Annotated in this window: 55 protein-coding genes (2 of these 55 only partly in view); 32 read left to right on the top strand and 23 right to left on the bottom strand. The window is 58.7% G+C overall.

All coding sequences use genetic code 11. The features are described from left to right. Positions 1-33 carry the beginning of a hypothetical protein gene (locus tag J0G10_RS15475; protein ID WP_220556137.1) on the bottom strand. It extends 1,719 nt beyond the left edge of the window, so 33 of the gene's 1,752 nt are visible here — the first part of the coding sequence; its start codon is at positions 31-33; the stop codon falls past the left edge of the window. Between the two features lie 34 nt (positions 34-67). Further along, a complete protein-coding gene (locus tag J0G10_RS15470; protein ID WP_220556136.1) occupies positions 68-610 on the bottom strand; it encodes a hypothetical protein in 543 nt (180 codons plus the stop codon). Between the two features lie 222 nt (positions 611-832). On the opposite strand from J0G10_RS15470, the gene J0G10_RS15465 reads away from it, so the two are divergent. After that, positions 833-2,419 carry an ABC-F family ATPase gene (locus J0G10_RS15465; protein ID WP_095048873.1) on the top strand — a complete coding sequence of 529 codons (1,587 nt, stop codon included), beginning with the start codon at positions 833-835 and terminating at the stop codon, positions 2,417-2,419. A gap of 258 nt (positions 2,420-2,677) precedes the next feature. Beyond that, positions 2,678-3,865, top strand: a complete 1,188-nt coding sequence (locus J0G10_RS15460; protein WP_220556135.1) for an MFS transporter — start codon at positions 2,678-2,680, stop codon at positions 3,863-3,865. A gap of 123 nt (positions 3,866-3,988) precedes the next feature. Here the strand turns inward: J0G10_RS15460 and J0G10_RS15455 are convergent, their stop codons facing one another. Both J0G10_RS15455 and J0G10_RS15450 read right to left on the bottom strand, forming a co-directional pair. Continuing rightward, positions 3,989-5,026 (bottom strand): alpha/beta hydrolase family protein, encoded by a 1,038-nt coding sequence (locus J0G10_RS15455; RefSeq protein WP_095048871.1) that lies wholly within the window; start codon positions 5,024-5,026, stop codon positions 3,989-3,991. Positions 5,027-5,262: 236 nt separating this feature from the next. Then, positions 5,263-5,874: an FMN-dependent NADH-azoreductase gene (locus J0G10_RS15450; protein WP_095048870.1), complete on the bottom strand. Its 612-nt coding sequence runs from the start codon at positions 5,872-5,874 to the stop codon at positions 5,263-5,265. Between the two features lie 128 nt (positions 5,875-6,002). Between J0G10_RS15450 and J0G10_RS15445 the strand changes: the two genes are divergently transcribed. After that, positions 6,003-6,911 carry a LysR substrate-binding domain-containing protein gene (locus J0G10_RS15445; protein WP_095049088.1) on the top strand — a complete coding sequence of 303 codons (909 nt, stop codon included), beginning with the start codon at positions 6,003-6,005 and terminating at the stop codon, positions 6,909-6,911. Further along, positions 6,908-7,267, top strand: a complete 360-nt coding sequence (locus J0G10_RS15440) for an MmcQ/YjbR family DNA-binding protein (RefSeq protein WP_220556134.1) — start codon at positions 6,908-6,910, stop codon at positions 7,265-7,267. The genes J0G10_RS15445 and J0G10_RS15440 overlap by 4 nt, the downstream gene beginning before the upstream one ends. Before the next feature lie 118 nt (positions 7,268-7,385). Here J0G10_RS15440 and J0G10_RS15435 read toward each other — a convergent pair whose 3' ends face one another. Together J0G10_RS15435 and J0G10_RS15430 are read right to left on the bottom strand one after the other, a co-directional pair. Beyond that, the gene (locus tag J0G10_RS15435; RefSeq protein ID WP_095048868.1) at positions 7,386-7,817 is read right to left on the bottom strand and encodes a DUF1294 domain-containing protein; all 432 of its coding nucleotides are present in this window, start codon (positions 7,815-7,817) and stop codon (positions 7,386-7,388) included. Beyond that, complete coding sequence (locus tag J0G10_RS15430; RefSeq protein WP_220556133.1) at positions 7,814-8,644, bottom strand: undecaprenyl-diphosphate phosphatase; 831 nt, start codon at positions 8,642-8,644, stop codon at positions 7,814-7,816. The genes J0G10_RS15435 and J0G10_RS15430 overlap by 4 nt, the downstream gene beginning before the upstream one ends. A 305-nt stretch (positions 8,645-8,949) precedes the next feature. Between J0G10_RS15430 and J0G10_RS15425 the strand changes: the two genes are divergently transcribed. The 9 genes from J0G10_RS15425 to J0G10_RS15385 all read left to right on the top strand — a co-directional run bounded on the left by J0G10_RS15425 (position 8,950) and on the right by J0G10_RS15385 (position 17,318). Next, the gene (locus tag J0G10_RS15425; RefSeq protein WP_220556132.1) at positions 8,950-10,584 is read left to right on the top strand and encodes a methyl-accepting chemotaxis protein; all 1,635 of its coding nucleotides are present in this window, start codon (positions 8,950-8,952) and stop codon (positions 10,582-10,584) included. A gap of 295 nt (positions 10,585-10,879) precedes the next feature. Further along, complete coding sequence (gene pnuC / locus J0G10_RS15420; protein ID WP_095048865.1) at positions 10,880-11,443, top strand: nicotinamide riboside transporter PnuC; 564 nt, start codon at positions 10,880-10,882, stop codon at positions 11,441-11,443. After that, complete coding sequence (locus J0G10_RS15415; protein ID WP_095048864.1) at positions 11,440-11,964, top strand: AAA family ATPase; 525 nt, start codon at positions 11,440-11,442, stop codon at positions 11,962-11,964. Before pnuC ends, J0G10_RS15415 begins: the two co-directional genes overlap by 4 nt. A 357-nt stretch (positions 11,965-12,321) precedes the next feature. Further along, entirely contained in the window at positions 12,322-12,771 is a 450-nt protein-coding gene (locus tag J0G10_RS15410) for a hypothetical protein (RefSeq protein ID WP_220556131.1), read from the top strand. 1 nt (position 12,772) lies between these two features. Then, positions 12,773-13,348 carry an adhesin gene (locus J0G10_RS15405; RefSeq protein ID WP_220556130.1) on the top strand — a complete coding sequence of 192 codons (576 nt, stop codon included), beginning with the start codon at positions 12,773-12,775 and terminating at the stop codon, positions 13,346-13,348. Positions 13,349-13,422: 74 nt separating this feature from the next. Then, positions 13,423-14,430: a heme utilization protein gene (locus J0G10_RS15400; protein WP_150692593.1), complete on the top strand. Its 1,008-nt coding sequence runs from the start codon at positions 13,423-13,425 to the stop codon at positions 14,428-14,430. A 63-nt stretch (positions 14,431-14,493) separates the two neighbouring features. Then, positions 14,494-15,174, top strand: coding sequence for a C39 family peptidase (locus tag J0G10_RS15395; protein WP_150692594.1), 681 nt, complete (start codon positions 14,494-14,496; stop codon positions 15,172-15,174). Between the two features lie 44 nt (positions 15,175-15,218). Then, a complete protein-coding gene (locus tag J0G10_RS15390) occupies positions 15,219-15,965 on the top strand; it encodes a hypothetical protein (protein WP_150692595.1) in 747 nt (248 codons plus the stop codon). Between the two features lie 45 nt (positions 15,966-16,010). Then, a complete protein-coding gene (locus J0G10_RS15385) occupies positions 16,011-17,318 on the top strand; it encodes a transporter (RefSeq protein ID WP_150692596.1) in 1,308 nt (435 codons plus the stop codon). A 99-nt stretch (positions 17,319-17,417) separates the two neighbouring features. Here the strand turns inward: J0G10_RS15385 and J0G10_RS15380 are convergent, their stop codons facing one another. Continuing rightward, entirely contained in the window at positions 17,418-18,743 is a 1,326-nt protein-coding gene (locus J0G10_RS15380) for a sigma-54 dependent transcriptional regulator (RefSeq protein ID WP_016983762.1), read from the bottom strand. Positions 18,744-19,097: 354 nt separating this feature from the next. On the opposite strand from J0G10_RS15380, the gene J0G10_RS15375 reads away from it, so the two are divergent. From J0G10_RS15375 to nhaB, 3 genes are all read left to right on the top strand, one after another. After that, positions 19,098-19,364, top strand: a complete 267-nt coding sequence (locus tag J0G10_RS15375; RefSeq protein ID WP_220556129.1) for a hypothetical protein — start codon at positions 19,098-19,100, stop codon at positions 19,362-19,364. A 280-nt stretch (positions 19,365-19,644) separates the two neighbouring features. Next, positions 19,645-20,946, top strand: a complete 1,302-nt coding sequence (locus J0G10_RS15370) for an NHL repeat-containing protein (RefSeq protein ID WP_095126281.1) — start codon at positions 19,645-19,647, stop codon at positions 20,944-20,946. Between the two features lie 73 nt (positions 20,947-21,019). Then, complete coding sequence (gene nhaB, locus J0G10_RS15365) at positions 21,020-22,522, top strand: sodium/proton antiporter NhaB (protein WP_220556128.1); 1,503 nt, start codon at positions 21,020-21,022, stop codon at positions 22,520-22,522. Positions 22,523-22,646: 124 nt separating this feature from the next. Here nhaB and J0G10_RS15360 read toward each other — a convergent pair whose 3' ends face one another. Genes J0G10_RS15360 through gnd form a run of 3 tightly spaced genes read right to left on the bottom strand, consistent with a single transcriptional unit; the run spans position 22,647 to position 25,965 of the window. Further along, the gene (locus tag J0G10_RS15360) at positions 22,647-23,468 is read right to left on the bottom strand and encodes an HAD family hydrolase (RefSeq protein ID WP_095048854.1); all 822 of its coding nucleotides are present in this window, start codon (positions 23,466-23,468) and stop codon (positions 22,647-22,649) included. Continuing rightward, entirely contained in the window at positions 23,465-24,988 is a 1,524-nt protein-coding gene (gene zwf / locus J0G10_RS15355) for a glucose-6-phosphate dehydrogenase (protein WP_093432830.1), read from the bottom strand. Before zwf ends, J0G10_RS15360 begins: the two co-directional genes overlap by 4 nt. Then, positions 24,985-25,965 carry a phosphogluconate dehydrogenase (NAD(+)-dependent, decarboxylating) gene (gene gnd / locus J0G10_RS15350; protein ID WP_095048853.1) on the bottom strand — a complete coding sequence of 327 codons (981 nt, stop codon included), beginning with the start codon at positions 25,963-25,965 and terminating at the stop codon, positions 24,985-24,987. The genes zwf and gnd overlap by 4 nt, the downstream gene beginning before the upstream one ends. A gap of 273 nt (positions 25,966-26,238) precedes the next feature. Here gnd and J0G10_RS15345 point away from each other — a divergent pair, with 273 nt between their 5' ends. The 4 genes from J0G10_RS15345 to J0G10_RS15330 all read left to right on the top strand — a co-directional run bounded on the left by J0G10_RS15345 (position 26,239) and on the right by J0G10_RS15330 (position 30,501). Further along, a complete protein-coding gene (locus J0G10_RS15345; RefSeq protein WP_007914840.1) occupies positions 26,239-26,421 on the top strand; it encodes a DUF6026 family protein in 183 nt (60 codons plus the stop codon). A 209-nt stretch (positions 26,422-26,630) separates the two neighbouring features. Further along, positions 26,631-28,379: a phosphoethanolamine transferase CptA gene (locus J0G10_RS15340; protein ID WP_220556127.1), complete on the top strand. Its 1,749-nt coding sequence runs from the start codon at positions 26,631-26,633 to the stop codon at positions 28,377-28,379. A gap of 274 nt (positions 28,380-28,653) precedes the next feature. Beyond that, positions 28,654-28,863, top strand: coding sequence for a hypothetical protein (locus tag J0G10_RS15335; RefSeq protein WP_093432836.1), 210 nt, complete (start codon positions 28,654-28,656; stop codon positions 28,861-28,863). A gap of 495 nt (positions 28,864-29,358) precedes the next feature. Continuing rightward, positions 29,359-30,501 carry an IS481 family transposase gene (locus J0G10_RS15330; RefSeq protein WP_220556126.1) on the top strand — a complete coding sequence of 381 codons (1,143 nt, stop codon included), beginning with the start codon at positions 29,359-29,361 and terminating at the stop codon, positions 30,499-30,501. Between the two features lie 94 nt (positions 30,502-30,595). Here the strand turns inward: J0G10_RS15330 and J0G10_RS15325 are convergent, their stop codons facing one another. The 7 genes from J0G10_RS15325 to J0G10_RS15295 all read right to left on the bottom strand — a co-directional run bounded on the left by J0G10_RS15325 (position 30,596) and on the right by J0G10_RS15295 (position 36,384). Beyond that, positions 30,596-31,093 (bottom strand): GNAT family N-acetyltransferase, encoded by a 498-nt coding sequence (locus tag J0G10_RS15325; RefSeq protein WP_093432839.1) that lies wholly within the window; start codon positions 31,091-31,093, stop codon positions 30,596-30,598. A 124-nt stretch (positions 31,094-31,217) separates the two neighbouring features. Then, positions 31,218-31,799 (bottom strand): DinB family protein, encoded by a 582-nt coding sequence (locus J0G10_RS15320; RefSeq protein WP_220556125.1) that lies wholly within the window; start codon positions 31,797-31,799, stop codon positions 31,218-31,220. A gap of 18 nt (positions 31,800-31,817) precedes the next feature. Further along, positions 31,818-32,933 carry a cell division protein ZapE gene (gene zapE, locus J0G10_RS15315; RefSeq protein WP_095048850.1) on the bottom strand — a complete coding sequence of 372 codons (1,116 nt, stop codon included), beginning with the start codon at positions 32,931-32,933 and terminating at the stop codon, positions 31,818-31,820. 22 nt (positions 32,934-32,955) lie between these two features. After that, on the bottom strand, positions 32,956-33,297 hold the full coding sequence (locus J0G10_RS15310) for a nuclear transport factor 2 family protein (protein WP_095126279.1): 342 nt from the start codon (positions 33,295-33,297) through the stop codon (positions 32,956-32,958). Positions 33,298-33,349: 52 nt separating this feature from the next. Then, positions 33,350-34,066 carry a helix-turn-helix transcriptional regulator gene (locus J0G10_RS15305; protein WP_095048848.1) on the bottom strand — a complete coding sequence of 239 codons (717 nt, stop codon included), beginning with the start codon at positions 34,064-34,066 and terminating at the stop codon, positions 33,350-33,352. A gap of 250 nt (positions 34,067-34,316) precedes the next feature. Beyond that, positions 34,317-35,276: an agmatinase gene (gene speB / locus J0G10_RS15300; protein WP_095126277.1), complete on the bottom strand. Its 960-nt coding sequence runs from the start codon at positions 35,274-35,276 to the stop codon at positions 34,317-34,319. 16 nt (positions 35,277-35,292) lie between these two features. Further along, positions 35,293-36,384 carry a polyamine ABC transporter substrate-binding protein gene (locus tag J0G10_RS15295; protein ID WP_095050762.1) on the bottom strand — a complete coding sequence of 364 codons (1,092 nt, stop codon included), beginning with the start codon at positions 36,382-36,384 and terminating at the stop codon, positions 35,293-35,295. Between the two features lie 99 nt (positions 36,385-36,483). Here J0G10_RS15295 and J0G10_RS15290 point away from each other — a divergent pair, with 99 nt between their 5' ends. The 4 genes from J0G10_RS15290 (at position 36,484) to J0G10_RS15275 (ending at position 40,206) form a co-directional block, all read left to right on the top strand. Continuing rightward, positions 36,484-37,383, top strand: a complete 900-nt coding sequence (locus tag J0G10_RS15290; protein WP_116256224.1) for a LysR family transcriptional regulator — start codon at positions 36,484-36,486, stop codon at positions 37,381-37,383. Between the two features lie 216 nt (positions 37,384-37,599). Next, entirely contained in the window at positions 37,600-39,066 is a 1,467-nt protein-coding gene (locus tag J0G10_RS15285; RefSeq protein WP_034156004.1) for a nucleobase:cation symporter-2 family protein, read from the top strand. A 67-nt stretch (positions 39,067-39,133) separates the two neighbouring features. Continuing rightward, complete coding sequence (locus J0G10_RS15280) at positions 39,134-39,607, top strand: LEA/WHy family protein (RefSeq protein ID WP_093432857.1); 474 nt, start codon at positions 39,134-39,136, stop codon at positions 39,605-39,607. Positions 39,608-39,660: 53 nt separating this feature from the next. Beyond that, on the top strand, positions 39,661-40,206 hold the full coding sequence (locus J0G10_RS15275; protein WP_220556124.1) for a GNAT family N-acetyltransferase: 546 nt from the start codon (positions 39,661-39,663) through the stop codon (positions 40,204-40,206). A 135-nt stretch (positions 40,207-40,341) separates the two neighbouring features. Here J0G10_RS15275 and J0G10_RS15270 read toward each other — a convergent pair whose 3' ends face one another. Beyond that, positions 40,342-41,265, bottom strand: a complete 924-nt coding sequence (locus J0G10_RS15270; protein WP_095050752.1) for a carbon-nitrogen hydrolase family protein — start codon at positions 41,263-41,265, stop codon at positions 40,342-40,344. A gap of 84 nt (positions 41,266-41,349) precedes the next feature. Between J0G10_RS15270 and J0G10_RS15265 the strand changes: the two genes are divergently transcribed. Then, positions 41,350-42,258 (top strand): LysR family transcriptional regulator, encoded by a 909-nt coding sequence (locus J0G10_RS15265; RefSeq protein WP_095050751.1) that lies wholly within the window; start codon positions 41,350-41,352, stop codon positions 42,256-42,258. A gap of 4 nt (positions 42,259-42,262) precedes the next feature. On the opposite strand, the gene J0G10_RS15260 is transcribed toward J0G10_RS15265, so the two are convergent. After that, a complete protein-coding gene (locus J0G10_RS15260) occupies positions 42,263-42,517 on the bottom strand; it encodes a hypothetical protein (RefSeq protein WP_007917411.1) in 255 nt (84 codons plus the stop codon). 154 nt (positions 42,518-42,671) lie between these two features. Between J0G10_RS15260 and J0G10_RS15255 the strand changes: the two genes are divergently transcribed. Continuing rightward, positions 42,672-42,989, top strand: a complete 318-nt coding sequence (locus tag J0G10_RS15255; RefSeq protein WP_007917413.1) for a DUF883 family protein — start codon at positions 42,672-42,674, stop codon at positions 42,987-42,989. 198 nt (positions 42,990-43,187) lie between these two features. On the opposite strand, the gene J0G10_RS15250 is transcribed toward J0G10_RS15255, so the two are convergent. After that, positions 43,188-44,228 carry an Ldh family oxidoreductase gene (locus tag J0G10_RS15250; protein WP_095050750.1) on the bottom strand — a complete coding sequence of 347 codons (1,041 nt, stop codon included), beginning with the start codon at positions 44,226-44,228 and terminating at the stop codon, positions 43,188-43,190. 228 nt (positions 44,229-44,456) lie between these two features. Between J0G10_RS15250 and J0G10_RS15245 the strand changes: the two genes are divergently transcribed. Continuing rightward, positions 44,457-49,322 carry a dermonecrotic toxin domain-containing protein gene (locus tag J0G10_RS15245; protein WP_220556123.1) on the top strand — a complete coding sequence of 1,622 codons (4,866 nt, stop codon included), beginning with the start codon at positions 44,457-44,459 and terminating at the stop codon, positions 49,320-49,322. 74 nt (positions 49,323-49,396) lie between these two features. On the opposite strand, the gene J0G10_RS15240 is transcribed toward J0G10_RS15245, so the two are convergent. Beyond that, a complete protein-coding gene (locus J0G10_RS15240) occupies positions 49,397-49,666 on the bottom strand; it encodes a PepSY domain-containing protein (RefSeq protein ID WP_093432877.1) in 270 nt (89 codons plus the stop codon). 152 nt (positions 49,667-49,818) lie between these two features. Here J0G10_RS15240 and J0G10_RS15235 point away from each other — a divergent pair, with 152 nt between their 5' ends. Further along, a complete protein-coding gene (locus J0G10_RS15235; protein WP_220556122.1) occupies positions 49,819-50,820 on the top strand; it encodes a FecR family protein in 1,002 nt (333 codons plus the stop codon). Positions 50,821-50,876: 56 nt separating this feature from the next. Here the strand turns inward: J0G10_RS15235 and pvdQ are convergent, their stop codons facing one another. Continuing rightward, complete coding sequence (pvdQ, locus tag J0G10_RS15230; protein WP_220556121.1) at positions 50,877-53,222, bottom strand: bifunctional acylase PvdQ; 2,346 nt, start codon at positions 53,220-53,222, stop codon at positions 50,877-50,879. A 1,292-nt stretch (positions 53,223-54,514) separates the two neighbouring features. Between pvdQ and J0G10_RS15225 the strand changes: the two genes are divergently transcribed. Next, positions 54,515-54,892, top strand: coding sequence for a fe2+ zn2+ uptake regulation protein (locus J0G10_RS15225; RefSeq protein ID WP_095050747.1), 378 nt, complete (start codon positions 54,515-54,517; stop codon positions 54,890-54,892). A gap of 18 nt (positions 54,893-54,910) precedes the next feature. Here J0G10_RS15225 and J0G10_RS15220 read toward each other — a convergent pair whose 3' ends face one another. Next, positions 54,911-55,099 (bottom strand): hypothetical protein, encoded by a 189-nt coding sequence (locus J0G10_RS15220; RefSeq protein WP_038363103.1) that lies wholly within the window; start codon positions 55,097-55,099, stop codon positions 54,911-54,913. A 158-nt stretch (positions 55,100-55,257) separates the two neighbouring features. Between J0G10_RS15220 and J0G10_RS15215 the strand changes: the two genes are divergently transcribed. The 3 genes from J0G10_RS15215 to J0G10_RS15205 all read left to right on the top strand — a co-directional run. Beyond that, a complete protein-coding gene (locus tag J0G10_RS15215) occupies positions 55,258-55,398 on the top strand; it encodes a hypothetical protein (RefSeq protein WP_176471331.1) in 141 nt (46 codons plus the stop codon). Positions 55,399-55,672: 274 nt separating this feature from the next. Then, on the top strand, positions 55,673-56,920 hold the full coding sequence (locus J0G10_RS15210; protein ID WP_095050746.1) for an MdfA family multidrug efflux MFS transporter: 1,248 nt from the start codon (positions 55,673-55,675) through the stop codon (positions 56,918-56,920). An 11-nt stretch (positions 56,921-56,931) separates the two neighbouring features. After that, positions 56,932-57,216, top strand: partial view of a LuxE/PaaK family acyltransferase gene (locus J0G10_RS15205; protein WP_095050745.1) — the 5' portion only. It continues 846 nt past the right edge of the window; the window shows 285 of its 1,131 coding nt (coding positions 1-285); the start codon lies at positions 56,932-56,934; the stop codon falls past the right edge of the window.

Genomic DNA, 57,216 nt, shown 5'->3' with positions numbered 1-57,216 from the left:
GTCGGCGACACTCACACATTTTTTGCATTCCATCGCATTGCTGCTCCATAGACGCGAGTAACTATTTTTAACGAACCGACATCAGCGAGTTCAACAGGATCCCCATCCGTTGATGCGGCGGAATATTTACATCCATCAAAACCTGACTTATCGCTGACCGCTGCATGAATTCGCAGCCCATGCAAAGCGTTAGCTTTATGTAGGCCACGATGTCTCGCGATTCTTCCAGGCCATAGGATTGGGCCCTGTCTATATAGGTAATCAATCGCTGCCTGAATGCGTCGTCGCTGACCCCAGCGACCGCGTCCGGGTAAGCCGTTTTCATTTCAGGCAGAATTTTTTCGGCGAACTTAACCGTCGAATCAGTTTGAAATGCATGCAGCTGTTCATGCCGAATCATGAGCATCGGTTCAAGTCCAGATGGTCGGGGCGTTTTGAAGTCGCTGGCGAGCGAATGATTACTTTCATTACCGAAGCTCGCGCAAGTCATGGCACCGTGCCACAACCCCGTAAAAATAGCAGCACTTTCGCCCATAGCCAGAAGGCGACCACCGAAACCGGCGCTGCGTAGAAGCCCTGTTCGCGCTAGACGTTCGTTATCGCCCGTCATACAACTGCCGTCCTACTTATGCGACAATGCGCGCAATGTCCAAACACAGACCCCGTATTCGTCGTTCAGCAGCGTGGCCACACCGGTCAATGCTGCTGGCGACGTATGCGCGTTGACTTAACTCAAGCTCAGACTGGGTGGAGCTGGACAAGCTCCGGATTGGTATCGAAGCGGTATCAGACACACAAAACACCAGCTCTAACCCATTGATAGGTAAGGTAATTGATCTCCACAGCTAACATCACGATGCAGTTCGGCGCCAAGCCGCTCTTCGAAAACGTTTCGGTCAAATTCGGTGCTGGCAATCGCTACGGCCTGATCGGCGCCAACGGTTGCGGCAAGTCGACCTTCATGAAAATCCTCGGCGGCGACCTCGACCCGTCCGGCGGTCAGGTCATGCTCGAGCCGAACGTGCGTCTGGGTAAATTGCGCCAGGACCAGTTCGCCTACGAAGAATTCACCGTGATCGACACCGTGATCATGGGTCACGAAGAGCTGTGGAAGGTCAAGGCCGAGCGCGACCGCATCTACTCGCTGGCGGAAATGTCGGAAGAAGACGGCATGGCCGTGGCCGAGCTGGAAACCGAATTCGCCGAGATGGACGGCTACACCGCCGAATCCCGCGCTGGTGAACTGTTGCTGGGCCTGGGCATCGGCATCGAGCAGCACTTCGGCCCGATGAGCGAAGTCTCACCAGGCTGGAAACTGCGTGTATTGCTGGCGCAGGCGCTGTTCTCCGATCCGGAAGTGCTGTTGCTCGACGAACCGACCAACCACCTGGACATCAACACCATTCGCTGGCTGGAAAACGTGCTGACCCAGCGCAACAGCCTGATGATCATCATCTCTCACGACCGTCACTTCCTGAACAGCGTGTGCACGCACATGGCTGACCTGGATTACGGCGAGCTGCGTCTGTTCCCGGGCAACTACGACGAGTACATGACCGTGGCGACCCAGTCCCGCGAACAACTGCTGTCGGACAACGCCAAGAAGAAAGCGCAGATTTCCGAGTTGCAATCGTTCGTCAGCCGCTTCTCGGCCAACGCCTCGAAAGCCAAGCAGGCTACTTCCCGCGCCAAGGCGATCGACAAGATCCAGCTGGCCGAGGTCAAGCCTTCGAGCCGCGTGAGCCCGTTCATTCGCTTCGATCAGAACAAGAAGCTGCACCGCCAGGCGGTCATCGTCGAAAAAATGGCCAAAGGCTTCGACGGCAAACCACTGTTCAAAGACTTCAGCTTCCAGGTTGAAGCCGGCGAGCGCGTGGCGATCATCGGCCCGAACGGTATCGGCAAAACCACCCTGCTGCGCACTCTGGTCAACGAACTGACCCCGGACGCCGGCAGCATCAAGTGGACCGACGCGGCAGAACTGGGCTACTACGCTCAGGATCACGCGCACGATTTCGAAGACGACGTCACCCTGTTCGACTGGATGGGTCAGTGGACTCAGGGCGAGCAGATGATTCGCGGTACTTTGGGGCGCATGCTGTTCTCCAACGACGAAATCCTCAAGTCGGTCAAGGTCATCTCCGGTGGTGAGCAAGGTCGCATGCTGTTCGGCAAGCTGATCCTGCAAAAGCCGAACGTGCTGATCATGGACGAACCAACCAACCACTTGGACATGGAATCGATCGAGGCGCTGAACCTGGCGCTGGAAAACTACCCGGGCACGCTGATCTTCGTCAGCCACGACCGTGAGTTCGTATCGTCCCTGGCCACGCGCATCATCGAGCTGAGCCCGAATGGCGTGACCGACTTCAGCGGCACTTACGATGACTACCTGCGTAGTCAGGGTGTGGTGTTCTAAAAAGCAGCTGAAAACTGAAAAGCCCTGTCCATGTGACGGGGCTTTTTGCATTCAGCGCGCTGATCGTTCCCACACTCTGCGTGGGAATGCATCCCGTGACGCTCCGCGTCACACGAGCGGGACGCGGAGCGTCCGTGGCGGCGTTACCACGCAGAGCGTGGGAACGATCAATCTGGAAAGATAGTTAGCCTGCTTTCTTTTATCTCAAGCCCAAGCCATGATGCGAACTCTCCCACCGCCGCCCGCGAACGAGTCCTCATGTCTGCGCAGCAACTGCCACCGCAAAGCTCCATGGCGATCACCCTGCAGATCGTTTCCATCGTGTTCTACACCTTTATTGCGTTCCTCTGCATCGGCCTGCCGATCGCGGTGTTGCCGGGTTATGTGCATGAGCAACTGGGTTTCAGCGCGGTCATCGCCGGGCTGGTGATTGGCTCGCAATACCTGGCCACCCTGCTCAGCCGGCCAATGGCCGGGCGCATGTCGGACACGGTCGGCACGAAACGGGCGATCATTTATGGCTTGTGGGGAATTGTCCTCAGTGGCTTGCTGACGCTGCTCTCCACCCTGTTGCAGACTTGGCCGCTGACAAGCCTGATCATTCTGATCATCGGCCGCTTGCTGCTCGGCATCGCGCAGGGCTTGATCGGTGTCGGTACGATCAGTTGGTGCATGGGCCAGGTCGGCGTTGAACACACGGCAAAATCCATCGGCTGGAACGGCATTGCCTCCTATGGGGCGATTGCCATTGGTGCGCCCTTAGGCGTGGTGATGGTCGCTGATTACGGTTTCACCAGCCTCGGCATCGCGCTGGCCGTACTGGCGGCCGGTGCACTGCTGCTGATCCGCAACAAACCGTCGGTGCCGGTGATCCGTGGCGAACGCCTGCCGTTTTGGGCGGTGTTCGGGCGAATCGCCCCGTATGGCGCCAGTCTGACCCTGGCCTCGATCGGTTACGGCACCCTGACCACTTTCATCACGCTGTATTACCTCAACCGAGGCTGGACCGGTGCGGCGTACTGCCTGACGGTATTTGGCGTGTGCTTCATCCTGTCACGGCTGATGTTTATTTCAGCGATCAGTCGTTTCGGCGGTTTCAGCTCAGCCATTGCCTGCATGAGCATCGAAACCGTGGGGCTGGTGCTGTTGTGGGTGGCACCGTCCACCGCGTTTGCCCTGATCGGCGCAGGACTCGCGGGGTTTGGCCTGTCGCTGGTGTACCCGGCGCTGGGTGTCGAGGCGATCAAACAGGTGCCCAGCTCCAGTCGTGGTTCCGGGTTGGGGGCTTATGCAGTGTTCTTCGATCTGGCACTGGCGATTGCCGGGCCGTTGATGGGCGCGGTGGCTTTGAATCTGGGGTATTCGTGGATTTTCTTCAGTGCGGCGCTGTTCTCGGTGATCGGATTGGGGCTGACCCTACTGCTGCAGCGCCGGGCGATGTCCTGAAGTTCGCCGCGATCCCCTGTAGGTGTGAGCCTGCTCGCGATAGCGGTGTGTCAGTCACCTAATATGTTGAATGGTATGACGCTATCGCGAGCAGGCTCGCTCCCACAAGGGTTCTGCACCTGACTATTGATCCGCGGTCTGCATGCCGGCCCGGGTCGGTTTACCCAAGGTGTGCGAGAAGAATCGCCCGGCCTCCGAGATCAGGTTGCGATGGATATCTTCGCGATCCACACCATCAGCATCGGTGCACAGCGCCGGCATCGCGCGAATCTGCTCTTCGTTACACGGCGCCATAAATACGAAGTGCCCAGCCCCTGCGAGTAATTTGAAATCCGGTGCCGTCGGCAGTTTGCGCGCCAGCGCGGCCGCATTCTTGTCGAAGGCCACCAGTTTGTCACCATCACCGCTGTAGAGCAGCACCGGCACATGCACATCGGCCAGGGTGTGACGGCCAAACTTCAGGCTCAGCGGCGCCATCAGCAACAGCGCATGAACGCGCGGATCGGCCACCGGTTGCAGATCATCCCGATCAACGATCAACTCACCTTGCGTATTACAGGCATCACGATCGTCCGGGCGCTCTTGGCAATACCGACGCAGGCGATCGAGATCCGGTTGCGCCCCGGACAGGATCAACGCCGTCTCGCCGCCTGCGGAATAACCGATCACCCCGACTTGATCGGCGTTGACGTACGGCGCAAGCATGCGATCGCCCAAGGTCGCGGTGATGGCTTCGGAAATCTGGATCGGCCGCCCGTAGAGGTTGCTCAGGGTGCCGAGTCGGCTGTGGTCTTTGGAATTGTCGCCGGGATGAATCACCGCCACCACAACAAAGCCTTTGCGCGCCAGCGAGGTCGCCAGGTCGTGCAACGCCAGCGGCGTGCCGGTGTTGCCGTGGGACAGCATCAGCATCGGAAAGCGGCCGATGGCGACTTTGGTGTCTTCGCCGGCTTCGACCGAATAGCCCTCAAGCAGACTCAGGTGTTCACGATCGCTGGAGGGATAAAAGGCGATGGCGCGCATCGGTTGCAGGTCGAGCGGATCGAGGAAGGTCATCTCGTGATAACCGACGCTCCAGACCGGGTGTCGCCCAGGCGCGGCATGCACTGTGTTAAGGCTGCCGAGCAGGCAAATCAGTAACGTTGCACAAAGACGCATCATGGGATGCCCCACCCTGTTGTTACTCAATCGAAAGTTCCGTTGCGTTGCGGGCCTGAAACCCCGGGGATTCGGTGTTCCGGTACGACAATGCACTCAGACGCTGATTGTGTGACTGCATAACCCGGGCCAGATTATGTAACAGTCAGAAACAAAAAACTCCGTATTCGCCCCTTGCGGAACCAGAATACAGAGTTTTTTGGGTGTTACCTGAACATCAGCTGTTCTTTATGCAAGCCTTACGCGGCGGCGAACAGTTGCTCGCTGATCTTCGCTTGTGCAGCGGTCATGGCGTTGTTACGCACTTCGTCGCCATACGCCAGGCCTTCGGCGCGGACGATTTCGATGTCGGTGATGCCGAGGAAGCCCAGTACCAGCTTCAGATATTCTTCGTGAGCGATGCCGCTGGCCTGACCGGCATGAATGCCGCCGGAAGTCGATACGATCACCACTTTCTTGCCACCGCACAGACCTTCTGGGCCGGCTTCGGTGTAACGGAAGGTTTGACCGGCGACTGCAACGCGGTCGATCCACGCCTTGAGTTGGGTCGGTACGGTGAAGTTGTACATCGGAGCCGCGATCACAACCGCGTCGGCGGCGATGAACTCGGCCAGGGTCGAAGCACTCAGTTCGGCTTCGTGCTGTTGTGCGGCGTTACGCAGCTCAGCGGTGGTGCCAGCGGCGACCAGGGTGGTCGACGAGAAGTGGCTGATGGCGTCGGCGGCCAGGTCGCGGTAGGTCACCACGGCGCTTGGCTCGGCAACTTGCCAGGCTTTGACAACTTCGCTGCTCAACTGACGGGAAGCCGAGTTGTCGCCCAGAATGCTCGAATCGATATGCAGCAGTTTCATGTGGAATCTCCTGGAAGGAATCGCCGGTGGCGACGGAATGGAGACAATCCTACGCAAGAAACCAATGGATGATTAGCCGCCTGAAATGCGATAGTTTGTCCCACTGATAGAACAGTCGGATGTCCCTGATGCAAGACCTCAACGATCTCTACTATTTCGCCAAAGTCGTCGAGGCCGGCGGTTTTGCTGCGGCTGGGCGATTGCTCGGGATTCCCAAATCACGGTTATCGCGGCGCATTGCCGAACTGGAAGAACGCCTCGGCGCGCGCTTGCTGCAACGCACCACCCGACAACTCAATCTCACCGCGGTTGGCGAACGTTACTTGCGCCACTGTCAGGCGATGCTTCTCGAAGCAGAAATGGCCGATGAGGCGGTGGCGAGCATGTCCAGCGAGCCGCGCGGACGACTGCGCGTTTCCTGCCCTACAGGTCTGGCCCGGGAAATGTTGCCGTGGGTGATCAGCGATTTCCTCGGCAAATTCCCCCAGGTGCAACTGGAAGTCGTACTGCTCAATCGCCGGGTCGATCTGGTCGGTGAAGGCTTTGATGTCGCGTTGCGCGTGCGTGAGCATGGTGACGAGGATCCGCTGCTGGTGACCCGACGCCTGCGTCAGGCGCAGATGGTCGTGGTGGCCAGCCCGGCGTTTTTACAGGGCAAGACGATCAACCATCCGCAAGACTTGAAGCATCTGCCCGTACTGGGTGCGCTGGAGGCCGATCGCATGGTGCATGTGCGCCTGCTCGATCAACAGGGCCACAGTTTCGAACTGAACATGGAGGCTCGCCTGGGCATCGACGATTTCGGCGTGCGCAAGGCCTGCGTCCTTGCCGGTCAGGGTTTTACTCTGTTGCCGATGATGTATTGCGAAGCGGAGCTGGAAAACGGCACGCTGGTGCAGATGCTGCCAGAGTGGTCGCTGCCCGGCGGCTGGCTGCAAGCGGTGTATCCGCATCGGCGCGGGGTGATGCCGGCGGTGCGCGCGTGGATCGATCATCTGGTCGAGTCGTTCAATGCCTGTGGGGAGCGGTTGTTATGAGCAAGGGAAAGATGAGCGAAGCCGACGTGGCCGCGTTCTGCCTGGCATTGCCGGGCGCTCGGGAAGATTACAAATGGGGCGGCGTGCGAGTGTTTTCGATTGCCGGCAGCAAGATGTTTGCCTTGCAGGGGCTGCGTGGGGACTCGCTGGCGTTCAAGGTCGACAAGGATTTGTTTCTTGGCCATTGCGACCGCCCGGGCATTCACCCGGCGCCGTATCTGGCGCGGGCGCAGTGGATCATCATGCATCCGCCCTACCCGCTGGGTGCCGAGGAATTGTGCGGGTTGTTGCAGCGCTCGCATCAGTTGGTGGTGAGCAAGTTGCCGAAGAAAACCCAAATAGGTTTGTTGCTGTAAACCCGACCCCCTGTGTAGGAGCTGCCGAAGGCTGCGATCTTTTGACTTTGATCTTTTAAAAGCAAGATCAAAAAGATCGCAGCCTTCGGCAGCTCCTACATAGGGAATTGCGGTGTATTCAGAACAGCGTCAGCAAGTTCGAGCCGAGAAACAGCTGGTCGATCCAGAACACTTGGTGCAACACGACAATCACCCAGAACAGAATCTGAAACGACACCTTGCGCGTCTTGTGCCGGAACACCTGCTGGGCGATCAATGCGCCCGGCCAGCCGCCCGCCAGTTCCACGGCATGAAGGATGTTCTCGGGTGTGCGCCAGGCATCGGCGCGCGCCTTGCGCTTGTCTGCCCAGTACATGAAGAACGCCAACACACTCACAACACCGTAAGCTGTCAGCGGCACCAACGAAATCCCGCGCAACCACATCGACACCGAGCCGAACAACGGCAGCGCGCAGACGACCAGCAGAACCAGCAGTTTCAGCTTCAGATGCTGGATGTTGTTGCCGCCCGAAGGTCGCCCTTCGGGCCGGCGTGCGCGGGAATCACTCATGGCTTGGCCGCCGCCCAATCGATCCAGCCAAACTGCCACGTCGCCAGAATGACCAGACCAAAAACGATCCGATACCAGGCAAATGCCGCATAGCTGTGGCTGGCGATGAACTTGAGCAAACCGCGCACGGCGATCATGGCGAAGATGAATGCGGTGACGAAACCGATGGCGAACACCGGGAAGTCCGCCGGCACAAACAAGTCACGGTACTTGTAGCCCGAGTAAACCGCCGCACCGACCATGGTCGGCATCGCAAGGAAGAAGGAAAACTCGGTAGCGGTCTTGCGCGACAGGCCGAACAGCAAGCCGCCAATGATCGTCGAGCCGGAACGCGAAGTGCCGGGAATCATCGCCAGACACTGGGCGAAGCCGACTTTCAGGGCATCTTTCCAGGTGATCTCGTCGACCGTTTCGGCGTGCACTTCATGCTGACGCTTTTCCGCCCACAACATGATGATGCCGCCCACCACTAAGGCGGCCGCGACGGTAATCGGGTTGAACAGATATTCGTGGATCAGGTCGGCAAAGATCACGCCCAGCACCACAGCGGGCAGAAATGCGATCAGCAGGTTGGCGGTGAAACGACGGGCGCTGGGCTGCGTCGGCAAACCGATGACCACATCGAAAATCTTGCGTCGAAACTCCCAGACCACCGCGAGGATCGCGCCGAGCTGGATGATGATATTGAACGCCATGGCCCGTTCGCCGCCAAAATCAAGCAAGTCGGCAACAATGATCTGGTGTCCGGTACTGGAAATGGGCAAAAACTCCGTCAGCCCTTCTACAACTCCTAGTATCAGTGCCTGCAAGGCCGTCCAAAGATCCATCAATCCCCCAAAGAGCGATGCGCGCCGGCATGCCCCGATAGTATTTTTCTAGCGTTCACTGCGATCAGCGTAGCTGTTTGTGGCTGTACCGATTCCGCACGCACAGGATCCACACGAAACGGTCAAAATTCCGTGAAATATCAATTTGGATTCAGGTTTTCACGCGCGGGGCCGAAATCCTAACAGACAAGCCTTATTAGCGCTGCCGCGTTATACGACTTGGGTCGCGTATGCCCGCTCACGAAATCGTGGTTGGATGCTGGCGGTCGTTTATTACAAGAAAAAGAATCCGGAGTGACAGCGTTATGAACAGCTTGCGCAGTGTGTCGATCAGCCGACGCTTGTGGCTCATCTTGATTGTGGCGGTGGTCATGTTGCTGACCTTGGGCGTGTTGATGCTCAAGCAGATCCACGACGATCTCTACCATGCCAAAGCCCAGAAAACCCAGCACGTCGTGCAGACCGCCAGCGGCCTGCTGACCTATTACCACGACCTCGAAACCGCCGGCACCCTGAGCAAAGAGGCTGCACAGAAACAGGCGCTGACGGCAATTCGCGGACTGCGTTACGACCAGAGCGATTACTTCTGGATCAACGACCTCACGCCCGTGATGGTCATGCACCCGACCAACCCGAAACTCGAAGGCCAGAACCTCTCGGCGATCCGTGACCCGGACGGCTTTGCGGTGTTCAACGAAATGGTCGCCATCGCCCGATCGAAAGGCGCGGGCATGGTCGACTACCGCTGGCCAAAACCGGGCGCCAGTGAGCCGGTGGCCAAGACGTCCTACGTCAAACTTTTCGAACCGTGGGGCTGGGTGCTCGGCTCCGGGGTTTACGTCGACGATGTGCAGGCGGAATTCCGGGGCCAAGTGATCAAGGCTACGGTCATCGGCCTGGTGATCGCCGTGATCATGGCGCTGTTGGTGATCCTCATCGCGCGCAGCATCGTCCGCCCATTGCAGGAAACCGTGAACGCCATGGCCAACATTGCCAGCGGTGAAAGCGACCTGACCCGCAGCCTCGATACCCATGGCAAAGATGAAGTCACTGAACTGGCGCATCACTTCAACGCCTTCACCGCCAAGCTGCGCCGGGTGATCGGTGATTTGCAGGTGTCGGCCAGCGCCTTGGGCCAGTCGTCCAGCGAACTGGGCAACGACGCCTCGCAGGCTCAGCAACGCAGCCAGCAGCAATCGCAGCAGATGGAACTGGTGGCCACGGCGATCAACGAAGTGACCTATGGCGTGCAGGACGTGGCAAAGAACGCCGAGCACGCCGCCGCCGAAATGCGCGATGCCGAAGCGCAGGCGCAACAGGGCCAGATCAATATCGACGGCAGCTTGCAGCAGATAGACAAGCTGTCCGGCACCATTGATCAAGCGGTGGAAGTGATTCGCACCCTGGCTGCCGAAAGCACGCAGATCGGCAGCGTATTGGAGGTGATCCGTTCGATTGCCGAACAGACCAACCTGCTCGCGCTTAATGCCGCGATTGAAGCGGCGCGGGCCGGGGAGCAAGGTCGCGGGTTTGCCGTGGTGGCGGATGAAGTACGCTTGTTGGCGCAACGTACGCAGAAGTCGACGGCGGAAATCCAGTCGATGATCGAGCGCCTGCAGAACCACTCCGAAGCCGCCGTAAAAGTGATCGGCGACAGCAGCAAGGCGTCGCAACTGACCATCGAACAAGCCGGGTTGGCCGGTGCGAGCCTGAATGCCATTGGCCAGGCACTGCGTAATCTCAATGGCCTGAACGCGTCGATTGCCAGCGCCACGTTGCAGCAGGCGCATGTGGTCGAGGACATTAATCAGAACGTCACTCAGGCGGCCGGCCTCTCGCACAGCACGGCGATCGCTGCCGAACAATCGAGTGCGGCCAGCCTGAAACTTGGCCAGTTGAGCGAACAACTCAACGCCCTCCTGCGCCAGTTCCGCGTCTGACCCGTGTACTGTGGTGAGCCCACCCCTCACCCCACCCCTCTCCCCAAGGAGAGGGGGCCGACCGAGGTCTCTCAAGCTATACGTCGACCTGAAAAATCGAGTCGATTATGGATTCAACGCAGAAAGATCAGGTCGGCGTATCTCGAACATCCAACTCGCTCAGTCCCCTCTCCCTACGGGCGGTCCGACGTTTCGGGAGGGTTAGGGTGAGGGGCTTTTGATCTACAGCGATCATCAGTACCTAGCCCAATGCAGTACAATCCGCCCCCTTCTTTCACTCCCCCAAGGAACCCCCATGTCCGGGCTTGAACTGTTTGCCGCCGCCCTCGGGGTGATCGCCGTGTGGCTGACGGTCAAACAGAATCCGTGGTGCTGGCCGATCGGTCTGGTCATGGTGTTGCTCTATAGCTGGATCTTCTTTGAAGTGAAGCTGTACTCGGACATGTTGCTGCAAGTGATTTACGCCGCGCTGCAAGTCTATGGCTGGTGGCAATGGACCCGCGCCGGGACGATGCATGACGGCCGCGAGGTCACTCGCCTCGATCGCCGCACTCTGTTGCTCGGCCTCAGCGTTGGCGCGGTCGGCAGTGTCTTGCTCGGCGCGGCCATGGCGCATTGGACCGACGCCGCGCAACCGTGGCTGGATGCGGCGCTGACCGGTTTCAGCCTGGTGGCGCAACTGTGGATGGCACAGAAACGCCTGCAATGCTGGGCGCTATGGTTCGTACTCGATGTGATTTTTGTCGGGTTGTTCATCTACAAAGGGCTGTACCTGACCGCTGCGCTGTACGGGCTATTCACCCTGCTGGCGGTGCAAGGCTATCGCGAATGGCGCGCCGACCCGGCGTTGCGCCCATGAAGGTTGTGGTCCTGACCGGCCCCGAATCCACTGGCAAGAGCTGGCTGGCGGCGGGCCTGCAACAACGCTTTGGCGGCTTGCGGGTGGATGAATACGTGCGTCGGTTTATCGAACTCAATCCCCGCGATACATGCCTGGCCGACATCCCTGATATCGCTCGGGGCCAGTTGCAATGGGAGGATGAGGCTCGGGCGCAACAGCCGTCACTGCTGATTCTCGACACCCATCTGCTGAGCAACATGCTGTGGAGCCAGACGCTGTTTGCTGACTGTCCGGACTGGCTGGAAACCGAGCTGTTGGCACGGCATTACGACCTGCACCTTCTTTTGTCCCCGGAACAGATCGACTGGACCGATGACGGTCAGCGCTGCCAACCGGATCTGGACGAGCGTCTGGCGTTTTACCAGGCCACGCAGAACTGGCTGGAAAACCACCACCAGCACTTTCAGGTCATCCAGGGCAATTGGGCCGAGCGCCAAGTGCAGGCCTTTGCCGCCGTCGAGCAATTACTGGTCGAATGACCCGGTCAACGGGTCACCTTCCCCGGCACTTTCCCCTGTTTTGGGGACAAAGTGTCCGATTCTGAAACACTCGTTGACGTGCAGAGTGCCCGTTTCAGCGCTGTTCATGGCTTTGTCATCCGAGTTGTTACGTGGTTGAAACACATCGTCGCAAACCCTTGTTCCAGAGCTTTGCTCAGCCAATAGACAGCTCGGCGCGGCCGTGGGTGTTTCAACGCTGAAACAGCTCGTGTTTCAGCTGCGCGTGTTTATTTGCCAACTCATTGAAATTCAAAAACTTTTAAAAAGCGGCACAGCTTTCGCTCTCTCCTTCACAACGCTGACTCGGGCCAGCCCACTGAAGAAGGAATTGCAGCCGTGGGGAATATCCAAAAAGGTTTGACCTGCCTTCTGCTGATCGGATCAGCAGCCAGTACGCTGATCAGCCTCAACGTGCAGGCGGAAGGCAACGGCGTCATCGTCCTCAACCGCGATGTTCAGCCTATTCCTATCGGTCGCAGCGGCGGTAAAGACCCCTATCCAACCACAGTCAATGCTAACCCTTCAGCCCGCATCAATCAGGCGATGAGCAGCACTGAGCTCAATGACGGTGAGTTTGCCAGCGTAGCCAGTGGCTCCTCGATCCGCGGCAACATCAGCACACCGACGGCGAATCTGCCTGGCATGAACACCCTGACCAATACCAACGGCCTGCCCGGTATGAGCAGCGGCCACGGCGGCGGCGCCGGCGGTTCCATCTCCAACACCGTCAACCGTGCCATGGGCGCAGGCCTTGCGCCGCTGACCCGCATGGCTGGAGGCCAATAAGATGAATCGTTCCCTGCTCCTGCTTGCCCTCTTCGGCTGCGCCAGTGCCATGGCGGCCGACCCCAGCTCAGTGAACAACGCGAACATTCAGGACACCGGCATTCAGTACCGCGGCAACTACAACGTGAATCAGGCCGCTGGCGACCAGATGCAACAGACCAATACCAAGGCGATCGCCATTGGCACCTCGGCCAGCGCCACCACCAATGTCCGCCAAACGATCGACACACCCGCCAATCCTTCGACGAATGCCAGCGCAACCATTGGCGGCAACGCTTTCAGCAATGGCAACGGCATCCTGGGTGTGAACCAGGGCGCCGGGGCCAACAACCAGATGGCCAACGTCACGCGCGTCAGCATCAGTGCTGGCCCGCAGAGCGTTGACGACAGTGCCCTTTCACAACAGAACGTGGCGCTTTTACCGAGCTCAGGAGCAACTGGTACCTCACCCGGCAGTCGCCAGGTCACGACAAGTGATCAGGCCTTCACCGGCAGCCGCGGGGTAATCCAGGTGAACCAGAGTGCCGGGGTGGGGAACCGAATGGCTAACACCCTGAGCATCCGGGTCGCTGACTGACCCAAACAACAAAAAGCAGTGCAATTAGAAAGTACCAACACTTAACCAACTAATAAGCACGATGGAGAAACACCATGAAACCTACAATGGCTCTCAAACCACTGGTTTTCGCACTTGCAGCAGTGATGGCAATCGCAGCACAGGCAGGCGGTCGTGATGACGATCATGGTAACGGGCACGGCAACGGTCATGGCAACCATGAACCAAAAGGCCCTACCCTGGAACAACTTCTGCAAATCGGCGCCGGCGCTGGTGCTGCCGTACTCGACACGCAGAACAGCGATGGCAACCTGGTGGGCAACCAAGGCACCAAAAATGATGCCTCCGTTCGCGACTCGGCCAATGGCACCAACGGCAACGTCGGCATGAACAACACCGCCGGCGATGGCAACCAACAAGACAACGCCGCTGCTCTGGCAACTGCCGACGAAAGCTTCATCTTCGGCACTGCCGTGTCCGTTTCCAGCGCGACTCAAGTCAACAACAACAACGCGGTTGCCAACTACTCGACAACCAACAATGCCAACCTCAACAACGTGGGTAACGGCGGTTCCGGCAACATCGGTGTGAACAACAGTGCCGGCAACTTCAACCAACAGAAAAACAACCTGGCCATTGCTGTATCCGGTGGTCGTGTAGCTAACGCCGCTGCCGCTGCCAACCAAAGCTCCACTGGGTTGACTGTGTCCAACAACGGCACTCAAACCTACAAAACCGATACTCTGAGAGGCACCTTCACCGCTGCTGGCGCATTCGTGGCAGCTGGCAAAGCGACCATCGAAGGCGACAAAGGCCATGGTGGTGGCGGTTATGGCGACAACGACCGTGGTCATGGCGGCAACGGCGGCAGCAAAGATCAGAAAGCGACCTTTGAAGCTGTCGGCATCTTCGGTCTCGCCGGTGTTACCACGCAACAAGTGCTGACCCCAGACGGCTGGAAAAACCCTGTGACCAACAACGCAAACATCTCTAACGTTGGTAACAACTTCTCCGGCAACGCTGGTTACAACAACGCCGCCGGTGTTGGTAACCAACAAAGCAACTCGCTGTCCATCGCTGCAGGTTGCAAAGCCTGCCTGTAATCGCGATCGAAACGAAAGCCCCGGAAACGGGGCTTTTCCTCAGTCCGCAAAGGCGTATCGATCATGCGTAAGACTGCCCTCCTCGCTCTGCTTTGCGTCTGTGGCCTGACTCAGGCCGGCCAGATGCCCGTGGCTGCCCTGCCGGGTGGCACGCTTGTCTACAAGAACGTGCAAAGCATTCGTGAGCGCAAGTTTGCCGACATCGTCGAACAGAAAACCGATTTCAGCTGCGGCGCTGCTGCACTGGCAACGGTATTACGCCAGGCCTATTGGCTCGACGTCGATGAGGAGCACATCATAAAAGGCATGCTGGTCAACGCTGACCAGGACCTTGTTCGTACTCAAGGGTTTTCCATGCTGGACATGAAGCGCTACATAGAAAGCATCGGCATGCGCGCCAGGGGCTACAAGATTCCGCCGGAAAAACTCGACGCTGTAACAATTCCGGTGGTGGTACTGATGGAAATTCGCGGCTACAAGCATTTCGTCGTGTTGCAGCGTTCGGACAAGGATTGGGTTTACATCGGAGACCCGGTTCTCGGCCATAAACGCTACAAACATGATGACTTTGTCAAAGGTTGGAACGGCATTGTCTTCGCCATCGTCGGTCCCGGATATGACAAGGCCAACGCCTTGCGCAGCCCTCCGGTACCACTGACCGCCAAGAACAAGCTGGATGGCTTCAACCCGGTCAAAGATGCTGAATTGATGGACTTCGGGTTCATACAGAGCGACTTCTTTTAATCGCCGATTATAAAGAATGGGGCTGGATGTCCCGGGAGCAGCAAATGAAAACCTCATACTGGCTGGCCGCCGCCTGCCTGGCAGCGAGCGCGTCAGGCTATGCCAATGCAGGATTCAAACCTATAGAAATACAAGACAAGGAGTTGTCCGAACTACGGGGTCGTTATGTCATGCCGGGGCGGATTATCAGCTTCGGCATTGTCATGAGCAGTACCTGGCGCAACGCCAGTGGCGATTTGATCGGGGCATCGACCTCGATGCAACTTCAGGCAGCAACGGTAAAACCTGAATTCTATGTTCAAACCATCAAGGAACACGGCAACGGCGGCACCCTGTCAGCGGGTAATGGCACGATCACCGGTGGCGCCGGCCTTGATAGCAGCCAAGGCGTGACACAAAGCGTGCGTGCCGCTGGCGACAGCAACACGGCCTACAACAACGTCGCCATCAACGTCAAAGAAGCCAATCAGGCACCAGCACTGGCTCCCGCCCAAGGGCAGGCCCTGATGGCCGGCCAGACAATCGGCGGCAGCAATGCGGCGGGCAGCGTCGCCGTCTCGGCAAACGGAGGCGGTGTACAAATGGCCATCCAGGCCGCCGGCAATCAGGGCACCGCCCTGCAACAAGTCGCCCAGGGCGGTTTGCTGCAGAACACCCGCCTGCTGGGCAGTGCCAACGTGGTCAATAACATGACTCAACTCAACGTAGTCCTGAACAATAACGGCATGAGCGCCGGCGCACTGGATTGCAACCTGACCCAACTCAGGGCACTACGCACTATTGGATATTGAACTACGCTGAGTCTCGATCATTGGGCTTAAAGGGACGGCTTATTCATGTATCGATCAGTATCACTGCGTGCCGCTGTTTGTTTGAGCACTCTTCTACCTGCAGCCATGCTGCAAGCGGCACCGGACGCCGATGTAGAAGTTCTGAAACAAGAGCTTCTGGAGCTGAAGCAACGTTACGAAGTACAACAAAAAGCCCTGGCGATACTCGAACAACGGGTTCGCCAGGTCGAAGACCAACCGGCGGCGCCGCAACCTAAACGGTTGGCCAAGTCGCCGTCGGATATGAAAGGCAATCCAAAAGTGGCCACCGGCACCGGGGCCGCAGCAGCGTCGGGGGGCGCAGCAGGTGGCAGTGGCGCTTCCTACGGGCAATCGCTGGCAGATGATTCGCAACCGGCACAAAGTGTGTCCAACCTGTACGACGAAGCCAGCGGCTTCTTCGGCGGTGGCAAATTCAGCGTCGAAACCGGTATCACCTACTCGCGCTACGACACCCGTCAGTTGATCCTCAACGGCTTTCTGGCACTGGACTCGATCTTTCTCGGCAATATCAACCTTGACCGAATCAAGGCTGACACCTGGACCCTTGACCTCACGGGCCGCTACAACTTCGACAACCGCTGGCAGTTCGATTTGAACGTGCCGGTGGTCTACCGCAGTTCGACGTATCAGTCGGGTGGCGGTAACGGCGGTGCGTCAAACGTCACCACAGAACAGGACGTCGATCGCGACCCAACCATTGGCGACGTCAACTTCGGCATTGCTTACAAGTTCCTCGACGAGTCGGTCAATACGCCGGATGCAGTAGTCACCTTGCGGGTCAAGGCGCCAACCGGCAAGGATCCGTTCGGGATCAAACTGCGCCAGACCGACGCCAACTCCAACCTGTTCGTGCCGGACACTTTGCCAACGGGCAACGGCGTCTGGTCCGTCACCCCAGGCATCTCGCTGGTCAAGACGTTCGACCCGGCTGTGCTGTTCGGCAGCCTGTCCTACACCCACAACCTGGAGGAATCGTTTGACGATATCAGCTCGACGGTCAACCAGAAAAACCCGGGCAAGGTAAAAATCGGCGACAGCTTCCAGATCGGCGCCGGTATTGCGTTTGCGCTGAACGAGAAGATGAGTATGTCGTTCTCGATGTCTGACCTGGTGCAGCGTAAAAGCAAGCTGAAACAGGATGGCGGGGATTGGCAATCGGTGGTCTCCAGTGATGCCAACGCCGGTTACTTCAACGTCGGCATGACAATTGCGGCCACCGACAACCTGACCATTGTTCCGAACCTGTCGATCGGTCTGACCGACGATGCCCCGGACTTTTCCTTCAGCCTGAAATTCCCGTACTACTTCTAAGCAAAAGCAAAAGATCGCAGCCTTCGGCAGCTCCTACATCGGATTCATGTAATCCCTGTAGGAGCTGCCGGAGGCTGCGATCTTTTGATCTTCAGCCAGCTAGCGGATCTGATGCTTGTGCAGCAAACGGTAAAACGTCGGCCGGGACACGCCAAGGACCTTGGCCGCAACACTGAGATTATCGCTGTGCCGGTTCAACACATCGCACAGTGCCTGGCGCTCGGCACGGGTCTTGTAATCTTCTAGCGTGCCCATCGGTGTGGCGATCGAATGCTGACTGATCAGCCCGAGGTCACGGGCCTCGATCTGCCGACCCTCGGCCAGCACCAGTCCGCGCCGTACACGGTTGGCCAGTTCACGGACGTTGCCCGGCCAGTCATGTTTGCCCATGGCAATCAGCGCATCTTCGCTAAAGCTGCGTGGACGGCGGCCGGTTTCATGACTGTAGAAGTGGGAAAAGTGGTTGGCCAGCATCGAGAGATCACCATGGCGTTCACGCAACGGCGCGGTGACCACCTGCAGCACGTTGAGCCGGTAATACAGGTCTTCGCGAAAACGTTTTTTCTCGATGGCCGCTTCAAGGTCGACGTGAGTCGCCGCCAGCACACGCACATCCACCGGGATCGGCTGGCTGCCGCCGACGCGTTCGATGTGTTTTTCCTGCAAGAAGCGCAGCAGATTGGCCTGCAGTTCAAGGGGCAAATCACCGATCTCATCGAGAAACAGCGTACCGCCATTGGCCGCCTCAATACGCCCGACCTTGCGCTGATGCGCGCCGGTAAACGCGCCTTTCTCGTGGCCGAACAGCTCGGACTGAATCAAATGCTCGGGAATCGCCCCGCAATTGATCGCCACAAATGGTTTGCTGTGACGCTGGGATTGCCGATGAAGCGTGCGCGCGACCAGTTCTTTGCCGGTACCGCTTTCGCCGCGGATCAGCACCGGCGATTCGGTCGGTGCCAGTTTGCTGAGCAATTTGCGCAATTCGCGGATCGGCTTGCTGTCACCGAGCAGTTCATGTTCGGGTTGATCGACGTGAATCGTGCCCTGCCCGCGCAAGCGCGCCATGCCGAATGCCCGGCCAAGGGTGACCTGCACCCGCGACACGTCGAACGGCAAGGTGTGGAAATCGAAAAACCATTCACAGACGAAGTCACCGACGTTCTGTAAACGCAGGACTTCCTGATTGAGCACGGCGATCCATTCAGTGCCGCTGCGACTGATCAGCTCCTTGACCGCCTCGGGGCGTTCAAGATGAAACGGCTGTAATCGCAACAAGCCGACATCACAACTGCGGTCGGCGGCATTTTCCAGGGTGCAACTGTCAACATCCCAACCTACGGCGCGTAATCCGGGCAATAAGCGGTGGCAGTCGTCGCACGGATCGACCACCAATAAACGTCGTAACGCAGGCGCTTCGCTCATGACTGTTCCTTGGCGCCAAATTATTAGAAATGATTGTAAAAACAGTCATTTGGCAGACCCGACTGTAACATTAGCAAGATTTTGACAGCGCCTTGTATCGATTGCTTATAGGTGTACAAGCAAACGCGTTATAAGAAACCAGGTTGTTAGTTAGCTATCGACTAAATTGCTGTTTCAACCTTTCAGTGAGCTTTCAAAAGCTGCCCACAAAGCAACACCCTGAAAGAAAGTTGAAATTTCTTTGTTTCATGTGTGACCTGCCTACCGGTTCGGTGCATCAGTACAAGTACCAGCCGAACGGTAAGCCCAACCGACGGCACATCATTTGATTGGGCACGACAGAGAGAAAACCCGATGACCGCCCCGCTCCGTATCAACGAAGCTCTTTTGATTGCCAACCACGCGTTCAAACCGTTCCAGTGCGTGGCCTGGGCGCCACAAGACGGCAATGGCGAGCTCAGCCTGACCGTGATCGACCGGACCAACTCGCGCATCGGTCGCAAACAGATCCCGAGCAGCGCCTACTCCGATCCAGCGCAACTCGAGCAACTGTTGGAGCAGGCTCGCGCTGAACTCAGCGAAGAAGGTTACAGCCTGCAATCCTGGTCGATGCCACACTAACAGCCGGGCGATGCGGATGACGCTCAGGTCATCCGCCCTACTCTGTTAGTTCCAATCTTTTCAACTCTCCGTACTTTTGCACAACTATTTGCAACTTGTTCAGGCGTAACTGCTTGGCCGGCTTGCTATTGGTTCAAAAAGACACTGTTCTGGCACAGTGCGACCCTCCACCTGTTAGTTCTTACAGTTGTACTTCTCCCGGTTCAGGGATTGAATGTTTCGCTCATGCAGTTACCCGCCCGGTTCCCGGTACCAGGTCAACTCGCAAGGAGATGCGTGCATGTCCACTCTGAACACTTTTGCGCTGCCGGCGCTATCGACTTCGTTATTGAGTCGAGCCGGTCAACTCGACAGAACATTTGCCGCTACCGGCGTCGCTCAAGTGTATTTCGCGGGCAGTGTGTCCAGCCTGACCGAGGACATCGCCCTCGATTCGCACGGGCGGGTGCTGGTCGCAGCTAAGGTCGGCGTCGCCACCGGTAGCCGATTCGGCCTGGCACGGATGCTTGCCGATGGCTCGGCCGATCTGACCTTTGGCGATCAAGGCAGCGTGATCGAAACCTTTGCCCCGGGCTTTGAAGCCACGGCCGGTAAAGTCCGGGTACTCCCCGACGGACGCATCCTGCTCGCCGGCCTGCATTATGAAAACGCTCATCGCACCTTGCCGGCTCTGGCCATGTTTGACGCACAGGGCAAGCCGGATCTGCGCTTCGGTGACAACGGTCGTCAGGTAGTGCGCCTGCCCGGCGACTTGTCCATGGGCAGCCGTGATGCCTGGCTACCGCCGGGCGTCCCGGGTGCTGAAGCCTGCGACTTTGTAGTCCAGGACGACGGCCATATTCTGCTGATCGCCAATCACCATTTCGAACTCGCCGACCATGCCGGCATGCTGATTCGCCTCAAGCCCGACGGCAGCCTCGATGAAACCTTCAACGGCCGCGGCTTCGTGATGATTCGCCACTTGCTGCTCAACACCTGGCTCAGCAGCCTGCTGTTGCAAGAGGATGGGCGAATTGTAGTGGCCGGCTCCATCGACTTTCCACAGGAGGGTCTGTTGGCGCGCTACCTGCCCGATGGTCGCCTCGACGAGCGTTTTGCCGTGGACGGATTCATGGCGTTCAAGGCTCACGGGCAAAGCGCTCAGGTCAGTCAGGTCCTGGAATCGGCCGATGCACTGCATTGTTTCGGCAGCAGTCGCGACCCGATCCGGTGCATGGCGTACAGCCTGCACACCAACGGTCGACCGAACCTGCACCATCACGGCGTGCAACCACAGTTGCTGGAAATCGGCCCGAGCGGCTGCCAATGGAGCGCCGCCCAGCGCATGGCGGACGGCCGCATCATCGCGGTCGGTGCAACCATTGGCGGATTCGAAGCAGATTTTATTGTTGCTCGTTACCAGCGGGACGGCGGCCTGGATCACAGCTTCGGTGACGGCAAAGGCTGGCTGCGCACACGTCTGGGGCGCAGTCTCGACACGGCCAACTCGCTGGCCGTGCAAGCGGACAATGCCATCCTCGTCGGCGGTTATTCATTGGATGGCAACTACCGAGCCATGGTGGCGCGTTACCTGAACCATTGAAAAACACGCACTGTACTTGATCTTCCGCAACGCATCCGGCAACTTGCGCGCTTCTAAAGACAAGGAGCAGCCGATGTCCGGTTCAATGGCCCAGGCGTTCGCGCAAAATTTTCTCGGGCACTCGCCACGCTGGTACAAGGCGACCATCGTCGGTTTCCTCATCCTCAACGCCGTCGTGCTGTTCAGCGTCGGCCCGGTCGCGGCCGGCTGGTTGCTGGTGATCGAATTCATCTTCACCCTGGCGATGGCGCTCAAGTGCTATCCGCTGATGCCCGGCGGTTTGTTGTTGATCGAAGCGCTGCTGCTGAAGATGACCACCCCGCAAGCGCTTTACGATGAACTGGTGCACAACTTCCCGGTGATCCTGCTGCTGATGTTCATGGTGGCCGGTATCTACTTCATGAAAGATCTGTTGCTGTTTCTGTTCTCGCGCCTGCTGTTGGGCGTGCGTTCAAAAGCGATACTGGCCTTGCTGTTCTGCTTTCTTTCCGCGTTTCTGTCGGCGTTTCTCGATGCCTTGACGGTGACCGCAGTGATCATCAGTGCGGCGGTCGGTTTCTATTCCGTTTATCACCGTGTCGCGTCGGGCAACGATCCGCGCCAGGACAGTGAGTTTGCTGACGACCGGAACCTGCCAAACCTTCACCATGACGATCTGGAACAATTCCGCGCGTTTTTGCGCAGCCTGTTGATGCACGGCGCGGTCGGTACGGCGCTGGGCGGTGTCTGCACACTGGTGGGCGAACCACAAAACCTGCTGATCGGCCACGAAATGGGCTGGCACTTCGCCGAGTTCTTCCTGAAAGTCGCGCCGGTGTCGATACCGGTGCTGGCCGCGGGTCTGGTCACCTGCGTGTTGCTGGAGAAACTGCGCTGGTTCGGCTACGGCACCCTGCTGCCGGACAATGTTCGCGCCGTGCTGGCCAATTACGCCGCCGAAGACAACGCCGAGCGCACGGCGCGCCAACGCGCAGCCCTGCTGGTGCAAGGCGCGGCGGCACTGATCCTGATCGGCTGCCTGGCCTTTCATATCGCTGAAGTCGGCCTGATCGGCTTGATGGTGATTGTGTTGATCACCGCGTTTACCGGCATCACCGACGAACATCGTCTGGGCAGCGCATTCAAGGACGCCATGCCGTTCACGGCGTTGCTGGTGGTGTTTTTTGCGGTGGTTGCGGTGATTCACGATCAACAGCTGTTTGCGCCGTTGATCGAGTGGGTACTGGCCCTGCCGGTCGAGCAACAACCGGGCATGCTGTTCATTGCCAACGGTCTGCTGTCGGCGATCAGTGACAACGTGTTTGTCGCCACGATCTACATCACCGAAGTGAAACAGGCGTTCCTCGCCGGCCACATGAGCCGCGAGCATTTCGAGACATTGGCGATCGCGATCAATACCGGTACCAATCTGCCGAGCGTGGCGACGCCGAATGGTCAGGCTGCATTCCTGTTTCTGCTGACCTCGGCGATTGCACCGCTGGTACGCCTGTCGTACGGGCGGATGGTGTGGATGGCGTTGCCTTACACCTTTGTGATGGGGCTGCTGGGCTGGTACGCGGTGAGCTACTGGCTCTAACCAACACTGAATAAACCCGTGGGAGCGAGCCTGCTCGCGAAGAGGGAATGTCAGACAACGGATTCGTTGAATGACACTCCGCTTTCGCCAGCAGGCTCGCTCCCACATTGGTTTTGGGGTGGGGTCAGCGAGGGAGGATGTATTTCTCGATCGCTTGCGCCACGCCGTCTTCAGTGTTCGGCGCAGTGACCACGTCGGCTTGGCGCTTTACCGCGTCCTCCGCCTGGGCCATGGCTATCGAAAAGCCTGCACAATGGAACATCGCCGGGTCGTTGCCGCCATCGCCGATGGCAGCTGTCTGCTCTAATGGAATACCGAGATGTTCGGCCAGCGTCGCCAGCGCGGTGCCTTTGTTGGCTTCCAGCGCGGTCACGTCAAGATAAACAGGTTGTGAACGCGATACCTGCGCCATGCCGTTGACCTTGGCCAGCAGTTGCGCCTCCAGTTCGATCAACAGCTCAGTGTTGTTACTGGTCGCGACGATCTTGTCGATGCGCTCAAGATACGGCTCGAAACTCTCCACTACCACCGGCGGATAGCCGAGGCCATGCTGCTCGCGCGGTACCATCGGCCCGTGAGGATCCTTGAGCAGCCAGTCGCCGCCGCTGAACACCCAGATTTCCACATCCGGTTGATCGGCGAACGTGGCCAGCGCAATCAGCGCGGTGCTGGCCGGCAGGTAATGCGCGACCAAAAGACTGCCGTCAGGATTGACGATAGTGCCGCCATTGAACGCCGCCGTCGGCAGATCAACACCCAAGGCTTCGATCTGCTGCAACATGGCTTTCGGCGGTCGACCGGTGGCGAGGCTGAACAGCACGCCAGCCTCACGCAGCGAACGCACTGTTTCGATGGTGCGCTGGCTCAGCGTGTGATCGGGCAGCAGCAGCGTGCCGTCCATGTCACTGAGCAGAAAACGGATGGGTTGTTGCGGAAAGTCACTCATCCGAGGCCATGCCAGACGCGGCCATCGCGAGTCAGCAGGTCTTCAGCAGCCTGCGGGCCGTCCTCACCAGCGGCGTAGGTCTGCACACTTGCATCCTGCTGCCAGGCATCAAGGAACGGCTGTACCGCGCGCCAGCCGTTCTCGATGTTGTCAGCACGCTGGAACAGCGTCTGATCGCCGGTCAGGCAGTCATAGATCAGGGTTTCGTACCCGGTCGACGGCTGCATCTCGAAAAAGTCTTTGTAAGCAAAACCCAGCTCGATGTTGGCCATGTTCAACGCCGGCCCCGGCCGTTTGGCCAGCAGGTCGAACCACATGCCTTCGTTGGGCTGGATCTGGATGCGCAGGTAAGTCGGCTGTAATTCGTCGACTTCGGTGTCACGGAACTGCGCGTACGGCGCCGGTTTGAAGCAGATGACGATCTCGGTGTCGCGCACGCTCATGCGCTTGCCGGTGCGCAGGTAGAACGGCACGCCGACCCAGCGCCAGTTGTCGATCATCACCTTCAGCGCCACGTAGGTTTCGGTGTTGCTGTCAGGCGAGACGTTGGGCTCCTGGCGATAACCGCTCAGCGGCTTGCCGTCGACCTCACCGGCGCTGTACTGACCGCGCACCGAGTTGGCCCGCGCCTCTTCAGTGGTCCACGGACGAATTGCCCCCACAACCTTGGCCTTCTCGCCGCGCACCGCATCGGCGCCAAACGCGGCCGGCGGTTCCATGGCGACCATGGCCAGCAACTGGAACAGGTGATTGGGCACCATGTCGCGTAGGGCGCCGGTGTGTTCGTAAAAACTGCCACGGGTTTCGACGCCGACGGTTTCAGCGGCGGTAATCTGCACGTGGTCGATGTAGTGATTGTTCCAGAAGGCTTCGAACAGGCTGTTGGAGAACCGGCTGACGAGAATGTTCTGCACGGTTTCCTTGCCCAGATAATGGTCGATCCGATAGATCTGCTTCTCGGACATCACCTTGAGCAAACAGGCGTTCAACGCTTCGGCGGTTTGCAGATCGGAGCCGAACGGCTTCTCGATCACCACCCTTCTGAACGCTTCGGGAGTTTCTTCGAGCAATTTGGCCGCGCCGAGACGGCGCACCACTTCACTGAAAAAACGCGGCGCGGTGGCCAGGTAGAACACCGCATTGCCGGTGCCGCTGTCGGCGATTTTCGCCGCCAGCGCGGAATAAGTGCTGTCGTCCAGGAAGTCGCCCTGGACGTAGCTGATACCTTTGGCGAGCTTGGCCCACAAGGCCGGATCAAGCATCTGATCGCCCTTGCCGACCTTCGCCGCCACTTCGGTGCGGATGAAATCTTCGAGCTTCTGCGCGAAGGCTTCATCGGTAATGGCGTTGTGGTCAACGCCGACGATCCGCAGATTGTCGTCAAGCAAGCCGTCGCGACTGAGGTTGTACAGCGCCGGCATCAGCAAGCGCTTGACCAGGTCGCCGTGGGCACCGAACAAAAACAGCGTGGTCGGTGGTGCGGGTTCTGCCTTGGATTTTCTGCGGATCGTATGGGTCATTTCTTCGGTGTCTCCACGTGGCCGCCGAAGCCGAAGCGCTGGGCCGAAAGAATCTTGTCGCCAAAGGTGCCCTGACCGCGCGAGCGGTAGCGCGAGAACAGCGAGTTCGACAGCACCGGTACCGGCACCGCTTGTTCCATGGCCGCTTCGATGGTCCATTGACCTTCACCGCTGTCGGCAACCGAACCGGAGAAGCCGTCGAGCTTCGGATCGCTGGCCAGTGCATCGGCGGTCAGGTCGAGCAACCACGACGACACCACGCTGCCACGGCGCCACACTTCAGCGATGTCGGCCACATTGAGGTCGAAACGCTGATCTTCCGGCAGGCGCTCACTGGACTTGGTCTTGAGGATGTCGAAGCCCTCGGCGAACGCGGCCATCATGCCGTACTCGATACCGTTGTGAATCATCTTCACGAAGTGCCCGGCACCGGCGGGACCGGCGTGGATGTAGCCGTGTTCGGCGCGGTGGTCGTCGGACTTGCGATCCTTGGTGCGCGGGATATCACCCATGCCCGGCGCCAGAGCAGCGAACAGCGGGTCGAGGCGCTGCACGGTTTCGGCGTCACCGCCGATCATCATGCAATAGCCACGTTCCAGGCCCCAGACGCCGCCGGAGGTACCGACGTCGATGTAGTGCAGGCCTTTCTCGGCCAGAGTTTTGGCCCGGCGGATGTCATCCTTATAGTTGGTGTTGCCGCCGTCGATGATGGTATCGCCGGCTTCGAGCAAAGTGCTCAGGGTGTTGATGGTGTCTTCGGTCGGCGCGCCGGCCGGCAACATGACCCAGACCGCACGCGGTTTGGCCAGGCCGGCAACCATTGCCGGCAAGTCGGCGACGCCGGTGGAGCCCTCGGCGACCAGGTTCTCGATGAAAGCGGTATTGCGGTCGTAAACAACGGTGGTGTGACCGTTGAGCATCAGACGTCGCGCAATATTGCCGCCCATGCGGCCCAGTCCAATAATCCCGAGTTGCATGTGCTGATGCTCCTTACTACAAATAAATGTGTGTCATTGGTTATAGCCCAACGCGACTGATGGAGGTTAGTCCAGAGCGTTGCGATGAAGTTTCCGGGCATTGTGCCCGATCCAGACTGATAACGCCCCGAATCCTGCCGAAGACACACCGACCATGAAAAATAAAAAAGTTCCATTCACAGGCAAAAGAAATCAAAATCGGCGCCGATAGTAAGTCAGTACCCCAAAGCGGGGACGACCTACAGTTGATGCACGCCATTTGCGAGGTGAGCAATGGGCACAGTACACACAGCAATGCCGCCACAAACCCTGTACGTGACAATCCGTCGCGATGAATTGCGCCAGTTGAAAGACGAACGCGACCAGTTGAAACAGGAGCTGGCGCAGCTGCGCCTGTTGACCCAAGGTGTGCAGCCGCAACCTTTGCCGGTCGTTCAGCGTCACCCCCACGCCTGATCCCCGCCTGTTTCGGGAACAGCCGCCGCTGTTCCCGACATGATCCATCGCTGCCCTCCTCTCTATAGAGCAAAGCGGCAACTCACAAACTTTTCACATTCTCTTCGTAATACTCCGCCCCATTCTGGCCGTACCTGCGTGTACGGCCTCCGTTCGTCGGCTTCATGGATGTTCCGGCGGTGGTTGTAACGAGTGAGCTGGAGCGCCGAATGGCATTGTTCAAACGCAGCAAAACGACTGCGACAGGTTTCGATTGGGCCGGATTTCTCTGGCTGTTTGTATTCTTCTGGTACTTCTCGGGTATCACCCAACTGCTGATCCAGCTGACCGGCACCTCCGGCTTCACCGGGTTCCGTCAGGCGTTCGTCATGAGCGCGATCTGGCTAGCACCGATGTTGCTGTTCCCCAAACGCACCAAACTGCTCGCTGCCATCATTGGCGTGGTGCTGTGGGCCTGCTCGATGGCCAGCCTGGGCTACTTTTTCATCTATGAGCAGGAGTTCTCCCAGAGCGTCATCTTCATCATGTTCGAGTCGAACATCTCTGAAGCCGGCGAGTACATGACCCAGTACTTTGCCTGGTGGATGGTGCCAGCGTTCCTCGCACACACCGCCTTCGCTTACTTCCTGTGGACGCGTCTGCGTCCGGTATACATGCCCCGTGGCCGCGCATTCGTCGCGGCGATGGCAATCCTCATTGCGGTGATCGGTTATCCGCTGGTCAAACAGACAATGCGCATGGGCACCTTTGCCCAAGGCTTCGAGAAATTCGAAACCCGCATCGAGCCGGCGGTGCCATGGCAGATGGTCGTGGCCTATCACCGTTACCAGGAAACCCTCGCCGACATGCAGGGCATGCTGCACAACGTGAGCAAGATCCCGCCGCTGAAAAACCTCAAGGACGCCTCGGCCGACCAGCCGAAGACCCTGGTGCTGGTGATCGGCGAATCGACCAACCGTCAGCGCATGAGCCTTTATGGCTATCAGCGCAACACCACGCCGGAACTGGACAAGCTCAAGGATCAACTGGCGGTTTTCGACAACGTCGTCACTCCGCGTCCGTACACCATTGAGGCGTTGCAGCAGGTGCTGACCTTCGCTGACGAAGAGCACCCCGACCTGTACCTGTCGACACCGTCGCTGGTCAGCATGATGAAACAGGCCGGCTACAAGACCTTCTGGATCACCAACCAGCAGACCATGACCAAGCGCAACACCATGCTCACCACGTTCTCCGAACAGGCCGACGAGCAGGTGTACCTGAACAACAACCGCAACCAGAACGCCGCGCAGTACGATGGTGATGTGATCGAGCCGTTCAACAAGGCCCTGGCTGACGCGGCGCCACGCAAGCTGATCGTTGTGCATTTGCTCGGCACGCACATGAGCTATCAGTACCGCTATCCGCCGACGTTCGACAAGTTCCAGGACCGCACCGGCGTACCAGCCGGCGTGCGTGACGACCAAGTCCCGACCTACAACAGCTACGACAATGCCGTGCTGTACAACGACTTCGTGGTGTCGAGCCTGATCAAGGATTACGCCAAATCCGATCCGAATGGCTTCCTGCTGTACCTCTCGGACCACGGTGAAGACGTGTTCGACTCGGTGGGCCACAAGACCCTGGGCCGCAACGAAAACAAACCGACAGCGCCGATGTACACCATCCCGTTCATGGCCTGGGCGTCGCCAAAGTGGAAAGCCAATCACGACTGGAACTTCGCCGCCGACCTCGATCGCCCGTATAGCAGCTCGCATCTGATCCACACTTGGGCTGACCTTGCCGGTTTGAGCTTCGATGAACTCGACCACAGCAAGAGCCTGGTCAGCGACAGCTTCAAGGCTCGCCCCCTGCTGATCGGCGACCCGTACCAGACCGAGCAGCGTGCGCTGATCGACTTCAGTTTGATGAAGCCGAAGAAAACCGACGTCGCGCCGGCGGATGTCGCGCAGAAGTAACACCAGAAGGGGCCGAAACCGGCCCCTTTTTCATGTCCGCAGAAAACTCATCCAGCCTGCCTCGAATTTCGCTTGTTACCTCTGCCCCGTCCAATGCGTCGCCACGGTTAGCTCTGACAGGTGCCCCCCCGATCCCGACTATCAAATGTTCTGCAACATGCTGCAAAAACTCCACTGAACGGGCGTTAACCCCGAGTTAATTCAGGCCTCCCAGACTCTCGTCCGAGATCTGCTTCATGGACGAACGGCTCCCACTTGTTCAGTAGGAGGCACCATGAAAATCACTACCGCAATCCTTGCCGGGCTGTTTGCCCTGGGTTCTGCCAGCGTTTTTGCCGAGGGCGGCGCTGAGCGTATGCGTTATTACTACGACAACTTCCCGGTTCACCAAGCCCAGAGCGAGCAGAAGAGCGACGCCAACGCGAAGGAAATTCGCGTTCCCGCCGATCAGACGGCGCAAGTGACCGAGTCGTATCGCGACTGAGATTGACCGAGCAACCGATGGACCTTCCGTGGCTCCGCTCTGGCCTGGAAGAAGACAGTTTGGCGCCCTGATTGGGGCGCCTTTTTTATGGGCAATGAGCGGGGTGTTCGACCTTATGCTGTCGCGAGTTCGCAGATGGGGTTGGGTCAGCAAGATCCAACCCCCTCACCCCAGCCCTCTCCCCAAAGGGGCGAGGGGGAAAGGGAGCCGATTTTCATGCTATTCAAAACCTGAGTTCGGCTTGATGTTTCAGGTCGGCGTATCTCGCCCAAACACCTCGGTCAGTACCCTCTCCCAAGACACAGGAGCTGTTTTGTGTGCTTTTCAAAACCTGAGTTCGGCTTGATGTTTCAGGTCGGCGTATCTCGCCCAAACACCTCGGTCAGTCCCCTCTCCCTCTGGGAGTGTATGTACCGGAGACATGGTGGACAGGTGTTCGGAGACATGGTGGACACATTTTAATAGACACATTGCTCATCGCGAAGGAGATGGCCTGTGTCTTGGGAAGAGGTGTCCACCGTGCAGCTTCGTTCAGAATTCGTGCTGTTGGCTCGGCAAGAAGGGGCCAATGTTCGGCAGCTTTGCCGTCGATTCAATATCAGCCCAAGCACTGCCTACAAATGGCTCAACAGGTTTGAGACCTCAGGTGCAGAGGGATTGATCGATCAGTCTCGACAACCAAAGACATCACCCAAACGTTGCGCTGACGATGTTGAGCAGCAGATTCTGACCGTGAGTCAGGAGTACGCCGCTTGGGGCGCTCGCAAGCTCAAGCGTGTGCTGGAAGACGACGGCAAAGTGATGCCTTCGGTCAGTACCGTGCATGCGGTTTTACAGCGTCATTCGCGCGTTGATCCAAAGGCCGCTGAGATCAAACCGTTTATCCGGTTCGAGCATGAAGCGCCCAACGATCTTTGGCAGATGGACTTCAAGGGACATATCAGCCTGGCTCAGGGGCGTTGCCATCCGTTGACGATATTGGACGATCATTCACGGTTTTCGCTGTGCATCGCGGCATGCATTAATGAGCAGCGCCAAACCGTTCAGGAGCATCTAATCAGGACCTTTCGGCGTTTCGGCCTGCCTTTACGCATGACGATGGACAACGGTTCGCCATGGGGTGATCAGACAGGTGTTTATACCGCACTGGAGGTCTGGCTGATGAGCCAGGGCATCAAGGTCGGCCACTCCCGACCTTATCACCCGCAAACCCAGGGAAAGCTGGAGCGCTTCCACCGCAGCCTGAAAAGGGAAGTCCTGCAAGGCCAGCTCTTCATCGATCTGGACGATGCGCAACGGGCGTTTGATATCTGGCGTGAGATTTACAACCAGAAGCGCCCGCATCAAGCACTGGGCATGCAGGTTCCTGCTACTCGCTACAGCAGTAGCCCGCGGGAATATCAGGAGCAACCGGCGGCGCCTGAGTACGATGATGGGGATGTGGTCAGGAAGGTTCAGGTGAAGGGCGAGATCTACTGGGGCAATCGTGAATACACAGTTGGAAAGGCATTTTACGGGAGGTCAGTGGCTATCAGGGAAACGACGGAGGACGGCATCCACGATGTCTACTGGAGTAGACATCGTATCGCCCGAATCGACTTGAACTTGCAGATCGTGACGGCAGGTAAGAAGATCTAAAACCGTCCACCATGTCTCCGAACATGTGTCCACCATGTCTCCGGTACATACAGGGAGAGGGTTAGGGTGAGGGGCTTTTCAGGCTTTCAGGCTTTCAGGCTTGCAGATTCTTGATCCAGAACAGCATACGCCCGTGATCCGGGTCGAACATGCCCGGCGCAAAGCCGAACTTGCTGTAGGCATTCTGCGCCACGGCGTTGCCTTCCAGCACTTCGAGGGTGATTTTGCAGCAACCGCGCTGGCGAGAAATTTCCTCGACTTTCTGCAGCATCTTCTGGCTCAGGCCGAGACCGCGAAACCGGCCCACCACCGCCACGTCATGGACGTTGACCAGCGGCTTGCAGGCAAACGTGGAAAACCCTTCAAAGCAGTTCACCAGTCCCGCCGGTTCACCACCGACGAAGGCCAGCACGCTGAACGCATGCGGGCGCCGGGCCAGTTCTTCGGGCAGTCGGCGCAGCAGCTCAGGGTCGAGCGAATGACCGCCGCCCATTGGGTCTTCTGCATAGTGGTTGAGCACGATACCGATGGCCTCGGCGTGCGTTGGATTACTGTAGCTGGCCTGAAGTACAAGAATTTCTGCGGAATCCATTTCCATCCCCGAACACAAAAGCCCCGGCGCGCAAAGTGCGTACTGAAAGGCTGTCTGACATTAGCGCGGGGGTGATCGGGCGGGCAACCGACAAATGCAAAAGATCGGACGATCTTTTGCTTTTTCAGTGGCCCCAGATCAACTCTTCAGTCCAGCCCAGTTCGGCAAAATCCTCAGCGCGCAGTCCACTCTCGCCGACACAGAAAAACTCATCCAGTTGCGGCGGCTTCACCGAAGTATCACTGAGCATCGCGTGCACCTGTCCACGGTGATGAATCTGATGTTCGAACAGGTGCGAAAGCATGCGCAAACGGCTGTCGTGCTGCGGCGTATCACGGGCAATGGTGACGATGCGCGTCAGATCGTCATCGCGCAGTTGCTCGCAATAGGCGATCAGACGTCGATCAACGTGGGCCTGCTCTTCGCGCAGTTGCGGGCCGTCGGCAAACGGCTCGTCCACGTTGAAAAACACGTAGCAATCGGGGTGCGGTTCAGCTCCGCGCAGCTCGCGCTCCAGTGCATCGACGTAGAACCAGTCGCAGGTGAGGATGTGATTGAGGGTCAGACGAATGCTCGGAAAAAAACTCACCCGAGGCGCCGCCAGATCCGTCGCACTCAGCTGCGTCCAGGCCTTGGCCAGGCGATGATTGGCCCAGGCATTCTGGTATGCCATGGTCAGCAAATGATGGGATAACGCTTGGCTCATGTCGGCGCCCTCTTCCATTCAAGCTTCGGCAAAACGCTGCAGCTGCATCTCCTGCAAGCGACTGAGGGTGCGGCGGAACGGAAATTCCAGATAACCCTCGGTGTACAGCGCATCCATGGGTACTTGCGCTTCGATGTACAGCGGCACCTTGCGGTCGTAGCACTCGTCGACCAGCGCAATGAAACGCCGCACGCCGTCGTCGTGAACCGACAATTGCGGCAACTCACGGTCGCCCGCAACTACCCGCTGCGCGCCATCTTCAGTGCCACGCGCGATCCGCCCTTCGCGTTTCTGCGCACTGAGATTGGGTACTTCGCTCAACAGAATAGCCGTGTAGCGGTCGCACAGCGCGATGAAATCCATGGCGGCAAACGGTTGCTCGCAGAGATCGGCGTAGCGGCACCACAACACCGTTTCACTGGCCTGCACCACGTTCAACTGGCGATGCCCGACCGCCACCGGTTCGGCGCTAGCCGCTTGGCCGGCGGTCAATGCCTGAAAGACTTCGTTCAGCGCACTGACTGCAGATGTGGCGACAAAGTAGCGTTGCAGGCCCGTCCCCGGATGCAAGCGATGATCCTCGGCGCCATTCACCGCAACCACCTGCATATGCGCCTTGATCGCGGCAATCGCCGGCACAAACCGGTCGCGATTGAAGCCATCGGCGTAAAGATCATCCGGCGGCAGATTGGACGTACAGACGATCACCACGCCTTCGTCGAACATCACCTGAAACAACCGACCGAGAATGATCGCGTCCCCGATGTCGTTGACGAACAACTCATCGAAACACAGCACCCGCACCTCGGCCGCCAGCTCCCTGGCCAGCGCGCGCAACGGATCGGCAATCCCGGTCAACTGGAATGAACGCTGATGCACCCAGCCCATGAAGTGATGAAAGTGTTGGCGTCGCGCCGGCACCCGCAGGCTCTGATAGAACTGATCCATCAACCAGGTCTTGCCGCGCCCGACCGGCCCCCACAGATAAACGCCGCTGACCGAACCGGCCCCGGCGTGCAGCGCTTCATGGCATTTTTGCAACGCCCAGACCGCGTGTTCCTGGGCTTCATCCTGGACGAAGCCCTTGTGTTGGACGGCGTGTTGCCAGGCGCTGAGAGGAGAGTCGAAAGTCATGCGCGGCAGTATGCCACGATGGTTACAGGGAAATGTCCAGTCGGGCGATTTTCCCCTGCTCGTTCAAGCGAAATGTGTAGCGCAGCTGCGCCGGACTGCCGGGGAAGGTTCCGGAAATCAGCCCGTGTACCAGCACTTTGCCGGTGCGCTGCTGCACGTCCAGCACTTCGACCCTTGGCTGATAGCGTTGCCCGGTGTCGTGCATCCATTGCGCGATGGCTTGCGGGCCGACCTGATGTTGGCCCTCGTCGAACACGTTGGCATCCTCGGCAAAAAAACTGGCGACCCTGGAAGTATCGCGTGCGTTGGCCGCATCGATATACGCAGCAATCGCCGGGGCCAGTGCAGAGACGGGATGAGACATGGTTGCAGCTCCTTTTTGTTTGGTTCTGCGACCATCCTAAAACAGCGTTGCGTCAGTTTTTGTCAGGAGTGAAACGCCCGCTTTCATCCAGTTGCATCTGCTCGCGCCATGTGCGCAACAGGTCGCTGCGCCGTCCCGGATAACCCTCGCCCTGGCGGCTGGCCGCGCTGATCCGATCGGTACGAAACGTACGATAGGCGCTGCGCAATTCGCACCACGCAACGATGATTCGCACCTCGTTGAGGAAGCCCAGCGCCAAGGGCCAGATCAACCGCTGGCTGGGCACCTGTTGCGCGTCGGCGTAATCGATGTGCAGTTTGGCCTGGTCGCGGATGGCATGGCGAAACACGTTCAACGGCACGGCGTTTTGCGGAAAACCATAACCCGGCGGGCCCGGCATCACGGTGGGATTGCGCAGCGCTTCCTGAGCCTGCGGATCGAGCACGGCAGCAATTTTCGCCAGCGCATCCGCCGCGGCTTTGCCGAGAACTTCGTCACCGCGCTGATCGACGTAACGCAAACCGAGGACGATGGCTTCGGTTTCGTCGGCATTGAGCATCAGCGGCGGCAGAAACAGGCCGCTGCGCAACACATAACCAATCCCCGCCTCGCCATGGATCGGCGCGCCGAGGGCGGTCAGTTCCGCGATATCGCGATAGAGCGTGCGCTCGGACACTTCCAGCTCGGCAGCCAGGGTCGCCGCCGTCACCGGGCGCTTCTTGCCGCGCAGCACTTGCAGCAAAGTCAAAAGACGAGTGGTACGCGACACGTTGGGCAGGCTCTGGAGGGCAAAGATGTTCGAGCTTAGCAGAGGCTGGTGTCAGAAACTGGCAGGAGCAATGTGAGAAGGCAGGTTGATCAAGCCTGCTCTTTTGGGGGTAGCGGAATATCGAGAGGGAATAAAATCCCATTGTGGGAGCGAGCCTGCTCGCGAAAGCGGCGGGTCAGTCAACAAAGATGTTGGCTGAACTGACGCCTTCGCGAACAGGCTCGCTCCCACAGGGGTTATGGTGCGCGGGTTAAATATCAACCTTGTGGCGGGCGGCGTAGAGGCAGAGCATTTCCATCGCCAGTGTGGCAGCGGCCAGTGAGGTAACGTCGGCGTGGTCGTAAGCCGGGGCGACTTCCACCACGTCCATCCCGACCAGATTGATGCCGCGTAAACCGCCAAGAATCTCCAGCGCTTGCGCGGTGCTCAAGCCGCCGCACACCGGCGTGCCGGTGCCCGGTGCAAACGCCGGATCGAGGCAATCAATATCGAACGTCAGGTACACCGGGTTATCGCCAACCCGCGCGCGGATGGCTTCGACAATGGCGTCGCAACCACGCCGATGCACCTGCCGGGCATCGAGTACCTGAAACCCCATATGATCGTCATTGGTCGTGCGCAAGCCGATCTGCACCGAGCTTGCCGGATCCACCAGCCCTTCCCGAGCGGCGTGCCAGAACATGGTGCCATGATCGACCCGTTTGCCCTCTTCGTCCGGCCAGGTGTCGCTGTGCGCATCGAAGTGAATCAGCGACAACGTCCCATGTTTGCGCGCGTGGGCCTTGAGCAGCGGGTAGCTGATGAAGTGGTCACCGCCAAACGTCAGCATCGCGCTGCCAGCGGTCAGAATGTGCTCGGCGTGAGCTTCGATGCTTTGCGGAATGCTGTGTGGCGCGCCGAAATCGAAATCGCAGTCGCCATAATCGATGACCGCCAGATGATCGAACGGGTCAAACGTCCACGGCCAGTGGCGTTCCCAGGCAATCCCGGTGGAAGCGGCGCGAATCCCGCGTGGTCCGAAGCGGGCGCCGGGACGGTTGCTGGTGGCGGTGTCGAACGGCACGCCGCTGACCGCGACATCGACGCCGCGCAAGTCACGGCTGTAGCGCCGACGCATGAAACTGGTAATGCCGGCGTAAGTACTTTCGGCGGCGGTGCCGTAGAGGCTGTCGCGGGTCATGGCCTGATCGTTTTGCATAGGCACATCCATCGTGGGGCTCCTGTGGTTATTGGTGGCTACGGAAAGTGGTCCACAGACGCGTGCGCTGGCGCATGTCCTTGAGGCTCATGCTGCGATCGGCATACAGCCGCGCGCGCACTTCGCTCGGCGGATAGATGTCGGGATCGTTACGCACGGCCTCATCCACCAACGGCGTGGCGGCTTGGTTGGCGGTGGCAAAAAACAGTGTATTGGTCAGTTCGGCCACGGAATCGGGGCGCAGCATGAATTCGATGAACGCCCGTGCGGCTTCGGGGTGCGGCGCGTCTTTGGGAATGGCCAGATTGTCCTGCCACACCAGCGTGCCTTCCTTGGGAATGCGGTAGGCCACTTCGTACGGTTTATTAGCCTTGTGTGCCTGATCAGCGGCCATGCTCGCGTCGCCGTTGTAGGTCAGCGCGAGGCACACGTTGCCGCTGGCCAAGTCATTGATCTGCCGGCCGCTGGCGACATAGAGCACCGACGGCTGGAGTTTCTGCAACAACGCCTCGGCGGCGGCCAAGTCGTTTTTGTCGGTGCTGTAGGGATCCTTGCCCAGGTAATGCAGGGCCAGACCGATGACCTCCTGCGGCGAATCGAGGATCGCGATGCCGCAGTCCTTGAGCTTGCTGGCGTTCTCCGGTTTGAACAGCAGGTCGAGGCTGTTCAGCGGTACGTCAGGCAGACGCTGCTTCACGGCCTCGACGTTCATGCCGAGACCCAGCGTGCCCCAGGTGTACGGCACACCATAGCGATTGCCGGGGTCGACAGCGGCGATTTTCTCCAGCAAATCCGGATCAAGATTGGCGTAGCCCTTGAGGCCCTCATGAGGAATTTCTTTCAAGGCACCCGCCGCAAGTCCACGGGCCAGAACGCTGGACGACGGCACCACCACGTCATAACCACTGCCGCCGGTGAGCAACTTGGTCTCCAGCACCTCGGAAGTATCAAAGGTGTCGTAACGCACATGAATACCGGTTTCCTGCTCAAACCGTTGCAGGGTTGGCGGCGGCACGTAATCGGCCCAGCTGTAGAGATTGAGTGTCTTGTCCTCGGCCTGAGCCTGAACAGCCACCGACAACAAAAGCGCGGGGAAACACAGCTTGAACACGGGAGCCATGACGAACACCTGACCAGAGGAAGTGGTTGCAGGATGCGCCGTCGGATACATTAGAAAAATTGTCGAATAATTATCCTGACTTTATCCAGGAGTAATGTGATGTTGGGTCAACTCCACGACGTGGACTTGCAACTGTTGCGCCTGTTTGTGCGGGTGGTCGAGTGCGGTGGCTTCAGTGCAGCCCAGGGTGATCTGGGCCTGAGCCAGTCGAGCATCAGCCAGCAAATGGCTAAACTCGAAACTCGCCTCGGCTATCGTCTGTGCAGCCGTGGCAAGGGCGGTTTCAGTGTCACGCCCAAGGGCGAGCAGTTGCTGATCGCGGTGCGCACGCTGTTTGAATCGATTGAAACGTTCCGCCATCAATCCAACGGCGTCGCCGGGCGCTTGATCGGTGAAGTGCGCCTGGGGATTTCCGAGTCGGTCGATCAGTCGGTGCTGCAACGGGTGGCGGCGGCGATCCGGCGTTTTCGCGAGCGTGATGAGTCGGTGCGCATCGAACTGATCAGCGCCATGCCCGGCGAAATGGAACGGCTGCTGTTGCAACAGCGGCTGGACTTGGCGATCGGCTATTTTTCGCAGGTGCAAAGTGCCTTCGACTATCGCCAGTTGTTCAGCGAAACCCAGCATTTGTACTGCGCTGCCGGCCATCCCTTGTTCACTGATGACGCACCCAGCGATGCCGCGTTGCAGGCCTGCGACCGAGTCGATCACCCCTATCGATTTTTTCGCAGTGACGAGCCGTTTCAGGGCAAGGTCTGCTCGGCGCGCTCGGAACAGGTGGAAGGCACGCTGACCTTCATTTTGTCGGGTAAACACGTGGGGTATCTGCCGGATCACTATGCGCGGAGCTGGCAAGCGAAGGGCCTACTGAAGCCGATCCGTGAGGGCGAGTTGAGTTTCGAAGTCGACTTTCATCTGGCCCGGCATCGGGCGCAGGTGCCGGGGGATGCGCAAAAAGCTTTTGAAGAGGATTTACTGGGCGCATTCAATCTCGTGTAGGAGCTGCCGCAGGCTCGGGCCGCGATCGGACGATCCTTTGATCTTAAAAGATCGCAGCCTCGTTTCACTCGACAGCTCCTACAGGGGAGTTTGCTGATAGCGACCCATAAAACCTGACCTTTCAGGCAGTTATTGCTCGTTGCCCTTACCGCCCTCTTCCGGCATTCTGCGCCTCCATTTTCTGACCCGGCCCCGCCTCGCGGCGCGCAAAACACCATGACCGCCTCTGAAAAAGCCCCGCGCAACAACGACCTGATTTACGGCCTCAACGATCGTCCGCACCTGACCGCCACAGTGTTTGCCGCGCTGCAACACGTGCTGGCCAGCTTCGTCGGCATCATCACCCCAACCCTGATCATGGGCGGCGCCCTCGGTCTGCAAAGTGAAATCCCTTACCTGATCAGCATGGCGCTGTTCGTCTCCGGGCTCGGCACTTTCGTCCAGGCCAAGCGTTTTGGCCCGGTCGGTTCGGGGTTGTTGTGTCTGCAAGGCACCAGTTTTTCCTTTATCAGCGTGATTCTCAGCGCCGGGTTCATGGTCAAGGCGCGCGGTGGCGGCACCGATGAAATCCTCTCGACGATCTTCGGTGTGTGCTTTTTTGCCGCGTTCATCGAGGTGGTGCTGAGCCAGTTCATCGGCAAACTGCGCATGTTGATCACCCCGGTGGTCACCGGCACCATCATCACGCTGATGGGGCTGTCGCTGATCAAAGTGGCGATGACCGACATCGCCGGCGGTTTCGGCGCGCCGGACTTGGGCGCAGCCAGCCATGTGTTTCTGGCGGCGCTGGTGATCGGAACCATCGTCGTGTTGAACCGCGTCGACGTGCCGTTTCTGCGCTTGGGCGCGATCGTTATCGGCCTGACCCTTGGCTACGTAGTCGCATGGCTGATGGGCACCGTGGATTTCGCCTCGATGCCAGAGGTGCCACTGGTCAGCGTGCCAGTGCCGTTCAAGTACGGTTTCAACTTCGACTGGGTGGCGTTCGTGCCAGTGGCGGTGATTTTCCTCGTGTCGCCGCTGGAGGCCGCGGGTGACCTGACCGCCAACTCGATGATTTCCCGGCAACCGGTCAAAGGCCCGCTCTACATCCGGCGGATCAAGTCCGGCCTGCTCGCAGACGGCCTCAACTCGGCCATGGCCGCCGTGTTCAACAGCATGCCAATGGTGACCTTCGCGCAGAACAACGGCGTGATTCAGCTCACCGGCGTGGCCAGCCGTTACGTGGCCTTCTTCATTGCCGGTTTGCTGGTGCTGCTGGGACTGTTCCCGATGATCGGCGCAGTGTTGCAACTGATGCCGAAACCAGTACTCGGCGGCGCCGAATTGGTGATGTTTGGCACTGTGGCGGTGGCCGGGATCAAGATCCTCGCCGAAGCCGGCCTGCACCGGCGCAACATGCTGATCGTGGCGATTTCGCTGGGCATGGGCCTGGGCATCGCGGCAGTGCCGGAAGTGTTGCGCGAACTGCCGCAAGCGCTGCGCAACATTTTCGAATCGCCGATCACCGTCGGCGCGTTGTGCGCTATCGTGCTGAACATCTTCCTGCCGGAAGAATTCATTGAGCTGGAAGAAGACGATTTCGACCCGGAAGCTTCTATTCTTCAGGTCATGGAAAACCCGGACATGCCGGCCAAAGGTGAACCTGCCCCAGCGGCGGCTGTCGCACAGTTGAACCGCTAACGTCTGGCCTTCAATAGAAAGGGCTGAGCCGGCGACGGTTCAGCCCTTTTTTGTTGAGAGACCGTTTATGCGCCGTTTTCAAGCCGTCATTCTGTCACTGCTTCTGCTGTCCCTCAGCGCCTGTGCGCTATTCCCCAACCGTGATCCGGTGAACATCAACGTAGTCGGCCTCGAACCGTTGCCAAGCCAGGATCTGGAAGTGCGCTTCGCCATCAAGATTCGCGTACAGAACCCCAATGAGACGGCCATCGACTACAACGGCATCGCGCTGGATCTGGAGGTCAACGGTCATTCACTGGCCTCGGGTGTCAGCGATCAGAGCGGTTCGATCCCTCGCTTCTCCGAAACCATTGTCAGCGTGCCGGTCAGCATCTCGGCGTTCTCGGTACTGCGCCAGACCTTGGGCCTGAGCCAGACACAAACCCTCGACAACCTGCCCTACGTGCTGCGCGGCAAGCTTGCCGGAGGTCTGTTTGGCACCATGCGCTTTGTCGACAGCGGCAAGCTCAGCCTGCCCAAGGCCACTGCCGCGACCTGGTAAAAATGCGTTAGCCTGCTCCGTTCATTAAAGGCATTCAGGGAGGCTGCAGGTTTATGGAAGACACACCGACGCTGTACACCGAACGACTGATCCTGCGCCCGTTGCAACTGGCCGATGCCGACGCCGTGCAGCAACTGTTTCCCCACTGGGATGTGGTGCGTTATCTGAACGCGGCGGTGCCATGGCCGTATCCCGAGGACGGCGCCCTCACCTATTTGCGCGATGTTGCCTTGCCGGCCGTGGCGGCGGGCAAGGAATGGCACTGGTCGATTCGCCGCAAGTCCGCGCCCGAACAGTTGATCGGCAACATCAGCCTGATGGATCAAACTGACAACCACCGTGGATTCTGGCTGACACCGGCGTGGCAAGGTCAGGGTTTTATGACCGAAGCGAGCGCAGCGGTGACCGATTACTGGTTCAACGTACTTCAACGCCCGCTGATGCGTGTGCCGAAAGCGGCGCCGAATACCGGCTCGCGCAGACTCTCGGAGCGCGCCGGGATGCGCTTGATCCGGACCGATGAAGATGATTTCGTCGGTGGGCGTTTTCCACGGGAAATCTGGGAAATTTCCCGGGAAGAATGGCAGCAACGCCACTGATTTCCAGACACACCACCGATCCATTGTAGGAGTGAGCCTGCTCGCGATAGCGGCGGATCAGCCGGCATCTCTGTTAATGACACACCGCTATCGCGAGCAGGCTCACTCCTACAGGGTTCGGTGTCAGGCAGTACCCTAAGTGTTGAATCGCACGCCCGGTTTGGCGCGCTCATCCACACTCAGCTCAAACACATCCGGCCGCGCGTAGTGCCCGACCACATCGTAGTCATAGCGCGCACGCACCAGTTCATCGGTGTCAATTTGCGCCGTGAGCAACCCCGCCTCGCTGCGCAACGGCCCTGCCAGCACATCGCCCATCGGCCCGACAATCACGCTCCCCCCGGCAATCAACGGGCGATCCGCCGGCCAGTTGGCAATCTCCACACCCAGTTCATTCGGTGACGCTTGCACCTGACAGGCGCTGACCACAAAGCAACGGCCTTCATGAGCGATGTGGCGCATGCTGACCTGCCACATCTCGCGCTCGTCGACGGTCGGTGCGCACCAGACTTCGATGCCTTTGGCGTACATCGCCGTGCGCAGCAGAGGCATCATGTTTTCCCAGCACACCACCGCGCCGAGCTTGCCAACCTGACTGTCGAACACCGGCAAGGTCGAGCCGTCGCCCTTGCCCCAGATCAACCGTTCGGTGCCGGTGGGCATCAGTTTGCGATGTTTGCCGACGAGACCAGCCTGCGGGTCGAAATACAGCGCCGTGCAATACAACGTGCTGCCAGCCCGTTCAATCACGCCGATCACCAGATTGGCCCCGGTGCGCGCCGACAGACCGGCGAGCGCTTGCGTTTCGGCACCCGGCACATCGATCGCATTGGCAAAATATCGGGCATAGGCTTCGCGCCCCTCGGGCAGGCGATAACCCAATTGCGTGCCGAAGCCCTCGCCTTTCGGATAACCACCCAACAGCGCTTCCGGCATCACCACCAATGCCGCGCCAGCCTCGATGATCGCGCCCTCCCAACTCAGAATCTGCTCCAGGGTCGCGCTTTTGCCTTCGGGCAAAGCGCCGATTTGCAGCGCAGCAACAATTGATTTGGCCATCGCGATAACTCCATGAGGTTCAGTGGTTGCCGATTCTGCGGCGCCACGCGATCATGAATAAAGCCCCATTCACTGCTGAATGATATGAGCCAAATGAATATCGCCACGGTCGACCTCAACCTGCTGAAAGTCTTGGAAGCCCTGCATGAAGAGTCCAGTGCCAGCCGCGCGGCATTGCGACTGGGGGTGACACAATCGGCGGTCAGTGCGGCGCTGCGCCGCTTGCGCGAGGTCTACGGCGATCAATTGTTCGTGCGTACCGGGCGCGGCCTGGCACCAACGCTCAAGGCCAATCAATTGAAACCGGTGGTCAGCGAAGCGCTGAACAAGTGCCGGCAAAGCCTGGCGATGGTCGACCCGGCGGCCAACCAGTACGACGGCCGCTCGGTCACCGTAGGACTGTCGGATGATTTCGAAATTGCCTACGGTCGCCGCCTGATCGAGGAAATTGCCCGCAGCGCTCCGAAGTTGCGCCTGATCTTTCGTCAGACTCATAGCCAGATCGTCGCCCGCGCGCTGATGGAGCGCAGCATCGATCTGGCGATTACGGCCGGAGGCTTTGCCGAGCGCTTGCTCAGCCGTCAGGTGTTGGGCGAAGGCGGTTATGCATGTCTGGTCGATCCGGCGAGCCTTGCGCCCGGTCAGCAGCAGATCGATCTTGAGGAGTTTGTCGACCGCGAGCACATCCTGGTGTCGTCCGGCGGCTTTATCGGCATCACCGATGAGGGCTTGGCGACGCTGGGCCTGACTCGACGGGTCTGCGCGTCGACCACGCATTTCGCCGCGCTGCCGTATTTGCTTAAGGGCAGTCGGGCGGTGGCGACAATTCCGACGCATGCCGCCGAAAGTATTGCTGAGCTCAGCGGCCTGGCGCTGCTGCCCTGCCCGCTGAAGCTGCCGCGTTATCCGATCGAACTGGGCTGGCGTACCAGCACGCAGATCGATCCGGTGGTGGTCAAAGTCCGCGAAGCGATTGCCGCGACGTTCACCTGAAGCGTTACTTGTTCGCGGCCATCAGGCGATTGACTTCACTGCGCACCATGTTGGCGAATTCTGGTGGCGACATGCCGTCCAGTTCCGCGCGGACCCACTCGGCCCATTTGCCTTTGCGCTTGCCGCGCTCGCCGAACAAACGCGCGGCTTCGCCTTTGGCTTTGCCCAGATTGTTCTGCCAGAGTTCGAACAGACGGGATTTCTCGTCTTCCAGCGCAGCGCGCTCTGCGAGTGACTTGTCGGCCAGATTGAAACTCATGGGGAATTATCCTGCTGCGTAAAATGGCGACATCTTACACGCTCGACGGAAATCTCCCGCGCAGGTTTTTATTTCTGACCTAAATTCAGTGCAACTTTTCAGCAAGCGCCACACTCCATTGATCACTGTCCATTCAACTGCAAGGAGTCACCCAATGGCCCGCAAATCCGCCGTGCAAGCCGCCGAAGATCAAATCAAGGATCAGGCCTTCAGCGAACTTCAGGCTCTGATCCAAGAGTCCGACAAACTGCTCAAGAGCAGCGCCTCACTGGTCGGCGAGGAAGCGGAAACGCTGCGCGGACAAATCGCCCTGAAACTGCAACAGGCGCTGGATTCGGTGTCGAGCGTACGTGATCGCACCAAACCGGCGGTCGATGCCACCGAGAGCTATATTGGCGGTCATCCGTGGCAGACCGTGGCGATCTCCGCCGGTTTCGGTCTGGTGGTTGGCTTGCTGCTCGGCCGTCGCTGAGACAGGCACACAAAAAAGGCGAACCCGCTGGGTTTGCCTTTTTTATGCCTGCGTATTTTTGCCGGCTTTGAACCAGTTCCGGGCTTTCAGAACCTGAGCTCAACTCGATCTTTCACGTCGGCGCACATCCCCCATTCACCGCGGTCAGTCCCCTCTCCCTCGGGGAGAGGGCTAGGGTGAGGGGCTTTTGATCTTTGATCACGCCCCCGCCAGTTCACGCAACTGCGCCAGCGTCTGTGCATCCAGCACAATGCCCTCAGCCAGCGACTTGCTGCGCTGCCAATGCCTGCGATCGCCCGGCAACCGCTTGAGGCCGACACTGTGCATCTGCCGCACCAGCTCACCACTGCGCTCGGCAAAACTCTGCCCGGCGGCTTTGCTCGGGTCGATGACGATCAACAATTGCCCGGTCCACGGCGTCTTCGCCCCGGGATGATTGGCCCAATCGAACTCGAAAGAAAAATTCCCTCCCGTTAATGCGGCCGCCAGCAGCTCAACCATCATCGACAGCGCCGAACCTTTATGCCCACCGAACGGCAGCAACGCCCCGCCCTCGAGAATCGCCTTGGGATCCTGAGTCGGCTGACCGAGGCTGTCCACGCCCATTCCGGCGGGCAACCGCTCGCCTTTGCGCGCAGCGATCTGCACGTCGCCATGGGCGATTGCGCTGGTGGCCAGGTCGAAGACAATCGGCGCGGCGCCGGCCCGTGGCGCGGCGAACGCAATCGGATTGGTGCCGAACAGCGGCCGGTCGGCGCCGTGCGGCACCACGCAGGTCATGCTGTTGACCACGCTCAGCGCCACCAGCCCTTCGTCGGCAAATGGCTCGACGTCCGGCCACAACGCGGCGAAATGATGCGAGTTGCGAATCGCCAACACGGCAATCCCGGCGCTACGCGCCTTCTCCACCAGCAACGACCGGGCGGCGGCCAATGCCGGTTGGGCGAAACCGTTGCCAGCATCGACACGCACAAAACCGGAAGCGACATCTTCGACTTGCGGCACCGCCTGGCCGTTGACCCAGCCGCTGTTCAGGGTCGAGACATACCCGGGCATGCGGAACACGCCATGGCTGTGGGCACCATCGCGCTCGGCGCCGGCGCAGTTGGCGGCCAGCACTCGGGCGACTTCGGCGGAGGTGCCGTGGCGCAGAAAAATCGTTTCAAGCAGTTGCGTCAGCGCTTCAAGAGACAACGAGGACGAGACAGCAGAGGACACATGATCGTGTGGCGCAGACATCTGAAGCTCCAGAATGATTATTGGAGGGAACAACAGCGTACGGACGACTTGCCCGCCGATTAACCATGCCACAGCTGTCGGCTGTCAACCCTTGGATTGGCGATGACGGGCGTTGGCTCATGGCACATTTCAACTCGACGTGTGCGGTAACTATGTACCGCCTGCACAGCGACCTGCGTACCTACTCTTGAACTCCCCGCCCACGGCGCCCCGTTCAGAGTTCCAATGATGTCCAGCCTCCTGCTATTCCCCGAGATACTCAAATCCCCGGGCCGGCATGCCAGCCTGGGTCGGACCCACGGCCTCAACAGCAAAGATTTCAGCTGGCTCGCACATGTGCAACTGGCGACCCACGCCCTGCGCAGCGAACAAACCCCGCCCATGCTCGCCGAACGCATTCTGCTAAACGCCGACAAGCAACTCGCCATCCCCCTGCCCGGCAGTTTTATTCTCGGCACTGGGCCGGATGACCATGGCGTGTTTTTGTACACACCTTACGACGGTCTGAAAAAATACAGCGATTACCAGACGCTGATGGACGCGCTGCAAACACGCCTCGATAACGCTGAAGAAACCGATGATCTGTTGGCCTTTCTCAGTGTCTTGCTGCGCAAGGAACTGGTAGAGAAACGCGGCATCACCCTCACCCGCGAAACCATCGAAGGTGATGTGTTTGACGATCAAAAAGCGGCGATCAGCCAGTCTCAGGACACCTGCGCCCGCGATGTGCTGGATGAGCTGAAACGTCTGCCGTCGCTCGCCACCTTGCTGGAGAACATTCTCGGCGAACTGCTCGAACCGCATTTTGGCGATTTACCGCAGTCGCGCACCCGCGTCGGTTTTTACCTCGACAGCGCCCCGATGTCCGCGGAGATGAGGCAATGGGTCAGTTCGCTGTCATTGAGTGAAGCGCTGCTGCTGCACTTTCGCCGTCAGGGCTGGCCGCGCGGCCAGACAGCGGAATTCTCCCACCCGGCCCGCGCAAGCCAGGCGGCTGACCAGACCGCCTGGGGCGATGCGATCAAGTCCGCATCGGGACGACTGACCATGCTGCTGTTTCGACAGCTAGAGGCCTACTGGAATGCCGCGGCATTCGAGGGCTCGCCCAGGCGCACATACTTCAGCCAGGCGTTAAAGGATCAAATGCGTGCAGATCTGATGCTCAAGCGCGAAGCGGAAATCCTGTCTGCCACTGAATTCGACGCCTTGCACAGCGTGATCCGCGAACCGAATGTGGCGTCCCGGCGGCCCAACTTCGAAACCGTGTGTTTGCGCGAGGACACCGCCTACATCGAACTGGCCGGGTCGCTGATGATCAACCATGACAAGGCTTATCTCTACACCCCTACCCAAGGCTTGCAAGTCCTCACCAACTACGCCGATCTCAAACAGACGCTGACCGCCAAACTCAATGCCGCCGGCCATGAAGACGAGCTGTACGGACTGATGAACCTGGAGGAGCGCAATCGCTATCTCGGATTTGCCCACGCGCAAGTATCCGGGGAAAACATCGGCGGCGACATCATCAGCACGCTGTTTGAAGCGATCCTCACCAAACAACGGCAAAACATTGAATTCGTCTTGCAGCTCTTCCGCCAGAGTGAACGCACAACCGACATCCATGCGCTTTTCGACAAAGCGCTGGATATCCGTTCGATGATTCATGAACGTCTGCTCAAGCTCGACGTCAACGAGCGCTGGAGTACCCGACCGTTGTTTTCAAGTGCGCCGCTCTCGTCACGGGTGCAGACCGACAAGGCCAAGCAACTGGCGATAAAGCTTGAACGCGCCGAGGAGAATCTCGGCAGTCACTTCAAGGATCAGCCGACCACCAGCAACGCCGAACAACGCGTGTTTCTCGAAGGTATTCGATGGAAACTGGCACAGGCCTTTGAGGATGGCGTGCGCGCTGAGGCACACATAAGGAACCTCAGCGGTTCCTGGCTGACGGCCGAGCGAAAGATTATCGATGCCGTGTTCGATGCAAAACACGCCACACGCAGGGATCGTCAGTCACTCAATGGCTTCCGGCCGGATGCCTGGTCGCTCAGCGTTACCTGCGCAGGCAAAGCCGATGCACTGTCGCTTGCGCATTGCGTACTGTTGACCGAGCGCGGAGGCATGGACGTCGAGCATTCCGGGCGTGCGATCCTGTGGACGCCGGCCATGGGTCTGGAATCGTTCGACGACATCGCCATCGCGCAGAAGCAACTGCAACAGCGCCTGGACAACAACAACCAGTCTCAGACACTGCTGGAAAATCTGCCAACGGCGCACTATCAGCTGGATCAACAATACACACTGGACCCGTTCCAGTTGATTGAAGGCAACGTGTTGAACGATCGCATGCAATCGGCCATTGAACACTTCCTGGCCCATTGTGAGGCATTACGCGTTTGCATCACGGACAAGGACGTACTCGCCAGTTTCCTTACTCAAATAACAAACACCGCCATCGATACCAACTTGCGCCGGGCCATCGACCTGGCCCGGGCTTTCGTCCGCCAGCAGGACTTCCCTGACTGGTTACGCATAGCGCCGGTCACAGAACAACGCACACAACTGGCACTGCTGGATGAAGTGCGGCGCAGCGTTATCGATGGCAAGGATTTTCTCCACGACGTCCCCGCTTTAGCCAGCCATGTGGAGCAGACGCTGAAAACACTGCTCGACGCCCGATTCCCTGGCACTGATCTCAAACCAAAGCAGATCCAGATCACCCCGAATCTCACGCTGGCAGGCCCGCCCTGCAACCTGCTCGATTTTGCCTTGCATCACTACAACATCGTGCAGGACACCGGGTTCAAGGTCGCCTCGACCATCGCCAGCGCTTTGCCAGCAACTCTCGATCAGTCTGCGGTTCAGCAACTGCTGCAATCCCTCGACATCACCACCGCCTACACCCGGAAAGTCACCGAGGCGCTCTCATCCGACACTGAGCCGGCACGCACCAGCAAAGCACGTTTCCTCCGTCAGTTGCCGTGGCAGTTGATGCAGCACGCGCACGCCTTGAAGTTGCAACAACAGTTGTCGCAAAGCGGTTTCGACTACGTTTGCCAGGTTCTGGACATGCCCGACGGCGTAGCGCGCGCCACCGTAGAGGGCGCTCACGCCAGTGCTTGCCCGCTGTCATTGATCAAGACCACCGGTAGCGATTTCGTCGACGCCCTCGGACTTTATGTCATTGGCCCCGGGGCGGGACATACAGGGCCACGCGTGCTCTACGCACCCTACTCGCGGTTCGTATTTCGTGAATTCGAGGACGAGGCGCAATTGATCGAGGCCTTGAATACACCGGGGCATTTTCAGGACCTGGTCATCCGGCGCCTGCCTTCCGGGCAACAAGCCGTCTTCAAGGATCTGCTGAACACGACGATTGGCAAGACCAGTGAAATCAAACTTCACAGCATGCCCATCACCGGCAATCTGCTGGAGCATTTGCACAAGGACACGCTCAGCCTTCTACCGCAACTGCTCGCTTGCCAGCCGCAGATCAACGCACAAGCCGATTGGGAAACCGCGAAGTCCCTGTTCAGTCACGGTGTGCGCCTGGTTCCCCATCTCTTGTCGGGGAAAATCGCCTCGTTGTTTTTTCTCTGGAAAAGCTACAACGACTTCAAGGAGTCCGCCGAAAACCTTCAGGATCATCATTGGGCCAACGCTCTGAAAGGCTTTATCGCCGGGGCGTTATCCCTGTTTAGTCTGGGTCGGCTGTCCTGGGAAACAGAGGCAGAGGCGCAAACGGCCGAATTTGCCTCCGGGGCGCAGGCCACTGGATCAAAGGCTGCCGAAACCGGCGCGAACACCACGGAAAAAACCGCCGCTCGCTGGTCAAAAGTCCCACCGATTACCACCTCCCGCGCGAACTTGCAGTCTTATGAAACGACCACCGCACTCGACAGCCTCACACTTGATAGCAATAAGCTGGTTTACGGGGATTCATCCAGCACGCACAAATATGCAACGATTGCCGGCAAGGTTTATCCGGTGATCCAGGCCGAAAAAGCCTGGTACTTGCGCAAAAAAGACGGGGGCCGTGGGCCGGCGCTTGAGCAGAAAAACTCACGACTGGTGCTTGCCCACGCCAGTCAGGCCGTGCATCGCTGTCGATCGAGGAGGCCCCTGGCTCTGCAAACCAGAGTGGAGCAGCACTGTTCAATTCTGATGCTGATCCAGGCGCGAGGGATGGCAGAGATCAACCGCCGATATCCCGCCAGAGCCTTCGTGATTCAGCAAGCGGTTACCCGGGCAAGAAACTACGCGTTGTATTGCCTGTATAACTTCGTCGAACATCGCGACAACCTCGGGGGCACTCGTGTGGAAACGGTCCTCAAAGATTTTTTCGACGTGCGACAGGTCACGCCGATGCTGCTGAAGAAAATCGAGAAGGTGATCCTGCCGATTTGCCGCGAACTGACGGACCCAAAGGATGACTTGCTTTACACAGAGCGTTTTTTCGCTGGCCTCAATGCGCGCTACGACGATGACACGGTTGCCTTTGTCTTCAAGGAAGACCGGCGAAAAGTCGTGCACTTCACCGAGCATTTTTTCAATCCGAAACTGGATGTCTACACCGCTTTCTTGCCGCCCAGGTTCAATGTTGATTCCCATGCTCGCGCGATCACGCTGCTGCACGAACTGTCGCACCTGATCAACGATAGCGAAGATTTCGTCTCCGTAGAGGCGATGAGTCCATACCCCGACCTTATCGATACCACCACCGCGGACGGGCAACAGCTCAAAACGGGTCTGGAACGTTATCGTAAATCCTTGTCACGCTCCGCTGCGCCCGAACAGTTATTCGCGAACAGGAATGAGCAAGGGCTGTGGGTAGATCTGGATCAGTTGCCGGAGCAGGCCGATGTCTACAAAAAAGTCCTCAGTCTGACCAAAACCAGAAACCTTGCAGAGGCACGTAAAGCCTTTCGCAATCCGCTCGCTGATGAAGCACGCATCGAAGTGGTGATGGCCAACGCTGACTCGATCGCCTTACTCATCAGCGAAATGGGCAGACAACTGGATCCGCCAACGGCGCCGATACCGTTGCCGGCGCCGACTTCAAGCCAGGCGGATTCAGTGCAAGCGTCACCGTGACCACCTGGACAAAAAAATGCGCCGGTCTAAGGCCGGCGCATTTTTTAAGAACACACTGAGTATTTACCGCGTGATCAATCCTTCTGATCGCGCAAAATATTGCCCGATGCGCCGTCGATGCGGAACTCGTAAACCACGCCGTCCGCCTTGCGTCCTTCACCTTTCCAGTAGCCGTCGTTGTCGGCTTCGATCTCGTAAACCTCGACGTAACCGGCCTTGGTCTTGACGATCTCAATGGCTTTTTCGATGGTGACCCAGCCAGCGCCCGGCCGATCGGCCAATGCTGCGCCAGCACTGAGCAAACCGGCCGTGGCAATCAACGCTGCGAATGTCTTCTTGATCATTTGTTTTCTCCATTTGTGGATAGGGGTCTTGGTCGTCCTGCTTTTTGGGTGCCTGAGGGAAAAATAAGTTCCACTTTGATGGGTAAATGCCATGACGGTTGTTCTCGGTCACTTCCCGACAAGGTTAGAATGGGCGAAATCAGGACGAGTCAATGACCCAAGACACTCTCTCGGAAGCCGAATACGATGCGATCACCGATGCCGCCGCGCATTGGTGCATGCGGGTGCACGCCGATGACTGCACGGACGCTGAACGTCGTGCATTCAAGCAATGGCACGACGCTCATCCCCTGCATGCATTCGAGTACGAGGCCATGCTGGAAATCTGGGAGGTGGCCGAACATTTGCCGCGCCCTGAATCCGTTCCGGTTATGCCAGCCCGTCAGGCTTCGCGCTCGTGGCGTCAACTCGCTGTAGCGGCCGGCGTCTGTGCGCTCGCCCTGCCGCTGGCGGCGTACACCGGCTGGAATCTGGGCTGGCTGCCCAACAGCTATCAGCATTTCGCCGCTACCGATACTGTCCGCCAGGTCACGCTGAGTGACGGTAGCCAACTCGAACTGAACCTGAACACTGATCTGACCTTCAGCAATTACAAGGACGAACGCCGCGTCACCCTGAAAAAAGGTGAAGCGTTCTTTACGGTCAGCCACGACATGGCCCACCCGTTTGTCGTCCGCGCAGGCGAAGGCAGGATTCGCGTCACCGGGACGCGTTTCAATGTCTGGATGTATCAGGACCAAGTGCGTGTGAACCTGATCGAAGGTTCGGTGCTGGTCGCCAGCAATCGCTCGTTGCCGGGCGATGGTTTGCGCCTCGGCCCGTCAATGCAGGCGCGCTACAAACAGGGCGATTACATACCCCAGATCAGCCAGACCTACCCTGGTGATACCTCGCTGGCCTGGCGCAACGGCAAATTGGTACTTGATAACCTGGCACTGAGCGAAGCACTGCCTCTGATCAACCGTTATCTGAGCAATCCATTGGAGCTGGCGGATAACAGCACCGGTACGATTCGCGTGGGTGGCATCTACAACATCAAAGAGCTGAACAATCTCGCCAACAGCCTGCCCAAAGTGCTGCCGGTCTACCTGACCCGTAACAAGGAAGGTAACCCGGTGATCAACTCGATACCGCAACAACCGCCAAAAAGCTGAAGGCCGCACCCCTTGCAGGATGCGGCCCTCTGGCTCAACGTAATTGACGCTCGGGCTTACTGAGTGGCGACCTTCCCCACTTTGTCCAGTGTCTGGCGCACAGTCTGCACCTGATACTGCGGGTCAGCCTGAATCTGCTGTTCGGTGAACGGCAGGACACTCCACTGTTTCTTCGAGAACGCCTCGGTCTGATCCCGCGAATACTTCGACGCCGGATCGCTCGACAGCGAGAACGCCAGCAGCCCCTGGGCGTGCGGGCCCTTTTCGTCAAAGGTCACGACTTGCAGGTAGCTGGTGCCACTGACCACTTCGAGTTTGCCGTCTTCACGCGGCACGCTTTGGATAGCGTTGTAGATGCCTAGCGTGCCCGGCCCACCGTGAATTGGCGTCTGTTGCCCGCCGCTGCTGACAACCTGGATATCCCCCCAGCGAGTCTGCGGCTTGAGGCCCATTTTTGTGCTCGACTCGACCGATCCCAACATGGCCTCACGCAGTGCCTTGGCCACGGTTGGCTGCTCGACCGCCAGACCGCGCGGCGTGTGTTGCGCATCTTTGGGATCGAACGCGACACGCCAGACATCCGGCGAAGCCTGCAAGGCCTGCATGATGTTGTGGAAATGCATCAGGCCCATACCCGAATCAAGATTGGCACGGCCATCCCAAGCTTTAAGGCTGGTGCAAACCGGCTTCAGCGCTGGCGCATCGACACCGAGGTCAGAAGCACAGAACTTCAACAGATCCGGCACCACCTGAGTCGCCAGGTACACCTGATCGTCCATCACCATCTGCTGCAGATCCTTCACCGCCAGCGGGCCTTTTTTACTCAGCGTGCTTAAGCGATCCAGAGCAAACCGGGAGCGCAAGCCCAATGGTTGGCCATCCTGACTGATCAGCGGCGAGAAACCGGTCAGCGGTTGCGCCGGGTTGGCCAGCCACGCCGAGTCGTTGGAGTGCTGAACGAAGTCCTTGCGCAGCAGTTGCGGCAATTGGCTGGAAGCATAAATACCCTGCTGCGCCGCTTGCGGATCAATGTCCCATGCGCACGCGCTGTTGGAGCCATCCAGCACGATCATCTGCGTGCCGATACGCGGATCACTGCACTTGGCCAGTTTCTCGGCGTTGACGTTCGGCACCACCGACAGGTTCATGTACAGCGTCTGGCCTTTGTCATCCACGGCCAGGGTGTTGACCCACGGAATGCCCTGAATCTTGTGTACCGAATTCTGCAGTTCCTGAAGCGTGGACGCCTGATTCATCGCGTACCACTGGTTCAGCACGCGATCATTGTCGATATTGGCATCGCGCAGGCTGTAGGCGAACTGATTGTCCCAGTCGAGCTTGCCCGGCCACTGCACGATCGGGCCAAACTGCGAGCTGTAGACATCACGCGAAACCGGCACCACCTGGCCGTCGGCCTGTTTGACCTGCACGGTCACGGTCTGCTTGTTCAGCGGCAAGGATTGGCCATCGAGCATATAGCGTGTGGAATCCTTTGGATCGAGTTGCAGACGATACAAGGTGAAGTGTTTCGACGAATCGACCGTGTGCGTCCACGCCAGATGCTGATTGAAGCCGATATTGATCATCGGCAAGCCTGGCAAGGCAGCGCCCATGACGTCGAGTTTGCCGGGAATGGTCAGATGCATTTGATAGAAGCGCATGCCACCGACCCACGGGAAATGCGGGTTGGCGAGCAACATCCCGCGCCCGTTGAACGAGCGCTCGCTACCCACCGCGACAGCGTTACTGCCACGGTCCAGAGCGAAGCGCTGCTGACGCGCATCGGCCAACTGATAGGCCTGCACATCGTGTTCGATCACCGCGCTCGCCTGCGGCGGCGTAGCCCCAGCCAGCGCCTCGGCGAACTGCCCGACACCACCCTCGACCAGCAGACGGCGGGTCAGCTTCACCAGATCTTGCGGTGCAATCTCACGCACCCACTCGCCCTGACACTGTGGCGGCAAGCCTTGCTGACGACGCTCGCCCAGATAGCGGTTGTAGCCCGCAGCATAGCCTTCGACCAGATCACGCACCTGCGCAGGTTGCGCCTGCCAGAACGCCTTGACCGCTTCCGGTGTGTTGAGCCAGGTAAAGAACACATCGCTGACACGGTTTTCACGCTGCTCGACGGTGAACTGGTCCGGGCCGAAGTAGCGTGAACGCTGACCATTGACCGTCACGATCTCATTGGCCAGCAGACAGAGGTTGTCCTGCGCATAGGCATACCCGATGCCGAAACCAAGCCCTCGCTCGTCCTGCGCACGAATATGCGGCACACCAAAAGCGGTACGGCGAATATCGGCGCTGACATCCGTGGCCGGGCTGAACGCATAGGCCGAACAACTCAGCCCGAAAGCCACGCCGGCCAAGGTCAGTCCCATTAACTGTCTGGAAATTATCACGCTCGCTCCTGATCGACATGCCAAAGAGCGAACCCGGCGCTGGCACGGATCCGCTCTGGAAACACCCACGCGTCCACGCGCAATGAGCCTGTCCAAGAAACGAAGTCAGAGGAAAAAATTTAGGCTCTCCACGTAATCCCCGAAGCAGAATCAAAAGCCCCTCACCCTAGCCCTCTCCCCGGAGGGAGAAGGAACTGACCGAGGTGATTGCCAGAGTTACGCCGACTTGAAATACCGAGCTGGACTGAAATTCAGACGCAGATCAAAAGCCCCTCACCCTAGCCCTCTCCCGGAGGGAGAGGGAACTGACCGAAGTGATTGCCAGAGTTACGTCGACTTGAAATACCGAGCTGGACTGAAATTCAGACGCAGATCAAAAGCCCCTCACCCTAGCCCTCTCCCGGAGGGAGAGGGAACTGACCGAGGTGATTGCCAGATTCATGCCGACGTGAAATACCGAGCCGAACTCAAATCCAGAAGCAGATCAAAAGCCCCTCACCCTAGCCCTCTCCCGGTGGGAGAGGGAACTGACCGAGGTGATTGCCAGAGTTACGCCGACTTGAAATACCGAGCCGAACTCAAATTCAGAAGCAGATCAAAAGCCCCTCACCCTAGCCCTCTCCCGGAGGGAGAGGGAACTGACCGAGGTGATTGCCAGAGTTACGCCCACGTGAAATGCCGAGCCGAACTCAAATCCAGAAGCAGATCAAAAGCCCCTCACCCTGGCCCTCTCCCGGAGGGAGAAGGAACTGATCTGAGGTGACCAAACCCAACCACACCCCGCCCCTCACCACTCCACAGGATGAGCGTTAGCTCGGCTGCAGCTCTTGATCTTGCCGTGCTGGCCCCTTCGGCAGGCTGAGTGGAGGGATTGATCCGGGGGTGGGAGCGCAGCGACCGTTTGGCGAAGCCAAACACAGCGAGAGGAGGTGCAGCGAAGCAAACCGTAGGCGCTGCGCCCGGATCGATCCCGGAGCGAAGGAACCCCGAGCCCCAGCGAGCGGGCCGAACGCCGGGGCCCAGCCTTTTGCTTACTTTTCGGCGTCTGGAAAAGTGAGTCGCTGTAAGAGCGAAACCGCCAGCCGCAACACCCAAAAAAACGGATATACACCCAAAACCCAAAGAACCTGGTCGGCCCAAAGGCCGCCAAGGCCAACCCGCAATCACAAGGAAAAGACAAATCCCCGACAAAATTTCTACATTTTTTCTTTCATGATTTGTCGTGCTGATACGTCTTGTTCTAGAGAGCGCAAAAAAACCACCCCGATCAGACTCTGAAAAGGAGTAATCGCATGTACAACTCGCAACTACCAACGGACGGTAGCCAGGCACCCAAAGGAGTTTCCATGAGCCCTCACGCGAGCGATTTCGGGCAACGCGTCGAGCGTCACGGTAACGAACGCATCCGCTTGCTGCTGAAAAGTTTCGGGCTGCGCACCAGCCTGATTCGTCTGAAAGTCATCGACGCCTTGCTGGTCGCCGCACAAAGCGAGCGGCGCCTCGGCGTGCGCGGTGTCCACAGCCAATTGCTGGACCTGGATATTCCGCTGTCCTTCCTCAGTGTGCGTGAGGTGCTCAAGCGCCTGTGCGCCGAAGGCGTGATCACCTTCAATGAAGATAAGAGCTACAGCCTGCATCCACAGGCCGCAGCTGTCCTCAACCACGATTGAAGCGTGCAGCCATCGCCGTCAAGGCTTGACCTTGCGGCGCATCACGCCGTTGATCACCACCACGATCACCGCCACACCGATGGCGACGAACTGAAACGTCTTCTCCGAAATCATGCCGGCATTTTGCAGCCAGGACAGGCCGAGCATGATGGCCAGGACCGACACGGCGATCAGAATCGAATAAATCAAGCGTTGCTTGTGGGTCATTGCGGCTTCCTGAAACTTTGAAATGTATCCGGTTTGTATCCGTTTGCATGCCATGCACTTACCGTTCTACGGGGATGCGCCGCTGCAATCGGGGTCTCATGTTACAGCCGATGAAGAGTTTTGGCTTCATGACGGCGTAACCATGAGGAATTTTCAAAATGCTGCGTCGAATCACCTGGCTGATTCCCATTCTTGCCCTGCTGACCCTGAGTGGCTGCATCATCTTCCCCCACGGCGGCTGGCATGACGATCACCACCGTTACTACCAGGGTGGCCCTGGTTATTACCAACATCGCTAGAACAGGATTGTTCGCCCTGCCCGCTTGCCAATGAACAGACCGTGGCAGGAAATCAACAAGTCCGATTAACTTCAAACAAAGCCCGCCCCGTTGCGGGCTTTTCTGTTTTTGCCAAATGCTTCTATAAATCGCTCTAACTTGTGCGCCGCGCTAAATCAAATCACTAAATAAGTTGCAAGCATTTGAAATCTAATGTCGCAGCAAAACAATAGGCTGGACGCATATCTGCAACTAATCTCTGGCAACTTCCTTTCACTCACTAACAGGAACGTTTATGCAGAGAACTCTTATACAGATCCGGCCGCAAAAAGCGCTCGGATTTTGTTTGGTGATCAGCGCGTTTGAACTTCTGACGTATATGGCCAGCGACTTGATCATGCCTGCGATGTTAAGCGTTACCACCGAACTTGATGCCGATGTGCGGCATGTACCGAACGCTTTCAATCTTTATCTGCTTGGCGGTGTCTGCCTGCAATGGCTGATTGGGCCGCTGTCCGATCAATGGGGGCGAAGGCGGGTATTGTTGATCGGCTGCGCGTTATTTGCGGTCGCCTGCGCGGGGGCCTACAGCACCGAAAGCATTGAAGCCTTCAATCTACTGCGACTGCTGCAGGGCATGGGCCTGGGTTTCGTTGTGGCGGTCAGTTATCCGGCCCTTCAGGAAGTGTTCTGTGAAGCGGATGCGGTGCGTTTGATGGCTCTGCTCGGCAATATCGCCCTGCTTTCACCCTTGATGGGGCCGCTACTGGGCATTCTGCTGCTGCAATGGTTGTCTTGGCGCGAATTGTTTCTGGGGCTGGGTCTGGCCGCGTCGATGGTCTGGCTGGGGCTTTTTGCCTGGATGCCGGAAACCGTCGGCGTCGCCCGTCGAGACGGACACAAGCAACCGGCCGTGCGTTTCTCCTTGCGCCAGACTTGCAAGCGTTATCGCGCCCTGTTCGGCAATCGCCGATTCCTCGCCGCCAGTTTGGCGCTGGGGCTGATGAGCCTGCCGCTGATCGCCTGGATCGGCCTGGCGCCATTGCTGCTGATCGAGTTGCTCGGGCTGACGCCGCTTGAATATGGCGTCTGGCAAATCCCGATTTTCTCTGCGGTGATTGTCGGCAATCTGATCCTTGACCGGTTGCTGATCACTCACGCCTTGCCGCAACTGATCCGCTTGGCGCTCTGGCCTTTTTGCCTGGGGCTTCTGGCCCTGATCGTCTGCGCACTGGCTGGCGCCGGACTCGGTCCGGTGGTCGCCAGTCTGGCGTTGTACGCAGTCGGATTGGGTATGAGCAATGCCGCGCTGTATCGGTTGGCGCTGTTTGCCAGTGATGACAGCAAAGGTCTGGTATCGGCACTGGTCGGGATGATTTCGATTGCCGTGATGGGCCTCGGCGGCTTGCTGATTGCTGCCATCGGCGGTGGCGCAAGGCTCGAGCTTTTCGCGCTTTGCGCCGCTTTCAGCGGCTTGATGTGTCTCCCTCTGTTGCAGGGTTTGTTGCAACGCACCCCTCCCGACTCCGCCTCTGCTCAGTAAAGGAATATTGAATGCATCACTTCCCCGCCAGCGATGCGCTTTGCGCGTTGCCACACCCCTATTGCCCGGATTCCGTGCCGGTGGGCCTGTTCGATCAGGCCATGACCGAGATCAGTCGGTTTCATTGCCGGCACACCCCCGGCTACGCCCATTGGCTGAACGCCAACGGCCTCGACGAACAGGACCTGGACAGTCTTGATGACTGGGCCCGTCTGCCGCCGATTCTGGCGAACTTCTTCAAACAGCAATTGCTGCTCAGTCCGACCGGAGAGCGCGCCCTGGAACTGACATCGTCC

Source organism: Pseudomonas germanica (assembly GCF_019614655.1).
GTDB lineage: Bacteria > Pseudomonadota > Gammaproteobacteria > Pseudomonadales > Pseudomonadaceae > Aquipseudomonas > Aquipseudomonas neuropathica.
Note: the sequence above shows the minus strand (reverse complement) of the source record. Positions and strands in the feature narration are given on the sequence as shown.

Coding starts and splice junctions, on each gene's coding strand:
- J0G10_RS15435 (WP_095048868.1), bottom strand. CDS start 7,817: ATGAGTGATTCCCGCGCACGCCGGCCCGAAGGGCGACCTTCGGGCGGC.
- J0G10_RS15340 (WP_220556127.1), top strand. CDS start 26,631: ATGGCATTGTTCAAACGCAGCAAAACGACTGCGACAGGTTTCGATTGG.
- J0G10_RS15440 (WP_220556134.1), top strand. CDS start 6,908: ATGAGCAAGGGAAAGATGAGCGAAGCCGACGTGGCCGCGTTCTGCCTG.
- J0G10_RS15460 (WP_220556135.1), top strand. CDS start 2,678: ATGTCTGCGCAGCAACTGCCACCGCAAAGCTCCATGGCGATCACCCTG.
- J0G10_RS15225 (WP_095050747.1), top strand. CDS start 54,515: ATGTACAACTCGCAACTACCAACGGACGGTAGCCAGGCACCCAAAGGA.
- J0G10_RS15395 (WP_150692594.1), top strand. CDS start 14,494: ATGCGTAAGACTGCCCTCCTCGCTCTGCTTTGCGTCTGTGGCCTGACT.
- J0G10_RS15275 (WP_220556124.1), top strand. CDS start 39,661: ATGGAAGACACACCGACGCTGTACACCGAACGACTGATCCTGCGCCCG.
- J0G10_RS15310 (WP_095126279.1), bottom strand. CDS start 33,297: ATGTCTCATCCCGTCTCTGCACTGGCCCCGGCGATTGCTGCGTATATC.
- J0G10_RS15430 (WP_220556133.1), bottom strand. CDS start 8,644: ATGGATCTTTGGACGGCCTTGCAGGCACTGATACTAGGAGTTGTAGAA.
- J0G10_RS15290 (WP_116256224.1), top strand. CDS start 36,484: ATGTTGGGTCAACTCCACGACGTGGACTTGCAACTGTTGCGCCTGTTT.
- J0G10_RS15325 (WP_093432839.1), bottom strand. CDS start 31,093: ATGGATTCCGCAGAAATTCTTGTACTTCAGGCCAGCTACAGTAATCCA.
- J0G10_RS15235 (WP_220556122.1), top strand. CDS start 49,819: ATGACCCAAGACACTCTCTCGGAAGCCGAATACGATGCGATCACCGAT.
- J0G10_RS15345 (WP_007914840.1), top strand. CDS start 26,239: ATGGGCACAGTACACACAGCAATGCCGCCACAAACCCTGTACGTGACA.
- J0G10_RS15415 (WP_095048864.1), top strand. CDS start 11,440: ATGAAGGTTGTGGTCCTGACCGGCCCCGAATCCACTGGCAAGAGCTGG.
- nhaB (WP_220556128.1), top strand. CDS start 21,020: ATGTCCGGTTCAATGGCCCAGGCGTTCGCGCAAAATTTTCTCGGGCAC.
- speB (WP_095126277.1), bottom strand. CDS start 35,276: ATGGATGTGCCTATGCAAAACGATCAGGCCATGACCCGCGACAGCCTC.
- zwf (WP_093432830.1), bottom strand. CDS start 24,988: ATGACCCATACGATCCGCAGAAAATCCAAGGCAGAACCCGCACCACCG.
- J0G10_RS15210 (WP_095050746.1), top strand. CDS start 55,673: ATGCAGAGAACTCTTATACAGATCCGGCCGCAAAAAGCGCTCGGATTT.
- J0G10_RS15220 (WP_038363103.1), bottom strand. CDS start 55,099: ATGACCCACAAGCAACGCTTGATTTATTCGATTCTGATCGCCGTGTCG.
- J0G10_RS15270 (WP_095050752.1), bottom strand. CDS start 41,265: ATGGCCAAATCAATTGTTGCTGCGCTGCAAATCGGCGCTTTGCCCGAA.
- J0G10_RS15240 (WP_093432877.1), bottom strand. CDS start 49,666: ATGATCAAGAAGACATTCGCAGCGTTGATTGCCACGGCCGGTTTGCTC.
- J0G10_RS15320 (WP_220556125.1), bottom strand. CDS start 31,799: ATGAGCCAAGCGTTATCCCATCATTTGCTGACCATGGCATACCAGAAT.
- J0G10_RS15265 (WP_095050751.1), top strand. CDS start 41,350: ATGAGCCAAATGAATATCGCCACGGTCGACCTCAACCTGCTGAAAGTC.
- J0G10_RS15295 (WP_095050762.1), bottom strand. CDS start 36,384: ATGGCTCCCGTGTTCAAGCTGTGTTTCCCCGCGCTTTTGTTGTCGGTG.
- J0G10_RS15250 (WP_095050750.1), bottom strand. CDS start 44,228: ATGTCTGCGCCACACGATCATGTGTCCTCTGCTGTCTCGTCCTCGTTG.
- J0G10_RS15280 (WP_093432857.1), top strand. CDS start 39,134: ATGCGCCGTTTTCAAGCCGTCATTCTGTCACTGCTTCTGCTGTCCCTC.
- J0G10_RS15380 (WP_016983762.1), bottom strand. CDS start 18,743: ATGAGCGAAGCGCCTGCGTTACGACGTTTATTGGTGGTCGATCCGTGC.
- J0G10_RS15375 (WP_220556129.1), top strand. CDS start 19,098: ATGACCGCCCCGCTCCGTATCAACGAAGCTCTTTTGATTGCCAACCAC.
- J0G10_RS15405 (WP_220556130.1), top strand. CDS start 12,773: ATGAATCGTTCCCTGCTCCTGCTTGCCCTCTTCGGCTGCGCCAGTGCC.
- zapE (WP_095048850.1), bottom strand. CDS start 32,933: ATGACTTTCGACTCTCCTCTCAGCGCCTGGCAACACGCCGTCCAACAC.
- J0G10_RS15215 (WP_176471331.1), top strand. CDS start 55,258: ATGCTGCGTCGAATCACCTGGCTGATTCCCATTCTTGCCCTGCTGACC.
- J0G10_RS15335 (WP_093432836.1), top strand. CDS start 28,654: ATGAAAATCACTACCGCAATCCTTGCCGGGCTGTTTGCCCTGGGTTCT.
- J0G10_RS15450 (WP_095048870.1), bottom strand. CDS start 5,874: ATGAAACTGCTGCATATCGATTCGAGCATTCTGGGCGACAACTCGGCT.
- J0G10_RS15255 (WP_007917413.1), top strand. CDS start 42,672: ATGGCCCGCAAATCCGCCGTGCAAGCCGCCGAAGATCAAATCAAGGAT.
- J0G10_RS15425 (WP_220556132.1), top strand. CDS start 8,950: ATGAACAGCTTGCGCAGTGTGTCGATCAGCCGACGCTTGTGGCTCATC.
- J0G10_RS15470 (WP_220556136.1), bottom strand. CDS start 610: ATGACGGGCGATAACGAACGTCTAGCGCGAACAGGGCTTCTACGCAGC.
- J0G10_RS15400 (WP_150692593.1), top strand. CDS start 13,423: ATGAAACCTACAATGGCTCTCAAACCACTGGTTTTCGCACTTGCAGCA.
- J0G10_RS15445 (WP_095049088.1), top strand. CDS start 6,003: ATGCAAGACCTCAACGATCTCTACTATTTCGCCAAAGTCGTCGAGGCC.
- J0G10_RS15455 (WP_095048871.1), bottom strand. CDS start 5,026: ATGATGCGTCTTTGTGCAACGTTACTGATTTGCCTGCTCGGCAGCCTT.
- gnd (WP_095048853.1), bottom strand. CDS start 25,965: ATGCAACTCGGGATTATTGGACTGGGCCGCATGGGCGGCAATATTGCG.
- J0G10_RS15260 (WP_007917411.1), bottom strand. CDS start 42,517: ATGAGTTTCAATCTGGCCGACAAGTCACTCGCAGAGCGCGCTGCGCTG.
- J0G10_RS15245 (WP_220556123.1), top strand. CDS start 44,457: ATGTCCAGCCTCCTGCTATTCCCCGAGATACTCAAATCCCCGGGCCGG.
- J0G10_RS15385 (WP_150692596.1), top strand. CDS start 16,011: ATGTATCGATCAGTATCACTGCGTGCCGCTGTTTGTTTGAGCACTCTT.
- J0G10_RS15370 (WP_095126281.1), top strand. CDS start 19,645: ATGTCCACTCTGAACACTTTTGCGCTGCCGGCGCTATCGACTTCGTTA.
- pnuC (WP_095048865.1), top strand. CDS start 10,880: ATGTCCGGGCTTGAACTGTTTGCCGCCGCCCTCGGGGTGATCGCCGTG.
- J0G10_RS15285 (WP_034156004.1), top strand. CDS start 37,600: ATGACCGCCTCTGAAAAAGCCCCGCGCAACAACGACCTGATTTACGGC.
- J0G10_RS15390 (WP_150692595.1), top strand. CDS start 15,219: ATGAAAACCTCATACTGGCTGGCCGCCGCCTGCCTGGCAGCGAGCGCG.
- J0G10_RS15360 (WP_095048854.1), bottom strand. CDS start 23,468: ATGAGTGACTTTCCGCAACAACCCATCCGTTTTCTGCTCAGTGACATG.